This window comes from Candidatus Chloroploca mongolica, assembly GCF_004762035.2.
Taxonomy (GTDB): domain Bacteria; phylum Chloroflexota; class Chloroflexia; order Chloroflexales; family Chloroflexaceae; genus Chloroploca; species Chloroploca mongolica.
This window is the reverse complement of record NZ_SIJK02000007.1, coordinates 115,343-164,024: the sequence shown is the minus strand read 5'-3', so window position 1 is coordinate 164,024 and position 48,682 is coordinate 115,343. Positions and strand designations below refer to the sequence as shown.

Annotated in this window: 48 protein-coding genes and 1 other annotated feature (1 of these 49 only partly in view); of the genes, 26 read left to right on the top strand and 22 right to left on the bottom strand. The window is 58.1% G+C overall.

What is annotated here, in order from left to right; translation table 11 throughout:
- Positions 1-396: 396 nt before the first annotated feature.
- From EYB53_RS06230 to EYB53_RS06205, 6 genes are all read right to left on the bottom strand, one after another.
- A complete protein-coding gene (locus EYB53_RS06230; RefSeq protein ID WP_135477328.1) occupies positions 397-729 on the bottom strand; it encodes a type II toxin-antitoxin system PemK/MazF family toxin in 333 nt (110 codons plus the stop codon).
- Positions 714-938 carry a hypothetical protein gene (locus EYB53_RS06225; protein WP_129677946.1) on the bottom strand — a complete coding sequence of 75 codons (225 nt, stop codon included), beginning with the start codon at positions 936-938 and terminating at the stop codon, positions 714-716. Before EYB53_RS06225 ends, EYB53_RS06230 begins: the two co-directional genes overlap by 16 nt.
- A 279-nt stretch (positions 939-1,217) precedes the next feature.
- Entirely contained in the window at positions 1,218-4,463 is a 3,246-nt protein-coding gene (locus EYB53_RS06220; protein ID WP_135477327.1) for an Eco57I restriction-modification methylase domain-containing protein, read from the bottom strand.
- A 14-nt stretch (positions 4,464-4,477) separates the two neighbouring features.
- The gene (locus tag EYB53_RS06215; RefSeq protein WP_135477326.1) at positions 4,478-4,924 is read right to left on the bottom strand and encodes a PIN domain-containing protein; all 447 of its coding nucleotides are present in this window, start codon (positions 4,922-4,924) and stop codon (positions 4,478-4,480) included.
- Positions 4,902-5,150, bottom strand: coding sequence for a hypothetical protein (locus EYB53_RS06210; RefSeq protein ID WP_135477325.1), 249 nt, complete (start codon positions 5,148-5,150; stop codon positions 4,902-4,904). Before EYB53_RS06210 ends, EYB53_RS06215 begins: the two co-directional genes overlap by 23 nt.
- A gap of 105 nt (positions 5,151-5,255) precedes the next feature.
- On the bottom strand, positions 5,256-8,696 hold the full coding sequence (locus EYB53_RS06205) for a helicase-related protein (RefSeq protein WP_254150926.1): 3,441 nt from the start codon (positions 8,694-8,696) through the stop codon (positions 5,256-5,258).
- A gap of 348 nt (positions 8,697-9,044) precedes the next feature.
- Between EYB53_RS06205 and EYB53_RS25555 the strand changes: the two genes are divergently transcribed.
- The 4 genes from EYB53_RS25555 to EYB53_RS06180 all read left to right on the top strand — a co-directional run bounded on the left by EYB53_RS25555 (position 9,045) and on the right by EYB53_RS06180 (position 18,043).
- The gene (locus EYB53_RS25555; RefSeq protein ID WP_254150925.1) at positions 9,045-12,044 is read left to right on the top strand and encodes an ArnT family glycosyltransferase; all 3,000 of its coding nucleotides are present in this window, start codon (positions 9,045-9,047) and stop codon (positions 12,042-12,044) included.
- A 106-nt stretch (positions 12,045-12,150) separates the two neighbouring features.
- Entirely contained in the window at positions 12,151-13,383 is a 1,233-nt protein-coding gene (locus EYB53_RS06190) for a glycosyltransferase (RefSeq protein ID WP_135477324.1), read from the top strand.
- Between the two features lie 2 nt (positions 13,384-13,385).
- Positions 13,386-15,515: a glycosyltransferase family 39 protein gene (locus EYB53_RS06185; RefSeq protein ID WP_135477323.1), complete on the top strand. Its 2,130-nt coding sequence runs from the start codon at positions 13,386-13,388 to the stop codon at positions 15,513-15,515.
- A 65-nt stretch (positions 15,516-15,580) separates the two neighbouring features.
- Positions 15,581-18,043, top strand: a complete 2,463-nt coding sequence (locus tag EYB53_RS06180) for a hypothetical protein (RefSeq protein ID WP_135477322.1) — start codon at positions 15,581-15,583, stop codon at positions 18,041-18,043.
- A gap of 29 nt (positions 18,044-18,072) precedes the next feature.
- Here EYB53_RS06180 and EYB53_RS06175 read toward each other — a convergent pair whose 3' ends face one another.
- The 6 genes from EYB53_RS06175 to EYB53_RS06150 form a co-directional block, all read right to left on the bottom strand.
- Positions 18,073-18,507, bottom strand: a complete 435-nt coding sequence (locus tag EYB53_RS06175) for a hypothetical protein (RefSeq protein ID WP_135477321.1) — start codon at positions 18,505-18,507, stop codon at positions 18,073-18,075.
- Positions 18,508-18,582: 75 nt separating this feature from the next.
- Positions 18,583-18,873: an Asp-tRNA(Asn)/Glu-tRNA(Gln) amidotransferase subunit GatC gene (gene gatC, locus EYB53_RS06170; RefSeq protein ID WP_135477320.1), complete on the bottom strand. Its 291-nt coding sequence runs from the start codon at positions 18,871-18,873 to the stop codon at positions 18,583-18,585.
- A gap of 18 nt (positions 18,874-18,891) precedes the next feature.
- Complete coding sequence (locus EYB53_RS06165; RefSeq protein WP_135477319.1) at positions 18,892-19,530, bottom strand: CDP-alcohol phosphatidyltransferase family protein; 639 nt, start codon at positions 19,528-19,530, stop codon at positions 18,892-18,894.
- A gap of 217 nt (positions 19,531-19,747) precedes the next feature.
- On the bottom strand, positions 19,748-20,671 hold the full coding sequence (locus EYB53_RS06160; RefSeq protein WP_135477318.1) for a PfkB family carbohydrate kinase: 924 nt from the start codon (positions 20,669-20,671) through the stop codon (positions 19,748-19,750).
- A gap of 25 nt (positions 20,672-20,696) precedes the next feature.
- Complete coding sequence (locus tag EYB53_RS06155) at positions 20,697-21,818, bottom strand: ParB/RepB/Spo0J family partition protein (RefSeq protein WP_135477317.1); 1,122 nt, start codon at positions 21,816-21,818, stop codon at positions 20,697-20,699.
- Entirely contained in the window at positions 21,815-22,612 is a 798-nt protein-coding gene (locus EYB53_RS06150; protein WP_371879072.1) for a ParA family protein, read from the bottom strand. The genes EYB53_RS06155 and EYB53_RS06150 overlap by 4 nt, the downstream gene beginning before the upstream one ends.
- Positions 22,613-22,815: 203 nt before the next feature.
- Here EYB53_RS06150 and EYB53_RS06145 point away from each other — a divergent pair, with 203 nt between their 5' ends.
- From EYB53_RS06145 to EYB53_RS06060, 18 genes are all read left to right on the top strand, one after another.
- On the top strand, positions 22,816-24,150 hold the full coding sequence (locus EYB53_RS06145) for a M20/M25/M40 family metallo-hydrolase (RefSeq protein WP_135477315.1): 1,335 nt from the start codon (positions 22,816-22,818) through the stop codon (positions 24,148-24,150).
- Between the two features lie 98 nt (positions 24,151-24,248).
- A complete protein-coding gene (locus tag EYB53_RS06140) occupies positions 24,249-25,370 on the top strand; it encodes a glycosyltransferase family 4 protein (protein WP_135477314.1) in 1,122 nt (373 codons plus the stop codon).
- A gap of 905 nt (positions 25,371-26,275) precedes the next feature.
- On the top strand, positions 26,276-26,593 hold the full coding sequence (locus EYB53_RS06135; protein ID WP_254150923.1) for a nucleotidyltransferase family protein: 318 nt from the start codon (positions 26,276-26,278) through the stop codon (positions 26,591-26,593).
- 106 nt (positions 26,594-26,699) lie between these two features.
- A complete protein-coding gene (locus EYB53_RS25550; protein ID WP_371879073.1) occupies positions 26,700-26,936 on the top strand; it encodes a HepT-like ribonuclease domain-containing protein in 237 nt (78 codons plus the stop codon).
- Positions 26,937-27,152: 216 nt separating this feature from the next.
- Positions 27,153-27,614, top strand: a complete 462-nt coding sequence (locus tag EYB53_RS06125; protein WP_205712593.1) for a hypothetical protein — start codon at positions 27,153-27,155, stop codon at positions 27,612-27,614.
- Positions 27,611-27,880, top strand: coding sequence for a type II toxin-antitoxin system Phd/YefM family antitoxin (locus tag EYB53_RS06120; protein WP_135477313.1), 270 nt, complete (start codon positions 27,611-27,613; stop codon positions 27,878-27,880). Before EYB53_RS06125 ends, EYB53_RS06120 begins: the two co-directional genes overlap by 4 nt.
- A 388-nt stretch (positions 27,881-28,268) precedes the next feature.
- Positions 28,269-28,529, top strand: a complete 261-nt coding sequence (locus EYB53_RS06115) for a hypothetical protein (protein WP_135477312.1) — start codon at positions 28,269-28,271, stop codon at positions 28,527-28,529.
- Between the two features lie 252 nt (positions 28,530-28,781).
- Complete coding sequence (locus EYB53_RS06110) at positions 28,782-29,900, top strand: RNA-guided endonuclease InsQ/TnpB family protein (RefSeq protein WP_135477311.1); 1,119 nt, start codon at positions 28,782-28,784, stop codon at positions 29,898-29,900.
- A gap of 12 nt (positions 29,901-29,912) precedes the next feature.
- Complete coding sequence (locus tag EYB53_RS06105; protein ID WP_135477310.1) at positions 29,913-30,233, top strand: PIN domain-containing protein; 321 nt, start codon at positions 29,913-29,915, stop codon at positions 30,231-30,233.
- 365 nt (positions 30,234-30,598) lie between these two features.
- The gene (locus EYB53_RS06100; protein WP_135477309.1) at positions 30,599-31,108 is read left to right on the top strand and encodes a DinB family protein; all 510 of its coding nucleotides are present in this window, start codon (positions 30,599-30,601) and stop codon (positions 31,106-31,108) included.
- Positions 31,109-31,248: 140 nt separating this feature from the next.
- Entirely contained in the window at positions 31,249-31,827 is a 579-nt protein-coding gene (locus tag EYB53_RS06095; protein ID WP_135477308.1) for a Uma2 family endonuclease, read from the top strand.
- Positions 31,828-32,180: 353 nt separating this feature from the next.
- Entirely contained in the window at positions 32,181-32,411 is a 231-nt protein-coding gene (locus tag EYB53_RS06090) for a DUF433 domain-containing protein (protein WP_205712592.1), read from the top strand.
- Positions 32,412-32,742: 331 nt separating this feature from the next.
- Positions 32,743-33,066 (top strand): DUF4258 domain-containing protein, encoded by a 324-nt coding sequence (locus EYB53_RS06085; protein ID WP_135477306.1) that lies wholly within the window; start codon positions 32,743-32,745, stop codon positions 33,064-33,066.
- Complete coding sequence (locus tag EYB53_RS06080; RefSeq protein ID WP_135477305.1) at positions 33,063-33,278, top strand: hypothetical protein; 216 nt, start codon at positions 33,063-33,065, stop codon at positions 33,276-33,278. Before EYB53_RS06085 ends, EYB53_RS06080 begins: the two co-directional genes overlap by 4 nt.
- A 144-nt stretch (positions 33,279-33,422) precedes the next feature.
- A complete protein-coding gene (locus tag EYB53_RS06075) occupies positions 33,423-33,656 on the top strand; it encodes a phosphate acetyl/acyltransferase (protein WP_135477304.1) in 234 nt (77 codons plus the stop codon).
- Positions 33,657-33,707: 51 nt separating this feature from the next.
- Positions 33,708-34,175 (top strand): GNAT family N-acetyltransferase, encoded by a 468-nt coding sequence (locus tag EYB53_RS06070; protein ID WP_205712591.1) that lies wholly within the window; start codon positions 33,708-33,710, stop codon positions 34,173-34,175.
- Positions 34,165-34,662, top strand: a complete 498-nt coding sequence (locus EYB53_RS06065) for an HD domain-containing protein (protein ID WP_205712590.1) — start codon at positions 34,165-34,167, stop codon at positions 34,660-34,662. The genes EYB53_RS06070 and EYB53_RS06065 overlap by 11 nt, the downstream gene beginning before the upstream one ends.
- A gap of 116 nt (positions 34,663-34,778) precedes the next feature.
- Positions 34,779-36,035, top strand: coding sequence for a hypothetical protein (locus tag EYB53_RS06060; protein WP_135477303.1), 1,257 nt, complete (start codon positions 34,779-34,781; stop codon positions 36,033-36,035).
- Here the strand turns inward: EYB53_RS06060 and EYB53_RS26575 are convergent.
- Positions 35,999-36,100, bottom strand: a complete 102-nt coding sequence (locus EYB53_RS26575; protein ID WP_135477302.1) for a hypothetical protein — start codon at positions 36,098-36,100, stop codon at positions 35,999-36,001. The genes EYB53_RS06060 and EYB53_RS26575 overlap by 37 nt on opposite strands.
- Positions 36,101-36,223: 123 nt before the next feature.
- On the opposite strand from EYB53_RS26575, the gene EYB53_RS06050 reads away from it, so the two are divergent.
- The 3 genes from EYB53_RS06050 to EYB53_RS06040 all read left to right on the top strand — a co-directional run bounded on the left by EYB53_RS06050 (position 36,224) and on the right by EYB53_RS06040 (position 39,636).
- The gene (locus tag EYB53_RS06050; RefSeq protein ID WP_135477301.1) at positions 36,224-37,528 is read left to right on the top strand and encodes a PQQ-dependent sugar dehydrogenase; all 1,305 of its coding nucleotides are present in this window, start codon (positions 36,224-36,226) and stop codon (positions 37,526-37,528) included.
- A gap of 495 nt (positions 37,529-38,023) precedes the next feature.
- Positions 38,024-38,887 (top strand): Maf family protein, encoded by an 864-nt coding sequence (locus tag EYB53_RS06045; protein WP_371879071.1) that lies wholly within the window; start codon positions 38,024-38,026, stop codon positions 38,885-38,887.
- Complete coding sequence (locus tag EYB53_RS06040; RefSeq protein WP_135477300.1) at positions 38,866-39,636, top strand: response regulator; 771 nt, start codon at positions 38,866-38,868, stop codon at positions 39,634-39,636. The genes EYB53_RS06045 and EYB53_RS06040 overlap by 22 nt, the downstream gene beginning before the upstream one ends.
- 9 nt (positions 39,637-39,645) lie before the next feature.
- On the opposite strand, the gene EYB53_RS06035 is transcribed toward EYB53_RS06040, so the two are convergent.
- From EYB53_RS06035 to thrS, 6 genes are all read right to left on the bottom strand, one after another.
- Positions 39,646-40,203, bottom strand: coding sequence for a CDP-alcohol phosphatidyltransferase family protein (locus EYB53_RS06035; RefSeq protein ID WP_135477299.1), 558 nt, complete (start codon positions 40,201-40,203; stop codon positions 39,646-39,648).
- A 10-nt stretch (positions 40,204-40,213) separates the two neighbouring features.
- A complete protein-coding gene (locus EYB53_RS06030) occupies positions 40,214-40,897 on the bottom strand; it encodes a DUF4013 domain-containing protein (RefSeq protein WP_167857281.1) in 684 nt (227 codons plus the stop codon).
- A gap of 61 nt (positions 40,898-40,958) precedes the next feature.
- Positions 40,959-41,690 (bottom strand): DUF4013 domain-containing protein, encoded by a 732-nt coding sequence (locus EYB53_RS06025; RefSeq protein ID WP_135477297.1) that lies wholly within the window; start codon positions 41,688-41,690, stop codon positions 40,959-40,961.
- Positions 41,687-42,874 (bottom strand): competence/damage-inducible protein A, encoded by a 1,188-nt coding sequence (locus EYB53_RS06020; protein ID WP_135477296.1) that lies wholly within the window; start codon positions 42,872-42,874, stop codon positions 41,687-41,689. The genes EYB53_RS06025 and EYB53_RS06020 overlap by 4 nt, the downstream gene beginning before the upstream one ends.
- Before the next feature lie 2 nt (positions 42,875-42,876).
- A complete protein-coding gene (locus EYB53_RS06015) occupies positions 42,877-43,314 on the bottom strand; it encodes a hypothetical protein (protein ID WP_135477295.1) in 438 nt (145 codons plus the stop codon).
- Positions 43,315-43,396: 82 nt separating this feature from the next.
- Positions 43,397-45,169, bottom strand: coding sequence for a threonine--tRNA ligase (gene thrS / locus EYB53_RS06010; protein WP_135477294.1), 1,773 nt, complete (start codon positions 45,167-45,169; stop codon positions 43,397-43,399).
- Between the two features lie 44 nt (positions 45,170-45,213).
- Positions 45,214-45,451 (bottom strand) — a binding site (T-box leader).
- 131 nt (positions 45,452-45,582) lie between these two features.
- Here thrS and EYB53_RS06005 point away from each other — a divergent pair.
- Positions 45,583-46,800, top strand: coding sequence for a Bcr/CflA family multidrug efflux MFS transporter (locus EYB53_RS06005; protein WP_135477293.1), 1,218 nt, complete (start codon positions 45,583-45,585; stop codon positions 46,798-46,800).
- A gap of 231 nt (positions 46,801-47,031) precedes the next feature.
- On the opposite strand, the gene EYB53_RS06000 is transcribed toward EYB53_RS06005, so the two are convergent.
- The 3 genes from EYB53_RS06000 to tnpA all read right to left on the bottom strand — a co-directional run.
- Complete coding sequence (locus tag EYB53_RS06000; RefSeq protein WP_097654351.1) at positions 47,032-47,253, bottom strand: hypothetical protein; 222 nt, start codon at positions 47,251-47,253, stop codon at positions 47,032-47,034.
- Between the two features lie 73 nt (positions 47,254-47,326).
- Positions 47,327-48,541: an RNA-guided endonuclease InsQ/TnpB family protein gene (locus EYB53_RS05995; RefSeq protein WP_254150921.1), complete on the bottom strand. Its 1,215-nt coding sequence runs from the start codon at positions 48,539-48,541 to the stop codon at positions 47,327-47,329.
- Between the two features lie 3 nt (positions 48,542-48,544).
- Positions 48,545-48,682, bottom strand: the end of a protein-coding gene (tnpA, locus tag EYB53_RS05990; RefSeq protein WP_135477292.1) for an IS200/IS605 family transposase. It continues 252 nt past the right edge of the window; 138 of the gene's 390 nt are visible here — the last part of the coding sequence; its start codon lies beyond the right edge, outside the window — the gene reads right to left on this strand; it ends in the stop codon at positions 48,545-48,547.

Here is a 48,682-nt window from a genome sequence, read left to right as displayed (position 1 = left end):
TTTGACGCAAAGGCGCAGGGGCGCAGAGATTTTGACGCAAAGGCGCAGGGGCGCAAAGATTTTTATATTATGATTCTTTGCGCCTTTGCGCCTTTGCGCCTTTGCGCCTTTGCGCCTTTGCGCCTTCGCGTCAAATCCTTCGCGTCAATCCTCCCCGCTGTCGTTTGCGTCGCGCCCCATGCGGTATTTGATGATGCAGCTCGAGTCGCTGGAGCGATGGCCCCGCTGGGTCGCGTGGGTGTTGGGACAACGCGCCGAGGGGAGGGCTGCGCCAGCGGCGTTGGGTTGCACCGTGTGCATCTACGCGTACACGCGCTTGCGGAGCTCTTGACGTACCACTCGTCGCAGCATAGCCTCAAGGGCGTGCTGATTGTCGTCCACATGGCTGCCGCTGCCTTAGGAGGTGAGGATCTGCACGAGCTTGGCAAGCACGTCCTGCATCTTGGGGACACTGATCGTCCCTGCACGAGAGAGGATGATGCTCTTCTCAGCGGTGAAGAGTCGATTGGGGCGCACATTGCTTGCTTGCCGCAAGCCACCGCTCGTAAAGTCGCTATCAGTCAGCGGTACCGCATAGCTATCGGCCACCGCTTGGCTGGTAATCTGGCACAGGATGACGTCGTTGCCGGTGAGGGTTGCCACCACCAAGGCTGGACGTTTCTTTGCCGCGCTCAAATCCGAAAATGGAAACGGCACGACCACCACATCGCCCTTTACAAATGCGCCCATGCAGCATCCTCTTCTGGCCGATCCCAATCACGTCGCAACACCGCTTCAGATGCCAGCATCGTCGCCCCTGCGTCGGTATCGGCATCGAGCAGCAGATCCGTCAGATCACGCTCCAATAAATACGAGACAAAATCATAGACGACGATCAACTTGTCGGGCGGGAGGTGCCGCAAGCGCTTGTCAATGTCGGCAATCGTCACCGATGGCATAGCAAGGTCTCCTGTGTCGATTCTCTACCGATGCAGCATTCCAGTGCATGATATCACATCCATAAAGCGTGGGCGACCAGCATAGATTCTGAGCGCCAGGGTCGATGGCGAAGCAGTGCCTGACCGCTGCTGAGGCCGGAAGGAGACGACGCAAAGGCGCAGAGATTTTGACGCAAAGGCGCAGGGGCGCAGAGATTTTGACGCAAAGGCGCAGGGGCGCAAAGAATTTTTATATTATGATTCTTTGCGTCTTTGCGTCTTTGCGTCAAATCCTTCGCGTCAATCTTCCCCGCTGTCGCTCGCGTCGCGCCCCATGCGGTATTTGATGTCGTAGTTGATGATGAAGTCGAGTTCTTCGTCGGTGAAGCCGTAGTGGGCTGCGAGGACACGGTCGATTTCGTCGATGATGGGTTTTGAGAACTTCGGATAGATACATTGGATAGATAGTGTATCGTGCTTGAAGCGCATTTGCTTCTGCTCTGAATTCTGTTGAAGGTCAGCCATCAACAAAGCAGCAAGTTGTTCCAACTTTCTTCCGTTAGATGATCGAGAAAGCCTATTTAAATCGACAGGGAAAGCATCAACCTCGCGCTTATTTATATGTCGACAGTCTGAGAAAATAGTGATAAACCAGTAGAACAAGTTAGAGTTTAGGCAGCATAAAGCAACCTTCGCGTATTCCTCAGATCCAAAGTTAATCTCTTTGAACTCAGAAGGTGGCCGCCTATTGCCTTTACCATCAAGTACAAGTGGCTCGAAGTTGAGGATCTGGAGGAAGTAGCCGACCTTTCGTGAGTAAAAAATTTTATGCTGAGCGTCTCGGTTGTAGAAGCTAGCGAGATTTCTTCTCTCGTTCTCTAATTTTGATAAAAAATTTTTTTCAAGTGACGAGGAAAGCTTGGGCATGCTACCTGTAACTAACCCAGAAGATGCAGGAGTGTAAAAAAGAGTGTCAAATAGCATTCCGCGCTGTACTGCTGACCATTTGTTATATCGCGTTGAAAAGTGGAGAGGCTGAGATGACAAGTGACTTATTAAGTGAATTGTTAGCCTAATATGTTCTAATCCTTCGAATAAACGTGATGGCCTATCGTCATACGAACTGTAGTGCAAATTTCGTTTAGATAAAAGCGTTTGTAGACTACTATATCTATCAGTCGATATTGACGAAACTGGAACAATAAAGCCCAGACACCCGTTGTCAGCACCCATATTCAGACATCGCTCGATAACGTAGGCGTAGAGGTTTCCGCAACCCTCAGTTTTGTATCCATAGATACGATAGCGGTCTTCGCCATTTACTCTATGATCACCTCTGACTTGTGTGTACTCCACATACGGCGGGTTCCCCACGATCACATCAAAGCCGCCCTCGTCGAGGATTTCGTAGAAGGCGGTGAACCAGTGAAAGGGCTGGGTGTTGTAGCTGCCGTCGGGTTCTTTATGGATCTGGCCGATTTTGAGCAGGTCGGCGTCGAGGCCGGCGTTGATGGTGTCGAGGCGGGCGCGGATGGTCTGGCGGGCGGTGCGGCCTTCGGCGGCTGAGGGGTTGAATTGGAGCTGGGCGTTGCGGTAGACGGTCAGTTCGCGCTGGACGGCGCGGATTTCGTCGAGCAGTTTCTGTTGGCGCGGGCTTAGTCTGAAGATCGTGTCTTTGTAGACGAGCCCGATTTCGTCGGGGCGGGCGTAGCCGACGAGGGTGTTGCCCGCCCGGATGTTGAAGTCAACGTCGGGCAGGGGCTCGATCTGGCGGGCGTCATCCAGGTCGGCGACCATGCGCAAAAAGAGGCGTAGTTTGCAGATTTCGGTCGCTTCGGCCATCAGGTCAACGCCATACAGGTTGCGCACCACAATGCTCTTGGTGATGAAGTAGTCGCGGTTGGCGTGCTCTTCGGCGGCGGCGAGCACCGCCCGCAACGCGTCCGCTTCGTGGACGCTCAGATGCGCAGGCGCAAGCTTTTTGTGCGCGTCCTTGGCGCCTTGGCGGCCTTGCGACACCAACGGCCCGTCGGCAGTGACCAACGCGTCCATCCGTTCAAGCACGGCTTCGTAGATCGGCGCGAGGATGCGCAACGCGGCGAAGAGAAACGCACCCGAGCCAACCGTCGGATCGAGCACGCTCAGCGGCAGAGTGCCGGTCTTGGGGTCGCCGGCCAGGGCCGTGTAGAGGCGATAGACCTGCAGCGCGTCGAGGCGCGGGATGAGGTCTTGCAGCAGCGCTTCGAGGTCAAGGTTGGCGGTGACGGCGTCGTTGATCGTCGCGATCGCGCCGGCCTGGGCGTCGGCAATCAGCGTGGCGACACGGCTGCGGCGCGCCGCCTGTTCGCGCTCGGTCTCGGTCGGCAGCGGCTCGGCCTGCTTCATCGCCGGGTAGAGGTAAGCGCTGATCGTCTGCGGCAGATTGAGCGGCGCAAGCGACAGGCCGGCTTTATCGAAAAGCGCCGGAATGATCGTATTGCGACAGATGTAGCCCGTGATATCGTCGCGGGTATAGTACGCGCCCATCTGCTTCTGGTTAATATACTTCTCGAAGATATAGCCCAAGACATCCGGGTCAATCTCGCGATCACTCGAGCCGGGCCGCTCGCTGAGGTGCCAGCGCCAACCGCTAAAAAAAGTGAAGAGCTTGTCGAACGCGCTATCGGGGATGTCAATCGCGTCGCCATAGCGCTCCTCGATCGGATGCGGCAGAAAGAGGCCGCCATTGAGATAGGGGATCGTACCGAGTTTCTGCTGAGCCTCGGCGCTACGCTGACCCGGCTCGAGCGCAAAGCCCTGAAAAAAGAGCACGCGCAAAAAATCCTTATAGTAACGATCAGCCCCAAGGTTCGCCTGAGACCACGCCAGGCGCTCGCGCAGATAGTCAGGATGCTTGTTTAGAAAACCCTTGGCCTGGATAAAATAGATGAACATCAGGCGATTGAGCATCACCGACACATACCAGCGCTGGTCGCTTGCGAGCGGAATCCCGCGCAAGAACTGCTGGAACTCAGTCCGTTGGCGTTCGAACTCGTGGTAGAACTTCTTGGTAACCTGCTCAACATCGAGATTCTTCGCCACCCGCGCCGTAACCTTCGAAATCTCGATCCGGCCCTGGGCATCAAAATCATCAATGGTAAAAGCGATCCCCTGGAGTTTCTGCAGCAAGGGCTCACCACTCTCACCGCGGTGGTAGGGAAACTCGTGCGCCCGCCGACCCTGCTGACCGCGCTTGACCCATTGGAGAATGGCGTGCTGTTGAGCGGCATCCTCAAAGATCAGAATATGCTCAACCTGCGTCCGGCGCAAGCGCGTCTCAAGCGTATTGCGGATCGGTCGCGGCGGCAGCGTACCATCGGCGCTGTGCACCACATAGACCTGCATGCCACCGGTATCGGCAATCGGCGAAAGCGTAAAGCGCGCACCATCAGCAACCTCAGTCCGCACCGTATCAGTCGGCTTCGTCCACTTGAGCACCGAACGAAACACCTGCTCCCAGTTAAACTCCTGGAGTGCGGCGCGGAGGTTCTTGAGGTTCACCGTCATAGATTACGCTCAGATCAGATCAACTCTTGCCAAACCTGTGCAGCGACTAAGCGGCTGAGATGCCGGACATTGGTAGTGGCCACAACGACAGTATCGCCCTGGGCCTGAAGACTAAACGCAGTAGCAGCCAAAATGACATCGGCATCAAGGGCCGCACTGTCCGCTGTTGGTGTCCCAGCCTGGCGCAGCGTCGCCCAGAAATCAGCAGCTTGCAGCATAATTTCGGTCGTTACTGGTGCATAGCGCAGCGTTGCCTTCAGCGTATCGAGGCGTTCGATTCCTTCATATTTTTTGGCACGCAGCAGTTCACGGCGTACCTCATAATCAGCAATTTCGGGTATCGCGATGCGGGCGGTTTGCAACCGAAGGTGGCCCTGAAGCCAGACCCGGATTTCAGGATTCTTACGAGGGTGGGCAGCCATACTTAACGGACCTGCATCAAGAAGAATGATCCGCGTCATTAAACAAACTCCGCATACCAAGGCGTGTACGCTCGTCATCAAGTGCAGCCTGAAGCTGTGTCCAGGTTTCATCTTCATAACCCGACTCGTCGGCTGCCCACTCATCAAGCAATTCGATAAGGCGCAGGGCACGCTCGCGATCGAGGATGCTGGTCAGGCGGGCCTGTTCAGCCAAAGGCAGTTGACGGGCTTGCCCAAGAATATCTGCTAGCGTTATGGCGGTCATAAAACACCTCTGCGTTTAAGCTACCATCGTCTTCGTGCCATTGTAGCACAAACGATTGCTCGCCGGGCTTTGTAACCAGGTGGCGGATCGACAAAGGGCTTTGGCTTACACCAACCCCAGCGAACACACGACCTGCGGTTCATCGCGTAGGTCGTCGCTGGTCTCGTGGCTAAAGCAGAGCTTGTTTTCGTCACGCAAGGTTCGGGCGAGTTCGGCGAGTTGTTCGGCGCTGGCCCCGCTCCGGAGTTGGCGGTTGATGGCGTCAGCGGCGCCCTGGCGCAACGGATAGCGGTAGATGTCGTCGATGATGCGCTCGAGTTCGGTGCTGAGGAAGAGCGGGGCCGTGGCCGCCATGTGGTCGCGGTGGGCGGTCAGTTTTTCGTAGAGCCGGTAGCGGGCACCGCGCGGGCTGCCGAGGCCACCCCCGAGCGCCTCACGCTCCTCGACCAAGTCGAACGCTTTGCGCACCAGGGCATGATGGCTCGCGGCGCGAGGGAGCGCCTCGGTCGCCAGCGTACACTCGGCGGCCCGTAGAATGGCGTACTGTGATTGCGTCACACTGTTGCCGTGCTCATCGATCCAGGCCAGCGCGTCGGTGCCGCTCGCCGACTTCAGATAGACCAGCACCCCTGGCGGTGCCTGATATGGCAGCACCGTGATCGGCGCCGTCGGATCGGCGAGGCGGCGAGCACTGTAGACCACGTTGGGCATATCCTCAATCACCTTTTTCAGCCCTGGGTTAGCCGCAAGCGCATTCTTCCAGATCTGGTAGGCATAGGAAGCGAGATCGACCTCGCGGTCTTGCTCTTCGTCCAGCACCCCCGACGTCTCGGTATAGAGATTCTGGAGGATACGCCGCTCTTGCGCCTGCTCGGCCTCCTCGAAGAACTGCTCATCGGTGCCAACGACCTCACCGTTCTCTTGGAGGCGCTGGCGCACGCGCGCGCGGAGGCGAATGATCGCCTCGATGCCCTCGGCAGGCAGGAAAGTGGAACAGGTAACCGTATCTGACTGCTGGCCGATGCGGTCAACCCGACCGGCGCGTTGAATCAGCCGAATGATCGCCCAGGGCAGGTCAAAATTGACCACCTGGGCGCAATCCTGCAGGTTTTGGCCTTCGCTGAGCACATCGGTCGCGATCAGCACATCAAGCGGATTGGCGAGCAGGTTCGGATCGTTGACGCCATTGGAACGTGGACTAAAGCGCTGCACGAGCTCGGTCGGGTTCTCGCTCTGGCCGGTCACCCCGGCAACACGCGCAACGCCAGCGGCGCGAAGTTGCTTGACCAGATAGGCGACCGTATCGGCGAATTGGGTAAAGATCAACACCTTTTGCCCGGCTAGGTCGTGGATGAGCGCACGCAGTGCGGTCAGTTTCACATCCCTGGCGGGATCCCAGCGACCGTGGGCCGCGAGGATCGTCAGCAGCGCATCAACATCGGCCTGAAGATCCGTCTTGAGCGTGGGCTTGAAGAGGCCAGGCTGAAGCCAGTTGAAGCGGCTCTTGAGCTGACCCGCATAGAGCGTGTAGAGTTGCTCGGCCCGCCGTTGATAGGCCTCCATACTATAGGGATCAAGCCCGGTCGCCGCCGCCACCTCGGCGGTCGTGTGGCGACGAGTCGTCACTTCTTCGTCCGCGAAGCCCTCTTGCACCGCCGCGCTATCGGCATCCAGATCGGTATCGGCGATGAGCACCTCGGCGGCCTGTGCACCGAGCGGGATCGGCAGACCGTGGGTTAGTGCGTGGAGCACGATCGCATTGCGCAGAATGTGGCGATCGAGCGACTGAAGAAAGACCGCGCCGCCCGACTCGAGTCGCTTGAAGAGATTGGTGCGACAGAAACCCATCAACCGCTTGCCCGCCCGCGAAAGATTCTCGAGCAAAGGCCGCTCGGCTGCGGTCGCCAGGTGCGACGCATTCGCCTTGAGATAATTGGCGAGGCCGTAGCGCGGCAGCGCCAGGCTGCCAAGCGCATCAACCACCGGCGCAGCGTAGAGTTGGCGGTAGGGGTCGTTGTCATTGCTCGACGCCACCGGAAGCGTCCGTGGGACGCGCTCAGGAAAGTAGAAGGGTGACGTACCATTCAATTCCAGGTAAAACCGCTTGCGTTCCTCATCATATTTCGCATAGTGTTGCTTGATGAACGAGCGGGTACGGCGCACCATAAAGAGCCGCATCAACTCGCGCCAATCGTCGGCGTGGGGACTGAACTCAAAGGCCCGCAGGGTACGCGGCTGCACCTGCGCACGCAGCAACTCATCATCACCGCCAGCCCGGAGGAAAGCCTCGGGACGAATGCCCAGGTCACGGTCGTCGGGCAAAAAGAGGCGGAGTTGTGCGCTCAGATCGAGGTACGACTTATTGTAGGGGGTAGCCGAGAGCAGAACAACCTTGCACTCCTTCTCGCCGAAGGCCTGGATATACTCAGCAATCGCCTTGTAGCGCCGCCCCTCGGGATTGCGCAGCGTATGCGACTCGTCAATGACGATCAACTTATAGCGTGCCGGCAGATTGGGGAACTCCTTATGGGCCATGCTGAACGGGATGATACGTGCCCCGAGATCCCAAGCGCGATCGTACTCCGCCCACATCGGCACAAGATTCTTCGGGCAAACGATCACCGGGCGCAGATTGAAATCATCGCGGAAGATCCGTACAAGGGCACTTGCCATCATCGTCTTGCCCAGGCCAACCACATCACCGAGCAGCACCCCGCCGCGCTCATTGAGGTGACGCGCCGCAATCTTCACCGCCGCCTCCTGGAAAGGAAAGAGCTTGCCCCGGAAATCGCGGGGCAACGAAAACTCATTCAGACCAGCGCGCGCCTCTTCCGCCAGATGATAGGCCATCTTGAGATAGATGTGATACGGACGCCGCTCTACCCCGGCCCAACTCTCTTCCAGCGCAGCCAACAGATCCTTCGAAATATCGACCGACCAGTCATCATCCCAGCGGTCGTTGAACCACGCTTCAAGTTTCTCATTATCGAGATCATCAGTGATTTTCGTATTCAACTCACCCTGAATACGCAGGCCCGACATGGTGAGATTGCTCGAACCGAGGTAGGCAGTGACGGGATTGTCAGGATCGTCGCGATAGGCAAGATAGAGCTTGGCGTGCAGATTGTAGCTCAGGTGGAGCTTGACCGTAACCTTGCCATCCTGGATCTGCCGACAGAGCTTCCGGAGCGCGGCCTCGTCCTGATTCGTCGGGGCCATCCCGACGAGTTGCTTGCGAAACTCAGTGGCCACCCGGCTCTTCAGTTGAGCCGCACGTGCCAGATCCAGTTCGGCAGCGCCCTTCCGCAATTGACGCTGGAGGCGACGCAACTCCTCATCGGGGCGCTCATTCATTCCAATGAGCACGCGGCAGCACGCCTGCTCGCCACCGGCGAAATGATCAAGCGCATCGGCTACCTGACCCCACCCGCTCAAGCGAAAGAACCCGATACAGAAATCGGCCCGCCGCGCATTCTGGAGGGTCTTTAGCAGGGCATCAACCAGCTTTTGGTCAATGTTATCGAAGATCTTGCTAACCATTGCCATCGTGGCTCCTTGGGCAAGGAAGTAGGAAAGATGAAAGATGAAAGATGAAAGATGAAAGATGAAATAGGTGAGTACGGTACATGATTCTTGCGCTATACGATACCACATAATCAGCACCGAATCTCTATCTTATCAGCCTCTGCGCCTTTGCGCCTTTGCGTCAAATAGAGGGCTTGTTTTGACGCAAAGGCGCAAAGGCGCAAAGATTTGTTTATATATGATCCTTTGCGGTCTCTGCGCCTCTGCGTCTCTGCGTTAAAAAGGCCCGACACCCCCGCCAGAGCGATTAGCGGTATAATGTGTGCTGGTGTGCCCGAACGTCGGGTCTGTTGCAGTGTGTCATCATGTATGGGTGTTGCGGATCTACAATCTGAGAGCCTGACCAAGCGTAAAGGTGCTGCGCCCCTGGTTGCGCCGACGGTAGGAACCTGGCGCAGTGTCCTGAGTGCGGTGGGCATGGTTCTGTTGTTGAGTTTGCTGGTCGGCGTGCTGGCTTATCAGGCTCCACCGCAAGGTCGTGTGCTCGTCGGGTGGGTTGGTGATCGGCTTTTTTTAGATACGACAGCGGGGCTTGGGGCTGATGCGGTGGCACGGGGCGATCTTTTTGCTGATGATCTGACGCCCGATGCGCCGACTGGTCGTAGCCGTTGGACGCGCCAGCATGCCTTGTTGCAGTTGCCCCATGTGGGGGCCGGGGCCGAGCTTGATTTGACGGTCACGGCGCAGGGTTGGCCTGACGATGTCGTTGGGGCATCTGTTGCCCAGCCTGTGGTGACCGTGCGCGCCGATGGGGTGCCTATCGGTGAGTTTACGCCATCCAGTGCGTGGGCTGAATATACGTTTCGTGTTCCGGCTGCGGTGCGTACCAGTGGCGATCTGCGGCTTGATTTTGCGAGCTCGCATACGTTTACTGATACGCAAAGCTTTGGGGCCGATCCACGGCCAAAGGGCTTTCGTCTAGCCGAGGTGCGGGTACGTGCCGTTGAAGAGTTGGCCCCGCCTTTTTATCCCCCCGCCTGGCGTGCCGTAGGCTTGCTGGCTGCTTCGGCACTGCTGCTCTATCTCTTGCTGAACCAGATCTTGCGCTCAACGCCGGTGGTCTATGTTGGGACGACGCTGGGGGTGGCGCTGGCGGCGACTGGATTGGCGGTCGCTCGTATCTGGATGGGAGCTGCGCTCAGTGTGGCCCTTGGGGTCCTGGGGACGTTACTGCTCATCGTCTGGTATCCGGCGCTGCTACGGTTCGTGCGGGCGCTTGTGCGCCGGTATGTCAGTGGCGCAGCGCTTGGGTACGGGTTGGTCGCGGCGGCCCTGGTGCTCTTTGTCTATGCACTCGCGCAGGGGTTGGGCTGGTTGAGTAGTTCGGGTGTGGCCCTCTTTTTGCCCCTCTTTCCCGATTCGCTGCTGATCGCCTTGCTTGGGACGGGTCTACTGGCCCTGGTGCTGGTACTCGGGCGCGAGGGGTTGCCGCAGCTTAGTGATCGCATTGTCGCGTGGCTTGGCTCGCGCCGTGGGTCACTGATCTTGCTGGTCGGCTTTGCGGTGATCTGGCTCGGTTATCAAGCCTGGGTGATTGCACGCATGCCCTATGTGGGCCATGCCGATTATGCCGATAATGCGGTGGTGGCGCGCAATATCGCCGCCGGACGTGGCTGGGTTGTTGATTATGTGACGCAGTTTTATCACCTGATCGAGGGCGTGACTCGCCCGCAAGAGACCTGGCCGTTGCTGCAGCCGGTCTGGATCGCGCCTTTTTTTCTGGTCTTTGGGCCTGAAGCGTGGGCCGCGAAGCTGCCGAATCTCTTCTTCAATGTGATCCTGTTGGTGCTCATCTATGTGATTGGGACGCACTTCTGGGATCGGCGGGTTGGGGTGACGGCGGCGATCTTGACGTTGACGAATTTTCTCTTCTTTCGTCTCACGATCTATGTGACGAATGATCTGGGGTTTGTGGTTTTTAGCCTGGGGGCGATCTTTTTGTTGTATGTGGCGGTGCCACGCCCTCACGAGAAAAAAAGTTATGTTATGCGGGGAGGGCTGCGCCCTCCCACGCCCCCTCCCACGCCCCCTCGCGCTGGGGCGGCGGGAACTCTGCGGGCGTACCTACGTGACGTGGGGGTGAACCGTGCGCTGGTGGCGGCGGGCGTGTTGACGGGGTTGATGATGCTGCAGAAGCCGTCGGGGGCGATGCTCGCGCTGGGCATGGGCCTCTGGTTTTTGTGGCAACAGGTGCCTGCTGATTGGCGGGCGTTGCTGCGCAGGCCGTCACTGACGCGCCTGGCGGCGTTGCTGGTGCCAGTTGCGGTCTGGACGGCCATTGCATTGGTGGTGCTCTCGCCATATCTGGTGCGCAATCTGAGCGAGTTTGGCAAGCCAGTCTATTCGACCGAGAGCCACGATGCCTGGGTGCTTGGCTATCGTGGCAGCAGTGGCGATGCCTGGGAAGAGATCTATCGCGTTTTTACGCCCGAGCTTGGCGGGCCTGGCTTGCCTGATCGGAGTTGGATTTTGCGCTGGGGTTTTGATAAGACCGGGGAGAAATTTGCGACCCAGGTACGCGAGTTGCGCGACTATCTGATGCCGGTCTGGCGTGGCTTGCCCGACGATCTTGCCTGGTTCTTTGGGGGCAACGAGCGCAAAAATATTCTGTCGGGCCTCGGTGCGTGGTTGGCGTTGATTGGGGTGCTTGGGGCGCTGCGTTTTCGCCGCCGCTTGCTCGGTTTGCTCGCTTTTACTTTTACGCCATATATGGTCTTTATGTTGACCTACTGGCGTACTGATGAGCATCGTTACTGGGTGATGTTGCTGCCCTGGATGGCCCTGTTTGCTTCGTGGATCATCTGGGCGGGGTATGATCGGCTTGCCGCAGTTGGTGATCGGCGCTGGGCCCCGCTTGGCCTGATCCTGGTTGTGGTCGCCTTGAATAGCATCATCGGCTTCTCGCGCCCCGATATTGCCAATAAGGTGCGCAATGAGCCGGCGATCTGGCAGCCTGACTTGGCCGCGTATGCCTGGGTTCAGGCGAATACGACCCCAGAGGCCGTGGTGATGACGCGCATCCCCTGGCAGTTCAACTGGCATGTCGAGCGACCAGCGGTGATGATTCCGAATACGGGCGATCGCGACCTCCTCCTGACCATTGCACGTCACTATGATGCCCAGTATCTTGTGCTCGAAAATCAGCAACGGGTCAAGGGCGATGCCGGAAGGCTGCTGGCCCCGCTGATGGATCATTCCAATCAGGTCGGTGATGTTATTGATGGCTTTGAGTTGATCTATGCCAGTCCGACCGACGATTTTCGCGCTTTTGTGTATCGGATGCCGCCTGTTGAACAAGGGCTTCCCTGAGGGACGCTTGCGTCCTTACCCTCCTCATGTTTGCTTTCGTTTGGACGACTTGGCTGCCACAACGAAACGATAAAGGATCGTTTGACAGCATAGCAGTGAGTTGTATGTGCGAATTTTAATGCTTGCGTCGTCGTTTCCTAAATGGCCCGGTGAGACGACGGCTCCCTTTATTGAAGAGATTGCGGCAGGGTTGGCAGCGCGTGGGCACGCGGTGACGCTGTTGATGCCTTTCCATCCTGATTTGCGCCGTTTACCCGAGGAGCGTGGGGTTCGCCTGCGGATCTTTCGGTATGCGCCGCATCCGGCGCTGAATGTGTGGGGCTATGCGCAGTCGCTGATTAGTGATACGCAGATCAAGCGGCGTACCCTGCTGGCGCTGCCTTTTGCGCTTGGGGCATCACTGGGGGCGGTGGCCCGCGAACTTGTCGCTGGTGCGGCGTCGGGGCAGCCGTATGATCTGGTGCAGGCGCACTGGGTGCTGCCCAATGGCCCGCCTGCGGCGTTGCCCGCCGCGCTGATGGGCCTGCCGCTCGTGGTGAGCCTGCACGGTAGCGATGTCTATCTGGCAGAACGTCACTGGACGCTGGCGCTCGCTGCGGCCAGTGCGCTGCGCAGTGCGGCTGCGTTGACCGCGTGTAGCAATGATCTGCGGGTGCGTGCGCTTGCCCTCGGTGCGCGCCCTGCGACGAGCAGCGTGGTGCCGTATGGCGTTGATCCGCAGCATTTCCGCCCTGATCCCGCGGCACGCGCTGCTGTACGCGCCGAACTCGGGCTGGCCGATGGGGTGCCCCTGGTGATGGGGATGGGCCGCCTGGTGGCGAAGAAGGGCTTTGGCGTGTTGCTTGAGGCCTGGCCTGCTGTGCTGCGTGCGCATCCCGAGGCGCGCCTGGTCATTATTGGCTATGGTGATCTGCGTGAGGCGCTTGAACGCCAGGTGTCGGCCCTTGGTTTGACCCACCGCGTGCATTTTGCTGGACAACTCGAACGCCAGCGTGCTTCGACCTATGTGGCCGCAGCCGATGTCTTTGCGCTGCCAATTGTGCGCGATGGAGTGGATGGCTTGCCCAATGTGCTGCTCGAAGCAATGGGCGCTGGGCGCGCCATTGTTGCGTCGCGGGTGGCGGGGGTGCCCGATGTCATTGACGATGGCGTCAACGGCTTGATGGTGCCCGAACGTGATGCGCCTGCGCTGGCCCAGGCGTTGCTGCGCTTGATGGATGATCCCGCGCTGGCGCACCGCCTTGGTGCGACGGCCCGTGCCCGGATCGAGCAAAGCTTGACCTGGGAGCGCACCGCCGAGCGCTTTGAAGCGGTGTTTCAGGCTGTAGTCGGGGCGTGATCATGCAGGCAGTCGCGAAGAATCAAGGTGCTTTCTGGAAACATGCGCTGCTTGTGGTGGCCCTCTTTGGGGCCGCGCTGCTCGTGCGCCTCTATCGCCTTGAGGCGCAGAGCCTTTGGCTGGATGAGGGCAGTAGTTGGGAGTTGAGTCGCCAGGCGTGGTCGGTGTTGCTCGCCGACCTTTTGCGCCCCAATGCGGCCTATCCGCTTTATCACGTGCTGCTCAAGGGCTGGATGGGCTTTGCCGGAGAGAGTGAGGCGGCGCTGCGGATGCCGTCGGTGCTTGCGGGGGCACTTGCGGTACCGCTGGTCTACCTGATGAGCCTGGAGGTGGCGCGTCTGGGGTTGGGGGAAAGCCGCCCGCGTGCCCCGGGGATCTGCTGGGCTGGTCTCGCGGCGGCCCTTATCCTTCTCGCGTCGCCTTTCGCCATCTGGTATAGCCAGGAAGCCAAGGTCTATAGCCTGTTGCTCTTCAATGCAACGCTGGCGCTCTGGGCGCTTGCCCGTGTGCTGCGCACCGGGGCGATGCGTGACTGGGCGCTGCTTGTTGTGGTCGGCGTGCTGGCGCTCTTTGTGCATCGCCTGAGCATTCTGCTCGTTGCGGCGGGTGTGTGGCTGATGGCCCTGCAAGTTGTTGGGCATCGACCTCGTTCATGGCTGACCTTGCTGGCCCCGGCGCTGGCGGCACTCTTTTCGGGCTTGCTGGTCATCGCGATGATCAGCGGGCTTGGTGGCGAACAGGCTGCCGGGCGTTCGGCGGCGGGTGCGGCGATTCCTGCTGACCCGTGGTTGGCCCTTGAATTGACGGTGGTGCGGTTTAGCCTCGACCGTTGGCCTGGCGATAGCCCGTCGTGGTGGCTGCTGCCCTGGTTGCTGCTGGCTGGCTCGGGGTTGGTGGCTGCCCTGGTTGATCTGCGCCGTTCCGCGACCCGCCTGCGCGCTGCCTTTGTGCTGGTGATGCTCTTTGTGCCGCTGGGCCTTTTCCTGCTCCAGCTTGTAGTGACGAGGCTTTACGAGGCACGCTATTTGATGATGATCTATCCGGCGTGGCTGCTCTTGTTGACCTATCCACTACTGAAACTGGGCGAGGCGCAGGTGAGTGGGCAACGTACGCGCAAGGTGCGCAGGAGTCTCTCCTATGGGCTTGTGTCGGTCTATGGATTGCTGCTGGCAGGCGCGCTTCTTACAGGAGGCCGCGCGCTGGTGCAACCGGTCTTTGGGCTCTTTTCGGGCGATCCGGTGAAAGAGCAGTACCGCGAAGCTTTTGCGGAACTGGCGACACGGGTGCATCCTGACGATGCTATTGTCTTGCACCCCAACTATCTGCGGCCATTGTATGACTACTACATGGCTCGTTTCAGTCGTGATCCTGCGCCCGAGCCACTGACGTTTGCGAATTTCTGGCAGGGCGAGACGAGTTTTGGGCAGCGCGAGTGGGATCTCGAGCGGCGTGCGGGGCTGGCCGGGTTTACCCGAAGCTTGCTGGTGATCGCGCCTGAACACGCTCGAACGGTTGATCCTCCGTTACCCGGCGATGAATATGGGTTGGTTGGCAACTACTGGCGCTTTAGTCGCGAGCAGCGCACCTGGCCGTGTGGCATCTGGCGCTTCAACGGGGCGCATCTGCTCTGTCAGCAAGCCCCCGAGCCATATTATACTGGCGCGGCTGCGCCGACGCCCGCTCGTCCGGTGGGCGCCGTCTTTGGCGATGACCTGGTCTTTCAGGGGTACACGCTCAAAGCGACCATGCCCGCTGGCCCTGGCGTCTATCGTGCTGGAGGCAATGTTCCGCTCAGCCTCTTCTGGGAAGTTACCGCGCCCCTCGAGGCGGATTATAGTCTCTTTCTGCACCTGTGCCAGGCGTGCGACCAGCCGCCGGCGGCTGGCGAAGATGGTCCCCCGTTGGAAGGCTATCTCCCGACGAGCACTTGGCTGCCCGGCAAACCGGCCCGCGACGACCGGACGATCCATTTGCCCGTCGATCTTGCGCCTGGAACCTATACCATGTTGCTTGGGCTCTACGATCCGAACGACCCTACCCCCGCAGGTCGCCTGCGCATTCGTGGAGGCGACACGCTTGGTGACGACCGCCTGGTGCTCGGCAGCATCGAGGTCGTTGCCAACGAGCCGTAACGAGGATGTCAGTGGCTACTGCGAAAACGAGCGCGCAACGCACTACGTATTTTAGGCGCGCTGGCATGATGTTCCGCACGCACTGGCTGCTGTGGCTTGCCCTGTTGATCGGGGTGGCGCTCCGGCTGGCCTTGTGGGATCGCTTGCCTCGCGTGGGGCTTATCTCGGATGAAGCCGAGTATCTGGCGTCAGCCGATTGGCTTGCCAATGGGCGAGGTTTTGCCTGGCATACGCAGTACCTCTGGACACGCGCACCGCTCTATCCGCTCTTTGTGGCGGCGCATGTTAGCCTCTTTGGACGCGACCTCGGGCCGATTTTTGTCACGCAGACGCTCTTGAGTCTCGTGAATGTTGTCTTGACCTACCTGCTGGTGTTGCTGGTTGTGCGTCCGGGGGAGGGTGGTGAGCGGCGTGATCGCGTTGCGGCCGGATTGGCGGCGCTCGGGATGGCGGTCTATCTGCCACTGGCGAGTTATGCGCAATTGTTGTTGAGTGAGACCTTGTTCACGACATTGTTGCTGGTGGCGATGCTGATGTTTGGCGTCTGGTCCAGGGCTTGGGTGAGGCATGAGGAAGATCCCGCCCGCCCCGGTCGCGCTGGGGAGAGTCGGGCGAGCGGGGGCGGTTTTCTTCCCCAGATCATCCTGCCCCTGCTGGCGGCAGGCATGCTGCTGGGCCTCGCAACCCTGACCCGAGGGTTGACGCTCGGCTTTGTGCCGCTGGTGCTGGCCTGGGTGGGGCTGACGACCTGGCGTGCGACGGCGAGGCTACGTCAGGCGATGGTGCAGGTAGGCCTGGTAGTTGGCGCTTTTGGGATGATCGTCGTGCCCTGGTCGCTCTATGCGAGTCGCGCCTATGGCGGGCTAATCACCGTCGATACGACGGGCGCGTTCAACCTGGCGCTGGGCGCACGGACGGCCTATGATGGCGGGCGGAGTGATGAGCCAACCCGGAATTTTGTGCTTGCGCTGCTGTTGCCCGAACTGAGTGTGGCGCAACGCGAGGAGTTGCTCAGCGAGCGGCGTTATCCTGATGGAAGCGTAGCGCGTCCGGCGGCGTGCCTCTATGCGCGCGAAGATCCGCGTCTGATGGCGGCGCTGGCGACGGTTGCGACGCTGCGCCAGGGTGATCGGCAGCAACTGTTGAGCGCCGAGGCGCTGTGTCTGTTGCAGGCCAAGCCGCTGGCTTTTGTGATCAAGAGTTTGACGGAACTGATCGATCTCTTCAAGATCAACTATACCGGCGACGAACGGTTGAGCCGTGGTTTTGCGCTCGGCAGGCTGCCCGTCTGGTATACGCTGGCGCTGGTCACGCTTGACGACCTGATCTATGTCTTGGTCTTGCCACTGAGTCTGCTGGGCTGGGCGACGTTGCGCACGCGGCAGCGGGCCGGGCCGGGCAGCACAGGCGCGCACGTCCTCGCTGGCCTGATCGGACTCTGGCTGCTCTACAATCTTGCGGCGGCGCCGTTGCTCTTTGCGATCAACCGCTTTCGCGTTCCGCTGATGCCGTTTGCCCTGATCTTCGCCGGAGTAGCCCTGGCGCACCTGCCGCAACTCGGCGCAACCTTGCGCACACGTTACGGGGCTGCGTGCGGCCTGTTGGCGAGCCTGCTGTTGCTAGTGGCGGCAGCGCCCTACGCCTATTTCGAGCCACGTGCGCCCGGGGCCGACGCAACCTGGTCATCGTTCCTCGGCCCATACCCGTCGAGCATCGCCAACACGCGGTTGGCGCTGGCAGCGCGACAAGGCTTTTTGCAAGAAGAAGTGTTGCGCGCAGCGCTTGGCGGTGGTGACAGTGTTGCAGCGCGGGCGGCCCTGGCGTCGCCGAGCTTGCCGCCCTATACGTCCGCCGTTGGCGCACCATTGCTCGATGGGTTGGAAGCAAGACCGGAGGCAGGGCTTGACCGGCTCGCGACACAACCGAATCGCCCGCTGGCCGGTTGGCAGACAGCCGTTGTTGCCGGCGAACTCTTGCGGCAGATGGGCGACCTGGAGGCGGCGCGACGCGAATTTGGGCCTTCGCTGGTCGACGACCAGAACCCGGTGACCTGGACGTGGCAATGGTTTTACCCGCCGCGTCTGCCGGACGATCGCCTTGAACTTGCCGACGACAACGACCTTGGCTACATCAAAGGGTTTTATTTAGGCCGCTACGATCCTGATCTCGGCACCACCACGCGTTGGGCGACCGGCACGGCCATGCTGCGCTTCCCCGGGGCGGGCAACGGCGCGCCACAGCAGATCTGCCTCCACCTGAGCGGACTTGGCTGGCCAGAGGATCTGGAGCTACCGGTAGTGACGGTAAGCGTTGGTGAGGAGCAGGTCGGACGCATCGCCCTCACGCGTAGCCTCGAAGAGGTCTGCCTCCCGCTACCGACCCAACCCGAAGGGAGTCACATCGTCATCACGACCGAGAGTGCCACCTTTGTGCCGAGTGCGTTGGATCTGATTGCCCAGCAAGGGCCGCAGGTAGGGCAATTGCGGTTATTGGCGTACCAGCTTGATCGTGCGGTAATCATGCCGTGACGCGCAGATTTGCGCATCACGGCAAACGTCTAACGGACGACGGTGCGTTTCACCGTATCAACCGCCGAGCGGGCGGCCGTGAGGTAGCCACGGTAGACTGACGAGCGGCCAAAGATGAGCGGGGTCGCAATGCCGACCAGGATCAGCGCCGGCACCCAGAGCAACACACCAAAGAACTGGGAGAGCCAGGCAAAGATCAAGCCGCCGCCAACGAGCACATTGAGCAGAGCGGTACTGCCACGATCGCCATAGGACTGGCCGATCAACTCGCGGAGATTGCCAACGAGCAACAAGATCCCGGCAAACGCCCCAAAGTGCATCGCCAGACTCGTGCCGAGAAAACGCATAATCAAAAAGATCGCCGCCACAACAAGAATCGCTGCGCCGATATAGAGATACATCGGTTTAATATACCAGCCACCCACGCGCACAGGGCCTTGACCACTGCTATTGCCGTTATACATTGCCTCATCCTTTCGAACGCACATCACCTCGCTAAGGCTATGACGGTGGGCTGGGCCTAGTTGTTGCAGCGGCAGTTAGTCTTCGAACACAGGCTTGACGCGGAACATGCCATCGCGCTGATCGGGCGCATTTGCCAGCACCTCATCGCGGCTCAGCGCACCTTTCACCACATCAGGGCGCATCACACTGACCAAACCCGTCACCTGCGCCGTCGGCTCAACCCCACTGACATCAACCTCTTGCAGCAATTCGATATATTCCAGGATATGCGACAACTGATCGCGCATCAGCGCAAGCTCTTCGTCCGAGAGACCAAGGCGGGCGAGGCGGGCGACGTGGGCTACTTCGGCATCACTCAATGGCATCGCAAGATATTCCTTTCTTCAGGCTACCCCTGATCCTTGCGAAAGATCACGGTGGTCATTTATCCCAACCAGCATCTGGCGCGTATAGTGTAGGCGTTGCGCTGCGGTGATATGTGAAGCTACGCCAATCGCAATGATCGCCCAGTGTAACAGATTGAATTCTGGAAAGAGCGGGTGCAAGAGCAGGCCCACAATCAACAAGCCAAGTTTTTCTTGGCGACCGGCAAAGCCCACGTTGCACGACACGAGTTTATGGGTCGCCTCGGCGCGTGCGCGAACATAGCTTGCCATCAACATGCCCACGAGAGCAAAGAGCACCCAGAGGGGCTTGACGACCCCCGAGAGCATAATCCCCCCGAGGATAAAAGCCTCGGCATAACGATCGGTCACATGATCAAGGACGGTTCCATACGCACTGGCGGTTCCGCCAGCGCGGGCAGTTGCGCCATCAAGCACATCAGCCACGCCCACCAGCAAGATCACCGCCACTCCCCAAGCAAACCAGCCCCGTGACAGCACATACCCGGCCCCGACACTGAGCACAAGGCTGAGATAGGTCAGTGCATCGGGGGTAATGCCTAGGCGCACGCAGATCCGCCCGAGGGGAAGCGAGATCGTTTCATAGATCGCACGAAAGCGTGCAAGAAATGGCATCATTATCGTTGCTCCTGCTTTCAGTGATAAGAAGACTGTTCTTCGTCTAGCACCCTGCGCCAGACCTCACCGGTCTTCATGGTTTTGAAGAATTACATCAGGTAGTGCCGACTTTAGTCGGCTGAGCCGGAAGCCGACTGAAGTCGGCACTACCATAGACCCGATGTACGATTGAATCTTCATCAAAACCGGTGAGGCCGGATGGTACAGACGACTATATTCAATCAAGTATAGCGTCAGGGTTGCAGGATAGCAAGAGGCTTGTGCGCCGTTCAACTTCAGCAAGCGAAATAGGCGCATCGGGGCCAGTATGTTCGATCCAGATCGAGGCGGTTGCGGCACCGACGCATCCAGCCCGATAGAGATTGGTCTGGTCTTGCAAGTACGCATGCAAAAAACCAGCGAGATACGTATCACCTGCTCCGGTGGGATCACGAGCCTCGGTGGTATAGGCAGGGATGCGCCACTGACGCTCGCCATTGTCGATCCACGAACCGGCCTCGGCGAGCGTGACAATCGCAACCTGGCAGCCTAGCTCGCGCAGGGCACGTACCGCTGCGGAGCCATTGGCTCGCGGGTCAATGCCTGTCAAGACATACGTCTCGACCTCATTGGCTTTAATCACGGTGCAATGGCGGGCCGCCCGCGCAAAATCAGCGGGTACACGATGCTCGATCCGGTCATCTTCCCCGATCTCGCGCAAGAGCCCCTGGGGATCAAGCAAAATGGGCGCCGTTGTGGCAGCGGCAAGCTGTTCAATCAGACTGACGGACGTCTCTTGCAAGATCGGACCGACGATCAGCGCCACTGCGTCGGTACAGCATGTTGGCACCTCGGTAATGGGCGGCGCAATGCCAAGCACATCAAGGGTACGATCGCCACGCTCATCGTAGATCAGGCGAAAGCCGCCGGTCTGTTCGCTCGGCGTGGCATAGGCCGTGATGCCATAGTGCTGCAGATCGGCGCAAAAACGCTCGTAATAGTCAGCCCCAACCCGGCCCACCAGCGCCGTCTGGTGGCCGAGACGGCTCAGCGCGAGGCAGGCATTCGTTGAGCACCCCGAAAGCACGCGGCCATCGGTACGGATGCAAGGGGTAATGATTTCATCATAGACAGGATTGCCAAAGGCGATAATGAGGCTCATGCTGTGTGCTTCTCCTGCTTGATGCTTATTCCGTGCCAGTGAGACGTTCGTAAATTTGTTGGAGTTGCCCATCGTCATAAACAGTGATCGTCAAGCGGATCTCGCGGCCTGTACGTACCAGTTGTACCGGGGTTTCGAGCAAGTTCTCGAAGAGGCGGCGGGCCTCTTCGTCATTGGGGTCAACCGGACTGCGCCTGTTGGGACGTGGCTCATCGTCGGTGGTAGGCGTAGGTGTGCGGGGTGCCAAGGAGGCCGATGGTGGTGCGCCGCGTACCTGTTCAACGGCTGACGCCAACGATGCTCCCTCGCTCAACAACGCGGCGAATTGATCGCTCGCCCGGGTACTCAAGCCAAGCGCAAGCACCTGTTCGAGGGCAGCGGTCTGCAGGGCAGGATCTTCCAGGCGCAGCAACGCCTGAGCGTGGGCGGCACTGATGGTACCGTGCAACAGCGCCTCGCGGGTCGCTGGATGCACCTGTTTATGGAGGGCGAGCTCGGCCATGCGTTCGGCCTCGCGCACACTCAGATCGCGGCGCACGATCAACTCGAGCACGGCGGACTGTTCGGTGGGCTCTTCGAGGCGGAGCAAAGCGCGCCCGTGACCGGCACTGATCGTGCCATCGAGCAGCGCCTGGCGGGCTACCGGGGCGAGCTTGATCAGCCGTCGGGTATTGACGACCGTGACCCGGCTTTTGCCGACACGCTGAGCGATCATCTCATCGGTCAAGCCAAACTCATCCTTGAGCGTCTGATAGGCCTGACCCTCTTCGAGCGCATTGAGGTCAGCCCGTTGCACATTCTCAACGAGGGCGAGTTCGAGCAACTCTTGGGGGGTGGTGCTCTTGACGAGGGCGGGCACTTCGTGTAACCCGGCGCGGCGGGCGGCACGCCAGCGGCGTTCGCCGGCGATCAACTCATAGCCACCTTCGTCATCTTCGGTCACAATGACCGGCTGGATCAACCCGTGCGCGCGGATCGACGCGGCCAGTTCATCGAGGGCCTGCTCATCAAAGTGCGAACGTGGCTGACTGCGATTAGAGCGGATCGCATCAAGGGGGATCTGGCGGATCGCACTGGACGAACTAGATGGCGCGCCACTGGACATCAGCGCATCGAGACCGCTACCGAGGCCACGTCGTCGACTCATGAGCTACGCTCCTCGCGTTGCAGCACCTCTTCGGCGAAGGCCGCATATGAGATCGCACCGCGACTCTGCGGGTCATACTCAGCGATCAATTTGCCATGGCTGGGTGCTTCCGAGAGCCGCACACTCCGCGGAATGAGGGTACGAAAGATCAGACGGGGAAAGTGGCGTTGCACCTCATTCACCACTTGCTGCGCGAGATTGGTGCGCCCATCGTACATGGTCATCAGTACGCCGAGGATGCGCAAACGAGGATTCAAGCCTTCGCGCACCCGGTCAATGGTCAACTTCAACTGCGCCAGACCTTCGAGCGCCAGGTATTCGCATTGGAGGGGGATCAGCACGCTATCGGCAGCACAGAGCGCATTGAGCGTCAGAAGCCCGAGGGAAGGAGGGCAATCGATCAACACATGATCATAGTGTGTGTCGAGTGAAGCCAGGGCTTGTTGCAAGCGGCGCTCGCGGCGTTCAGCGGCAACAAGTTCAACGGCAGCCCCCGCGAGATCCTCATCGGCGGGCACCAGGTCAAAATGATCACGTCCAGACGAGATAATCGCCTGTTTCGCCTCAGGATGCTGCATCAATAGATCATACGTTGTTGCGCTCAATTCACGCTTTGCAAAGCCAAGACTCGTGGTTGCATTGCCCTGGGGATCGGCATCAACGAGCAACACCCGTTGCCCTCGTTGGGCCAAATGACCCGCAAGATTCACTGCCGTGGTCGTTTTGCCAACCCCGCCCTTCTGGTTGGCAATCGCAATAATGCGAACCCGCCCGGACTCTAAAGGTTCTTCCACCTGTTTGCACCTGCCCGACTCAATCAAGTTGTCGTCGCTGCACCTATTGTAAAGAATCTCAGCTATTCTGGCAAAACAGGCTACTGAAGGTGGCCCGTTTTGCCAGAATAGCTGGAATGAAGAGTCTGTCAAGGAGCAAGGCGGCGTGCTATAATGACAAGGATCACCACAAGAAAGAATAAAGAAGAGCAGGAGCCCCAACTGTGTCAGCATTACCCTTTCTGCTGACGGATAAACTGATTCACACCTTGAGTGTGCTCTGTGCGCAACCATCGAGCATCGGGCAAGAGGATGATCTGCGCGCCAGCGCCGAGTTGCTTGCGACGATGATGCGCGGGCTTGGCATGCAGGTGCATGTTGCCACTGGGCATCCGCCTGTGGTGATCGGGCGGCGTGCGGGGCGCAATCCGGCCTCGTTGCTGCTCTACCATCGGTTTGATGCGGCTCCACCTGGCCCCTGGCGGGCCTGGTCACACAATCCATACCAGCTTGCCGAGCGTGATGGGGCGCTCTATGGGCGTGGGGTTGCCGAAGGCAAAGGCCCGCTGGCGGCCCACATGCAGGCTATCCAGGCCCTGCTCGCGACCTATGGTGAATTGCCCTGCGGCCTTGTCATTGTCGCCGATGGCGGAGGTTTGCTTGGTTCACCCACGCTTGCCGCTGCCCTCGATGCCTGCCCTGACCTCATTGGTGCCGATGCCTGCCTGGGCAGCATCGGTGATCGCAATGCCGCAGGGATTCCGCTCTGCTACAGCGGGAGCAAAGGGTTTCTGCAGATGAGCCTGAGTGCAAGGGGGCCGACGCATCCGCTGCCTCCGGGGGCAGCACCGTCTTTATCTAATCCACTCTGGCGGCTGACCTGGGCGCTGGCAAGTATCAAAGGTGCCGACGAAGATATTCGCATTCCGGGCTTTTATGATGATGTCGAAGGCCCTTCGCGGGAAGAGAATGCCGCGTTGCGCCAGTTGCGCCTTGATGAAGCGGGGCGTCTGGCCGCGTGGGGGGCCGATGAGTTTCTCTTTGGCATGCGTGGTGTGGCGTTGGTACGCGCCGAGATTACCCTGCCAACCTGTAACCTGAGTAGCATGCATTGCCAACCCGAGCACAACCTGGCTTTGTTGCCCTCGGTGGCAACCGCCGTGCTCGATTTTCAACTGGTACCGCGTCAACGCCCCGAGGTGGTGCCCCGGTTGTTACGCACGTGCCTTGATGAAGGTGGCTTTGCTGATGTTACCACCGAGCGCTTGCCGGGTGGCTATGCACCAGCCCATACGCCTCACGATAATCGCTTTATTCGCCAGGTCGCTGCGGCGGGCGCAACGGTCTTTGATGCACTGTTGCCCACTGTCCCTGCGGGCGCTTTTACGTTGCCCCTGGAGTTGTTTGTCGAACGCCTTCATTGCCCTGTGGCCTCGGTTGGCCTTGCCTACCCCGACAACCTGCCCTTTGGCCCTGATGAGCATATCGCTCTTGACGATCTCATTCGTCACGGCCATCTCTTGATTGAATTGGTTCTCGCCGTTGCAGGCGAAGAATAACATGCCTTTCATCCCCTGTTAAAACAACGATAACCTGAAGCTAATGCAACCCCACTACACTTGGCAGCGTGACGATGCGAGCTAGTGGTGAGGTGTCTATGCGGATTAGCTTAATGTGCGAGACCTTCCTGCCGGATGTCAATGGAGTGACGACCACGCTCTGTCGGTTGCTTGAATATCTGCAACACCGCGGTCACGAGGTGTTGCTGCTTGCGCCCCATGATGCCCCCTCAACCTATGCCGGTGCCCAGATTATCCCCCTCAATGGGATGCCCCTGCCAATGTACCCCGAAGTGAAACTGACACCCCCCCAACCAGGACTCTCCGCTCATTTACGGCGTTTCCGCCCCGATCTCCTCCATCTTGTTGGCCCGGCGGTTGCAGGCGTGATGGTGCCTTTTGTTGCCCAGAACCTCAATCTTCCCCTGGTTGGCTCGTATCATACTGATTTTGGGGCCTACAGTCGCCACTATGGCCTCGGTTTTTTTCAGGCTGGCGTCAATCGCTGGTTACGCTGGATCCATAATCGCTGCCGCGTGACGCTTTGCCCGTCGACGCATACGATCAAGACGTTGCGCCAGTCGGGTTTTCGCCGTTTACGCCTCTGGGGGCGTGGGGTTGACACTGAACAGTTCCATCCCCGCCTCCGCTCATCGGCCTGGCGTGAAGCGGTCGGCTGTCAACCTGGCGAGAGCCTGTTGCTCTATGTTGGGCGCGTGGCCGCCGAGAAACGGGTTGATCTCTTGCCCGAGGCGCTGCGCGGGCTTGACAAAGTGCGTCTGGTCGTGGTTGGTGATGGCCCGTTCCGCTCAGAACTCGAACGGCGTGCCGACGGGCTTCCCATCCATTTTACCGGCTACCTCAAAGGTCAGGAGTTGGCAACCGCGTATGCCTCGGCTGATGCGTTTGTCTTTCCCTCGGATACCGACACGTTTGGGCAGGTGATCCAGGAAGCGATGGCCTCGGGGTTGCCGGTGGTCGGTGCGCGAAGCGGCGGCACCCTTGATCTGGTGCGTGATCATCAAACAGGCTACCTTTTTGCGCCTGGCGTCGCCAGCGATCTGCGGGTACGGTTGCGCAGCCTCATCGCCAATCCCGAACAGCGCCTCGCGATGGGCCATGCCGGGCGTGCTGCTGCCGAACAGCGCTCGTGGCCGCATGTCCTTGATGAGTTGCTTGACCACTATGCAACCGTGAGCCGTCAGCGTTGGGCTGCCTAACTGCTCTGGGAATGCCGTTTTCTGATACTTTGCGAGCCTGGGTACGCGGGCGTCCCGCCCGCTGCCCGCAACTCCATTGAGCAACCCTTGCCCCACCGCCAGTCAGGGGCACCAAGGAGGACGATGCGATCGCGCCGCTGTGCGCATGGTTCACAAGGAGCGTGGAACCCATGCCGACTTCGGCAAGGTTTCAGGCTACGTTACAGGTTGGCTTTGCGTAGCGCGTTCTGATGCGCTCGGGCTATTTTCTATGTGCTAGTGTCTGAAACACCTTATCTTCGGTATCGCGGTTGCCGCAGGACTTCACGAGCGAGGGAGAGCAGTGCTCTTAGGGCTTGGTTCTGGGTCGAAGCCGCAACCTCACGTTCCAATGCGCCTTGGTCGCATTACCTATGGAGATCGCTCAATCCAATTGGTGTGAATAGTGTTTCCGGCGGATAGCAACGCGTACCTGATCGAGCAGCCGAGGCGGGCTCGGTGGCAACGCCATTGGGACGTATCTCCATAAAGGTGAATCAAGGTTCCAATAGCTCCTATGATTGATACTGTTCGATCAGGTTGGATGACACGGTCTCCTGGATCATGGAGAGGAACGATGCGTGGTGCCGTAGAGTGCGCACGGTGGAGAGACGGCACATGAAGCACCGTCGCACCATAGAGGGCCGATCTAGGCAGCACCCGTGCGGCGTAGCACCATAGAGGGCCGATCTAGGTGGCACCCGTGCGGCGTAGCACCATAGAGGGGCGATTTAGGTGGTATCATTGCGGCATAGCACGGGTAAGGCTGATCTAGGCCGCCGAATCGCCGTCTACTTCATGTTGGGCTGCTTTGGGAACGCTCACCACCCTCTGACGTCAATCACCGCTATGGTATACTACGTGTGTCGAACGTTGTGGGAGGTGCTATGCAGGAAACACCACGCCTTGATATGGCCCGATTACCCATTGATTATCCACAACTGGTGCAATTATGCCAGCGGAACGGGGTAATCTATCTGGGGGTCTTTGGATCAACCGCTCGAGGAGAAGCACGACCAGATAGCGATATCGACCTGCTGGTGCGGTTTCGCGTCCCCAAAAGCCTGATCGCCTTCTTAGCCTTTGAAGAGCAACTGGCTGCTCTTTTTCCCCGAACGGTCGATTTGTTAACCGATGGGTCTTTAAGCCCCTATTTGCGTGACCAGGTGTTCCGCGATCTCCGGGTGGTATATGAGTCCGCCTGATCAGTTCTATCTTCAGCACATTCGCGACGCCTGTGTGCAAATTCAAATATACCTTGGAATGATTGATGAGGCACAATTTCGTGCCTAATCATTATACCAAGACGCTATTATCCGGCAACTCGAGATTATTGGCGAAGCCGTCAAACAGCTTTCGGAGCCCCTGCGTCGCCAGTATCCGCACCTGCCGTGGCGGTATATTGCCGGGATGCGCGATAAACTCATCCATCACTACTTTCGAGTCGATTTGGATCAAGTGTGGCTGACGGCGACCGGCGATGTCCCAGTCCTCCAGCAAGCGATCGAGCAGATCATCGTGGTACTCGCCACACAAGCAGAATCGTAACGAGATGGGACCAGAATCAAAGAGCATCCGCGCAAGCGCATGAAAAACGTTGATCGCCGGTCGGACCGGCACCCGTCGCTCCGGGCCGCTCATGCGCAGCGCGATCATATGATTCCGCATCACGATGTGGAGGATGCCGATCGAAGACGAGCGAGATGCGCGCCCGTCGCTCCGGGAACGAACCGACTGTGGCATGGTCGGTGAATCTGCACCACGATGCGGAAAGAACCAATTGATGGCTGGATAAAAGCCCGTCGCTTGGGGAACGATCCGACGGCGGTACCGTGGGTGATTCCGCACCACGATGCGAACAGCAGCCGAGTCCCCCCGCACGCAGCCCAGCATCGCATGCACCTGACGCCGGATCTGGTTCCATCGATCATCTATGCGCCTATCGTCAAGGAGCATCTCCGTTCGATTGATCGCAAATACTACACGCTCATTCGGACAATCATCCAGGAACGATTATCCTATGAACCAACCGAAGGAAATCGCAATCGGAAATCGCTGAAACGGCCAGCGTTTGAAACAGCGACGTGGGAACTTCGGTTTGGGCCAGACAATATGTTTCGGGTGTTTTACGAGATACAGCTTGCGACGCATGAGGTGCATATTCTTGCGATCGTGGTCAAAGTGCGTGACACCGTCTTTATCGGAGGGGAGGCGATCGAGTTATGAGAATTGCATCAGTGGCCGATGTCAAGGCAAAACTTAGTGCCTATCTCAAAGCAAGCGAGGATGAACTTGTCGTCATTACCCGCAATGGCAAAGCCATCGCTGTCCTGCTTCCGATTGAGGATGAGGAGGAGTTAGAGCGCTTGGTGGTCGCCTATTCGCGCCACTTTCAAGCGATACTCCAAACGGCACGACAGGAGATTACCTCAGGAGCGGGGATCACCCACGATGACTTTTGGGAAGACATGGGAGGTGAATTATCTGAATGAAACGATCCTGAAAACAGGGTAACATGTATAACTTGGAAGAAACCAGAAACATATCCTCCAACAAGAAAAAAAGTCGGAGGATATGCTTTTGGGGGTGAGTAATTCCTTACATCGAGATTAAAATATCACTATCCTAAAGCCAAATATTCTGCATATTTGTCAACCAGCCGCCCAACATGGCTCGTAGCGGACGCCGCTGGCGCGGCCCTGAAACTGGCGGTTTCTACACGGTGATCGTGTGCTGCCAGCTGCGCCGATCTTCACGCCCGCCAGCGGCGCAGGTGAGGCCCAGCGTTCGGCGGCCTTGATAGCGCGCCTGTGCGCAGTAGCATCACCAATGAAGATAGGGTATAGTACTGATGACAGCACAAACGATACGGAGGCTGGAATGAGCGATATGATGGTTGCGGTGGAATTTCAAACGCGGGTGAAAGATGGAACGATCGAGGTTCCCGAACAGTATCGTGATCAGGTATACGGTGTGGTACGAGTGATTATTTTGCGTACTGATGAGCCCAAGAAGAGCAAAATTATTGAGCGTCTTGTTCAGCATCCTATTCAAGACCCGACCTTCCAACCGTTGACTCGTGCGGCCATTTATACGCGCTCACCATCGGAAGAAGGGCATGAAGATGGAACATCGGTATGACCACTACGCGTGCCGGAGCATTTCTCGATACCAATGTCTGGTTGTATGCCTTTATCACAGGGCAAGATCCCAAAAAACAACAGCAAGCAGGTGCCCTGATCACCAGTTAACCCTTTCAGGATGCCGCCGGGCTTTAGCCCGTGCGGAGGAATGAAAGGCGCGGCGCAAGGAGGACTCACACCACACCTCGAGGCGCCGCGAACATGGGCCATCTTCTTGCGCACACCGCTCATATGTGCTATAATTTAATGTATGAAGCTGATTGCACAACTGAAGTTGCAGCCGACGCCCGAACAAGCCGATCTCCTCAGGCGCACGCTTGAGGCGGCCAACGCCGCGTGCAACTTCATCAGCGATGTTGCGTGGGAAACGCGCACGTTTGGCAAGTTTGCGCTCCAGAAGGCGTGCTACGCGCAGATACGCGAGCGGTTCGGGTTGTCGGCACAGATGACCGTGCGGGCGCTTGCCAAAGTTGGAGACGCCTACAAACTGGACAAGAAAACAAAGCGCACGTTTCGCCCGCTTGCCAGTATTGCCTACGATGACCGCATTCTCTCGTTCGCCCTTCCTCCATCGGAGGTATCGATCTGGACTCTGAGCGGGAGAGCGGCCATTCCGTTTGTCTGTGGCGAGCGGCAGCGTCAGATGCTCGCCACACGCCAGGGTGAAAGCGACCTGCTGTTCCACCGGGGCGCGTGGTATCTGCTGGTCACGTGCGAGGTGGAGGAAGCCGATCCCCAGGACGTAGACGATGTGCTTGGCATTGACCTGGGCGTCACCAACATCGCGACGGACTCGGACGGCACGATCCACAGCGGCAGCACGATCAAGAACGTGCGGTACCGGCATCGTCGCCTGCGCAACCGGCTCCAACAGAAAGGCACGCTGTCGGCCAAGCGACGGCTCCGGCGCTTGGCGGGCCAGGAAGCCCGCTTCGCCAAAGACACCAACCATACGATCAGCAAACACCTCGTTGAGACTGCCGAACGCACAAAACGGGCGATCAGCCTTGAAGACCTCAAAGGCATGCGCACGCGGGTGAGGGCTAGGCGGCAGCAGCGCGCTCAACTGCATAGCTGGTCGTTTGCGCAACTTCGTTCCTTTATCGGCTACAAGGCTCAACGGATCGGCATCCCCGTGGTGCTGGTCGATCCGCGCAACACCTCGCGTCGCTGCCCTGCGTGTGGGCATATTGACAAGGCCAATCGTCCCGCTCAAGCGGTCTTCCGCTGCACATCGTGTGGCTGCGCTGGTCATGCTGATGTGATCGCTGCCGAGAACATCCGTGTGCTCGGCAGGGCTGCCGTCATGCAGCCGCACGTCTCGGAGGCGGCACCGCCGTCGTGCCAGAGACAAGCCGCGGGGCTTTAGCCCCTGCGGTTCATGACTTCAGGACAGCCGCTCGTGGTGAGTACACAAGTCATTAATGAAGTGTGCACGAACATGATTCGGAAACACCAGAGTAGCGAGCAGGAGATTCGCGATTTTATTGGCGATTTTTACACCTTATATCAGGTCATTGAACTGAATCAGGCCCAACTGCTGCACGCCTCGAAGCTCCGTGAACAGTATTCGCTCTCGTTTTGGGATGGGCTCATTATTGCGAGTGCGCTCCAAAGTACGGTGCCAATCCTGTATTCAGAAGACATGCAGGATGGCTTAGTCATCGAACAACGGCTCCAAATTGTCAACCCTTTTGCCTAAACGTGCGGTAACCGTAGTACATGTCGTGTACCGGCATCCATAGGAACCTGCCGCCGAACATCGCCTTGCACACGGACGCCGCTGGCGCGACCCAAATCTGGGCTCGATCTACACGGCTGTCTCGTGCCGCCGGCTCTGCTGTTCCACACGCCCGCCAGCGGCGCAGGTGAAGGCGAGCGTTCGGCGGCGCACACGTCGGTATCCACTGAACAGATATGCTATACTACAGGTATCACAACGTCCCAAACGGTTCGAGGAGGAACGTATGGGCTAGCTGGGCGCGAGTCCCGACCCACACACCTGCCAGCGGTGCCCGTAAAGGCGGGCGTTGGGCGCACGGCCAGTCTGTAATTGGGAGAGGCGGTATGGAAATCGAGCGCTTCGTCCAGCAAATGATCGCCGACGCTGAGAGAATCCGGGTTCTCGTGCAAGGTATCTCCAGCGACCAAGCCCGCTGGAAGCCGGACGAGACTTCCTGGTCAATCCTGGAGGTAATCGGTCATCTCTACGATGAGGAGCGACTTGATTTCCGCGTCCGCTTGGACTTCACCCTTCATCGTCCAGGTGAGCCCTGGCCGGCAATCAATCCCCAAGGCTGGGTGCAAGAGCACCGCTACAACGAGGCAAACCTCCAGGAGTCACTCGGCGGCTTTCTGGCGGCGCGGGAGGATTCGGCGCGATGGCTGAGAGGGTTGACCTCGCCGAACTGGGAAGCGGTGTATGAAGCGCCGTTTGGGCGGATCAAGGCAGGCGATCTACTGGCCGCTTGGGTGGCGCACGATCTGCTGCACATGCGGCAATTGGTCGAACTGCACTGGGGCTACTTGGTGGGAAGCGTGGAGTCATACCAGGTGGTATATGCGGGAGAGTGGTAGGAGGCTTGGTTCACCGCATCCTCAGTTAGCCAGGAAATATCGTCGGATTAAAAGCGATATTCAGCCAGCGCCAAGGGCAAAAGTGGAGGCTACCGCGATGGAGTACACGAACAAACGTACCGGGAAAGAAGGAGAAAGAAATGACCGCTCAACCAAAACGAACTTGGACTGTAGAAGAATATCTTGACTTTGAGCGTCGTAGCGAGACAAAGCACGAATATTTTGGCGGCGAGATTTTTGCCATGGCTGGTGCAAGTGCTGCTCACAACATTATTACTGCTAATATTGTCGCCATCCTTCACCGCCAGGTCTTTCAACGGAATTGTACGGTATTTCCCAGCGATATGAGGCTCAAAGTCGAGCGCCACCATTTATACACGTATCCTGACATTACGGTTGTTTGTGGAGAGGTTCACTACGAAGACACTGCACAAGATAATTTGCTCAATCCAACCATCATTATCGAGGTTCTGTCCCCTTCCACAGAGAATTATGATCGCGGAAAGAAATCACACTACTACCGTACTATCCCTTCACTTCAAGAGTATCTCCTTGTATCGCAAGACGGGCAGCATATCGAGCATTTTATTCGTCACTCTGAACACCAATGGCTTTTTTCAGAAATAATTAATACTGATAACGTTATCCATCTCTCTTCAATTGACTGCACACTGAACATGGCGGACGTGTACCATAAAGTACCACCAAGGGCATCCTGACGCAGTGGAAATTGTCCAGCGCACGGCCCGCCTTGCTCTCAGCCGTGGCGAGTTACTTGCTGGATTTGCGATTGGTTCACGCGAAGCGAAAAGTAGGAGTCTTAATCATACGTGCCGAAGCATTGCCGCCGAACACGCCGCTGGATCTGCCTCCGCTATGCGACGCGGCCCCGAGATCGCGCCGATTTTGAGAACTGATTTCCAGTCGATTGTTTTCTCGATCTATCGGTACGGCGCAGATCAGCGGTGGAGCGTTGGGCAGGAATAAATATCACCTCAAAAGTCGAGGGATTATGGTATAATCTCGGTAAAGTGCTCGGCTATATCAACTTTTTGTAACAGGGATGGTGAATATGGAACGCTCATATCGCACTATTATCTCTATCAATCCACATATTCGCAGTGGTAAACCTATCATCCGTGGTTTGCGCATAACCGTGTATGATGTTCTGTCATATCTTGCCGCAGGTATGAGTATTACAGAAATTATCGAAGACTTTCCTGAGTTGACAGAGGAAGATATTCGGGCATGTTTAGCATATGCGGCAGACCGTGAGCAATCGCTCGCTGTTGTGACAGCATGAAACTTCTGTTTGATAAACATATTACGAAGGAATGTACTCGTTATTGAACAGTTTATAAACGACCCCCAAAGTAGTGTACTTAAAATTATATAAAATTGCACTATTTTTTCTGCGCTATGAATGACGCAAAATGTTATGTAGATTTACAGGGTTCTGACCTTTACCAAAATGACAATACTTGGGAAGTAGACTACCATATTGGCGATCTACTACCAGAAGAGGTTCGGGGTAATTTGATCGCAAACTGCGGCGCTCTCGGGTCATCTTCACGCTTGGTGATTCGGTCGCGATACCAATTGACACGCTGTTTCTTTCCAAGTAGTATCTCGGTATGAGCCAGACATTCCAGGCAATTCTTCGGCTAATCGAACGCGGGGAAGTCAGAGTATCTGCCCACGGATACGACGAGTTGGCAGAAGACGGTCTTTTCGTCCGAGACGTTCTTGCAAACATCGTGGACGCGGTAATCGTGGAGGACTATCCCGACTATCCCAAAGGTCCGTGTGTTCTGGTGCTTCAAAGCGATTTGGAAGGCAAACCCGTCCATGTCGTGTGGGGCATTCCGAAAAACGCATCTTCGCCAGCGGTTCTGATCACGGCGTATCGCCCCGATCCGCGGCAATGGTCAAACGGCTTCACGAGGAGAAAGCAATGACCAAAAGGCACATGTCCAAACTAATTCATGAAGGCGTATATGTAGCCGAGGTTGACGTTGAGTTGCTCTACGCTGATGAAGGCTGGTCACCGTATTTGTCTCTGGCTGACGCGCACAAACTGGATGAAGTTAGAGAAGCGCTGCGCCGGGAAGATGTCGAAACGGCATCGCGACTAGCCCGAGTTTTCAAGCTCACGCCCGTAGCCGTTTAGCCGAGATCCCGCACCTGAAGTGATGTCCAGGTCAGCGTGCAGGTGAAGTCACCGGGGCGGATCGGCGGGTGAAATGTCACCCCGGCGGGCGGCGTGGCGCACGGGCGGCCCCTCAGCTACAACCTCGATCTTCGTCATCAGCAGATGACCCTCGAAGAACTCCTGAAAGCGGCACGATCACAGACCGTGTTTATTGTGACGCCGGAAGGTGAAGAATATGTATTAGAGGCTGCCGACGATTTTGAGAAAGAGGTTGCTCAGCTTGGGAACAGTGAGAAGTTCATGCAGTTTCTTGAGGAGCGACGAAAAGAACCCGGCAGAATACCATTGGAAGAGATAGAAAAACGGCTCAAGATGGAAGAAAACGAAGACCTATAGCGCGTACGCCTTTGTACACCACTGGTCAATATTCCCCAAGAGTACGCGATCATGTCGCTCCTGATCCAAGAAGTTTCTGGAATAGATGCTCCAATGGAGCTACTGCTCCTTGCCGATCCCTCAGAAGACAAGATCCGCTCCTATCTTTCAGGATCAACATGCTTCGTTGCTTCAAGTGGTGCGGTTGTGGTTGGTGCATGCGTTGTACAGTCACGTGGCACGGATACATATGAGCTAATGAGCATCGCGGTTCATCCAGATCACCAGAAGTCCGGATACGGCACAGCGCTATTGCAGTGGGTTATTGATTTCTTTCGCAATGTAGGCGCACGGCAACTAGAGGTGGGCACCGGCACGTTCGGCTATCAACTCGCTTTCTACCAGAGACATGGCTTTCGGGTTACCAGCATTGACTATGATTTCTTCGTCAATAATTATCCTGAGCCGATCTTCGAGGACGGAATACAACTCTTTGACATGCTGCGCCTTACGCTGCGGTACTCGAGCAATGGTGCCTAACAATTTGCCGGCGTTTCTCGACTACCGAGGTAAGATTGAAAAAATGGCAACACTAGAACGAGCAATTGAGCTAGCCGCATCTGCACACGCGGGTCAGGTCGATAAGGCGGGGCAGCCTTATATCCTCCATCCACTACGGGTCATGTTGCGCATGTCCACGGCCCATGAACGCATGGCTGCGGTGCTGCACGATGTCGTTGAGGATACCCAGGTCACCTTGGAGCAGCTTCGGTCTGAAGGGTTCCCCGCTGAAGTTGTCTCCGCAGTCGCGGCACTCACCAAGAGGGTCGGTGAATCCCGCCTGGAAGCGGCGGCGCGCGCTGCCGCCGATCCCGTCGCACGGGCGGTGAAGTTGGCCGACAATGCCGAGAATATGGATCTTAGTCGTATCGCCGAGCCGACAGAGAAGGACTACGCTCGCCTTGAGGAGTACAAAAAAGTCCGTGCGATCCTCCTCGGCGAAACGAACGCTGTCACATTCGTGTAATCTACGCTGCTTGTTCGTGCGTGAATTTTAGGAGTATTGTATCACCTGACGATCAGATTTTTCTCAGGTTTCTGCCAGACGGGGTAGGAACATTCTCATTGTCAGGAGGAATAGCTATGCTCACCGCACACGTTCGGCGTATGTTCATGATCGGCATGACGCTGACCATTGGTCTGATCCTGGTGATCTCGAGCTACCGAGCATTTGCTTCAGCAGCTCAGATTGCCGTGTTCACACCACAGGGTTCAGCCTTCTGTGCTCGCACTGGTGGTTCGGCCCCGGCAGTCTTCCAGGGCCAGACGTTTCTCACTCGTTTCGACTATTTCCGCGTGCTTGCTCCTCCCTTTGGGCCTGAGCCGGTTACAGTCGACATAACGTTTCCTGATGGGCGGGTCTTTACGATTCCCGCGAGCCAGCAACTCGATGGTGTGATCGATCTACCCAACAATTTCCCACCCGCCAGCCGTTTTGTCTCGAACGGGGCGGGCCAGTTCTCACTGACGATTCCCGTACCTGGCACCTGGCCGTATGGCTGTTACACCGTCAGCGGACGCGGTTTGAGTAGCGGTGGGATCAACAACGCGACGGCCTTCTTTGTGGTTGCGCCTGGTGGGCAGCCAGGGCCAGCGGGCAATGCTAACCTGCGTGTGACCCGCAACGGGCAGGATGTCGCTGCGGCCTTCCAGGGGGAGATCGTTGAAGTTGATGGCCGCGGTTTTCTTGGCGGCGAGCTTGTCTCGCTCTGGATCACCGCCCCCGATGGCACCGTCATTGACTTCCCTCCAGGACAGCAGGTTGTCCAGGCAACGCCTAGTGGTGCGCTTTCGACCTCCTTCCAGTTTGAAGGTAAGAATCCTGTCGGACGCTATACCTTCACCGCCCTTGGTCAGCAGAGTCAGTTCCGCGTCTTTGCAAGCTTCGAGTTGCGTGCGCCACCTGTTGTGCAACGCGGCCCGGCCCAACTCTATGTGGTGGTGCCTGCCGATATGAGTGCCCCCCAGCGCAGTGTCTTCTATGCGAATGGCGACCTCTTCTTCCCCGGTGAGCGGGTTGATCTCTGGCTCACCTTCCCAGATGGGGCCGTGCGCGGCTTCCCTTCGACCTTTGCTGATCCGATTGCCGGGCAGTTCCTGGTCGAGCTGGCGCTTGACGAACGTCTGCCCGTCGGTTTCTATCAACTGACCGCCCAGGGCGCCGAGAGCCGCCAGTTGGTCATTGCCGGCTTTAACCTTGAGCAGAATTTCGGTACGGTCTTCAATCCATACGTCAGCCCGGAAATCGGCCTTGACAATGATCCACGTACGCGGGTTGACCTCGACTTCATTGATCCCAATCCCTACGACTGGAATGAATACGGTAATCCCGATGAGTAAGTGATCATATCTGTGCCACACAGCGGCTTTGCCGCTGTGTGGCACAGTATGCGGGCATTTTGCACAGGAGGAAACCCCTGGTTGACCTAGTCAGCCAGGGGTTTCCTCCTGTAGTGCTGCAGCGCCAGGTATTCTGTGGTACGCTAATAACAGCCCACGTTCTGAAACCTGGAAAGGATCTTTTACGTATGCGCTTTCGCATCGTTGCGCTTTTTGCTCTTCTGTTGCTCCTGACTGGTTGTGGTGTGCGTGAAGTGGTTACAACTTCCCTCCCAACCGCACCTGTTGCGCCGGTTTTCACCCCCACCCCTGTCACGAGTTCGGCCCCGCCGACAGTGCCTAGTGCGCCTGTTGTTGAGCCTGCGGCAACCTCAACAACGATCAATCTCCCCACGGTCATTGCCTCGCCTCCCGATCTTAGCACGCTGCAACTCACGGTCGAGCCAGTCTTGAACGGGTTTCGTAATCCGACCCACATTACCAATGCCGGTGATGGCACTGGTCGCCTCTTTGTGGTGGAGCAAGCGGGGGCGATCTGGATCGTGCAAGATGGTGTGCGCCTCGAAGAACCATTGCTCGATCTGACCGAGCTTGTTGGCTCGCAAGGCAGTGAGCAGGGTCTCTTGAGTGTTGCCTTTCACCCGCAGTTCCGCGAGAATGGATTCCTTTTTGTCAACTATACCGACCGCAACGGCACAACGGTTGTCGCTCGCTATACGCTCAGTGCTGATCCCAATCGCGCCGATCCTGCGAGTGCGACGATCCTCATGACGATCGACCAACCCGCCGCGAACCACAATGGCGGTCTGCTCAAATTTGGGCCAGATGGTTACCTCTACATTGGCACCGGTGATGGCGGTGCATCGGGCGACCCTTGGAATAATGCGCAGACCCTGAGCACCCTGCTCGGCAAGTTGCTACGGATTGATGTTGATAGCAACGAACCATACGCTGTTCCGGCGAACAACCCGTTTATTGATGCTGATCCGGCCCGCTCGGAGATCTGGGCCTACGGCTTGCGCAATCCCTGGCGCTTCTCTTTTGACCGCGCAACGGGCGACCTCTATCTTGCCGATGTCGGCCAGAATGCACTTGAAGAAGTCCATGTTCAGCCTGCCAGTAGCCTGGGTGGGGAAAATTATGGCTGGAAGATCATGGAGGGCGATCGCTGCTTCAATGCTAGTTCGTGTGATCAGACAGGCCTGGAATTACCGGTCTTTGTCTATCCCCACGGCAGTGCCGAAGGCGGATGCTCGATCACAGGTGGTTACGTCTATCGCGGTCGTGCGTTTCCACAACTCAACGGGGTTTATGTCTTCACCGACTTTTGCACGGGCAACCTCTGGGGAACCTATGGTGACGGCGTAGGCTGGGAAACGGCCCTTCTTGGGCGGGTTGATCTGCGCATCACCTCGTTTGGCGAAGACGAAGCAGGCGAACTCTATCTGGTTGACCGTGCAGGTGGGGGAGTCTATCGGTTGGTGGTGGAGTAGGCGGATCGGGCGCGGGCGATCACCCGCGCTCGTTTGCACTCTCATGCATTTCGTTTGGGCGGCTCTGCTGCCCCGACGCTTCGCCAGCGTCAGGACGATTGCATCTTCCGTGTATGCACCCCGCCAGGGGCACCCGCAAGGGGTGCCCGTACACCGGCCCCCGGCCCCGTAGGGGCACCCCTTGCGGGTGCCCTGATAGCGCGTCTTTTTGTATCCGGTTTCGTATGATGCATCAGCCCTGTTCGCCAGAGCAGGGCGATTGCATCTTCCGTGTATGCACCCCGCCAGGGGCACCCGCAAGGGGTGCCCGTACACCGGCCCCCGGCCCCGTAGGGGCACCCCTTGCGGGTGCCCTGATAGCGCGTCTTTTTGTATCCGGTTTCGCATGATGCATCAGCCCTGTTCGCTAGAGGCTTGCATCTTGCGATCTACGCACGTAAGTGTTATGATCGCACTGTACGCAATTGGATCGATCAATTCAGGCAACCATACATTGTGATAAGAGTTTCTCCAACTGGAAATAATGGTCAGACGCTTGCTCATCAACAGGCGGGTCAGCCCCGTCTTGTGCTGGGCTCAGCTTCACCGCGTCGCTACGAGTTACTGGCTGCGCTTGGTGCGTCCTTTACTGTGATGACCACTGATGCTGAGGAGGCCGAGACCGATGTGCCACCCGAGGTGCTGGGGGCGTTGCCAACTGCCGAAATGCCGCTGCGCTACCATCCGACATTGCTTGCCTGGCGTAAAACCCACGCTGTGGCTGAACACGCCCTGGATGCCGTCGTGTTGGGCGCGGATACGGTGGTGGTGATTGATGGTGAGGTGTTGAATAAGCCTCGGGATGAAGCTGAAGCTCATCTGATGCTGCGTCGTCTGTCAGGACGTACCCATCGTGTTTATACCGGGTTGTGTGTCGCGGGGGCCTTTGCGTCAGCGACCACGCCTGAATCCGCTCAGACCACACTTTATGAGGCTCTGCCAGAGCCAATCTGGTTGCCGTTGCACCACGAAGCTCCTCATGCCGTTCTAGCGACAGCGGCTCGGCGTCCTTTCTGGCTGGATATCGAAATGTCCGAGGTCGTCTTTGCGCCTTTGACCGAAGCCCAGATCACGGCGTATGTTGCCACTGGTGAGCCGCGTGATAAGGCGGGTGCCTATGGTTTGCAGGGCATGGGTGGTCAGTTGATCAAAGCGGTCTATGGAAGTTACACTGCGGTAGTGGGCTTTCCGCTCGCTGCGGTGGTGCGTTTGCTACGTGGTGCAGGTGTCACCGGGCTATCTGACGCGACGGCAAGTTATTATGCATGGCTGGCACGCCAACAGAAGGAACCTTTGCCATGGCCTCCCACATTACCATAAAATTGCTCGTTGTTGATGATCATCCGCTCTTTCGCCAGGGGGTTCGCTGGGCCTTGAGTGGTGAGGATGATATCGTGATCGTCGGTGATGTTGCGAGTGGTGAAGCCGCTCTCGAGTGGCTTGCCCAGGCTAGCTCACACGATGAACCGAATGTGATGCTGGTTGATATGAATTTGCCAGGTATGAATGGCCTTGCGTTGACGCGGCACGTGCGTCGTCAGTACCCGGGGCTCGGGGTGGTGATGTTGAGCATGCACGAGAGCGACGAGCAAGCGTTTCACGCGTTGCAATCAGGTGCCGCCGCGTATCGCTCGAAGGATGTCAAGCCACAGGCGTTGATCGAGATCTTGCGTCGTGTCGCGCGTGGCGAGTATGTGATTAATGATGTTCTTCTGGAAGAACCGCGGGTCGCCAGTCGGGTCTTGACGCAGTTTCGTAGTTTGCCCGAAGCGTTGCCCACTGACCCCGAAGCGGTTGATGTGCCGATCTTTACGCCCCTCAGCGACCGTGAAATCGAGGTGCTTGAACGTATCGCGGCTGGCGGGAGTAACAAAGAGATTGCTGACTCGTTGCATATTAGTACGCAGACGGTCAAAAACCATATCTCGTCTATTTTGCGCAAACTGTCGCTGAATGACCGCACCCAGGCGGTACTCTTTGCTTTGCGCCGTGGCTGGATCGAGACTCCTCAAGAGATTCGGCAGGGGCCTCTCGAACCCCCTGCCGATACATCAGAAGCCCAGACATAAGCGTGGCCTTTATTCACCCTCGTTGCGCATGACGGCTAGAAACCGTTTGCCATACTGAACGAACGAGAGCAGAAATGGCACCATTGCCACGTAGAGCGCCGGCTTGCCACTGCGTGGCCCGTCGGCAACGTAGAGCAGTGCAGCCGCAGTCAAGAGCGCCGTGGTGAGTTTGCCGGTGCTGGCGGCAACGGTGATCTGGCTGCGACGTTTGATGACCACCAGGGCAGCAGCGATAATGCCAAGGTCGCGAAAAAGCAACAACCCCGTAATCCACCACGGAAAGTCGCGGGTCTTTGAGAGGATGATCGCGGTTCCGTTGATCAAGATCTTGTCAGCCACCGGATCGAGTAGTTCCCCGAGCGGCGAAACTTCGCCACGCGCACGCGCCAATGGGCCATCAATGGCATCGGTGAGCATTGCGAGCCCCAGGCAGGCAAGGGCTTCGCGCCGCCGCTCGGGCTGCCGCAGGTAGCGAAAGGTTGGTGGAATGAGCAGCAGCCGAGCGATTGTCAGCATGTTCGATGGATAGAGCAATTCGCGTGGCTCGAAGAGTCGCGTTGAAGCCATACTGATCCTTCTACACCATCGGTGAGGCAGGTGGGGCAAAATTAGAGTTGTAGCCGTTCTGCGTCCGCAAGGCGATGAGTTTCTGCCCCATCAGATGCCCAAAGACAGCTTGGCTGTAGGGCAGGGTGAAAAGAATGCCGATGACGATGATCCCGCCTGCACCAGCGACAAGCCCACACAAAATCTGGAGCAGCCAGAGCACAACCCAGCCACCCAGGTCGCCCCGTACCATCGTGATGACCGCACTGAAGTTGATCGCTTCACTGAAACTGTTCGTCTGCAAGTAGCGTACCGTACCGGCGATCAGGAGAGGCTGAGTCGCCAGGGCGACGATCATAATGAGTGGAATCAGGCACAGAGCGAGCAAAGCTGCAATCCCGGCAACAGCATCGCCACCAGTGGAAGCAAAGATGGGCACACACGCAAACAGAAGCGCGATCACAATCACCGGTACCGCGTAGACGATCGCAATGCCTAGGCCGACGAGCCCGAGATTGAATTTCTCGCCAAAGTTATCCCATTGGGGCAGTGGGCGTGGATTGCCTGCCGCCAGACGGCGCGCGGTCTCAAGCATGTAGCCGATGATCAGGATCTGCCCAACCAGCGGAATCAAGGCCAGCAATCCAGCGATCAGGATGCTTGTAAGCCACTGTTCATCATCGAAGACAAACGAAAAGGCTTTGCCGATGTCCATGAGAATTCTCCTTGTTATGCGTCTAGACTTCGCATTGTAACGTATCTTGCGGCACTCGGTGCTATTGAATCTGACGTTCGGCGCTGACATAGAGTTGCACGACGACGAGGTGGGCATAGATGGTGGCGCTGAGGATTAGCCAGAGACCGAGGCCAAGCACGACCATGTGCCCTGGAAAGGTGATCCGTGCGAACCCGAGGGTGAGTGCGCTCAAGAGCACCGCGGGGAGATAGGCCACCAGTGAGAGCAGACGAGCCTGGAAAAAGGTGCGGCGGTTCGCACGCCCCAGCGTCCAGCGGAGCGTTGCGCTCCTCAGGGCATCTTCGATGTGGCCCTCACGCGCAAAGCGAAGCCGTCCAGCCGGGGCGACACTACTCAAAAAAAGCAGCACGACAACCATCCCTGTGCCAAACACGACCGAGCTCGTGATCCTCTGAATGATCAGTTCGTCGGTGACGCCAGCGAGCAACATGACAATGCCGGTGACAAACAACAGCATCGTTCCGATCAAGATTGGTAGAATCAGAAACGCAAAGTCAATGAGCAGGGCAAAGAGACCGGTCAATGATCGAACCGTGACATTGCCGGGCGGCGGCAAGGGGCTAGCGAAGCCGCGCCGACTATTATCGAGGCTCTCCATCACAAAACCAGCGGCCAGGGGTAGGCCAAGCCCCACAAGGGTGGCAAGCCCGTAGCCACCACAGTGCAACCACCAGAATTGATCGCGGTGTACGGTTGCCAGCGCGTGACGGAGGGAGAGCGGCCCGGGCTCGGTGCGGCCAAAAAAGGTCACGCTGCTTCTCCAACCAGGTAGCGCCGGATCAAATCAAGCCCTAGGGTCGCAACAAATTCCCATCCTTCGGTCTGACGCAAGTCATAGTTACGGGTGACCTGGCGATTTCCCTTGGGTGTGACCAGGGTTACACTCACTGCGGTGAGGCCGCTCTGGTCGCTGGTATCAGCCACCTGAAACGCGAGGCCGAGATCGGCGCGCCAGCGATCAACAATGCCAAACGCCCCCGTCTGCGACAGAATGGCGGCAGCATCCTCGTTGGCTGCCCGATCAAGTGGATGGATCAAGACCCCGCTGATGCATTCGGTGCCTCCGTTGACCGCTGAGAGTGCCCGGAAGATCGGGGCGAACGTGCTCGTTTCGTAGAGCGCAAGGGTCAGTTGCTGTTCCTTGAGCAAGCGAGCAACCGTTGCTGGTAACGGTTCATCGCCAATAATGTGCTGTTTGAGGCGTTCGCGAATGGTCGCCTCGGTCGTGGCAAGCATGGCCTCGGCTTCGGCCTGCGAGGCTCCATGCGCCGTGATCCGAATTTCGTAACGGGCCTGCTTGGCTGAGATGCCGACACTCGGATTGGCCTGTTCCATCAGATCGGCGATCATCTCGCCAATCACACTTTCACCAAGCCCAGTCGCATGGACCGTCTTGACCAGGATAGCGTCGGTGATCCCTCGTTCATCACGCAGGTAGGGCATGACGGCATTTTCGAAGAGATAGCGCATTTCATAGGGCACGCCAGGCAACACAATCACTGTGCCTCGATCATCCTCGACGATAAACGAAGGCGCCGTGCCCCGCGGATTTTCGACAATGCGCGCCCCAGTGGGGACAAAGGCCTGGCGTCGGTTACTTGGGCTCATCGTGCGACCCATCGCGGTAAAACGGGCCTCGATCTGGTCAAGCAGGGTCTGATGAAATTCAAGTGGGCGTTCCATTGCCAGGGCGACCCCTTCGCGGGTAACGTCGTCGAGCGTTGGCCCGAGGCCCCCGGTACAGATCACGAGATCTGCCCGTACCAGCGCCTCGCTAACCATCGCGGCAATGCGTTCGGTATCATCCCCAACCGAACTCTTGCGCACCAGTTCCACCCCGGCGCGGGCGAGTTGGCGGGCAAGGTACGCGCTATTGGTGTCAACCGTCGTCCCGAGCAGCAACTCTGAGCCGATGGCAATGATTTCTGCTTGCATAGTTAAAAGAGCGGATCTTCTTGTCGTGGTTTCGGTTTGGCCTGTTCGATCATACGACGACGATAATCGTCCCACATAGCCTGTTCTTGATTGGCGGCGGCACGCTTGCCGGCTTCAATCGCCTGTTTCACTCGTTCCTGCAGCGAGACACCGGTGCTCTCGGCGCGTGCCGTAAGCCCAAGCCGCATCTCTTCGCTGGCGCGTTGATGCAGCACATAGATTGCTGCGCTGCCCATCGCTGTGCCGAGTAAGAGCCCAAAGGCAAATCGGCCTGTTGATTGCCGTGTCCGGCGTTTTGTCTCGTTGCGGAGCGCCTGGATGATCTGGAGGGCCGCTTGCCGTTCGTTGGCAAGTGCATCAAGGGTGCTGGCGCGTTCAGCGCGGATGGCTTCGCTAAAGCGCAGAGCCGCATCGGTGAGCATATCGGTCTCTACGGTCATAGTCTCCTCATTCCGCTAACTTCGGTTGCGATCCTGGGACATAAGCCAGCTAAGCTGGCTTATGTCCCAGGATGTAACATTTTTACGTACGATTGGCGATCTCTTCTTGCATGCGTGCGAGACACGCATCAATGGGTATCGCCCCAAGGTCTTCGCCCGACCGCAGGCGTACGGCAACAGCGCTGGCTTCTTCTTCCTTCTTTCCGATTATAAGCATATATGGAATCTTCTGCAACTGGGCACGCCGAATCTTGCCTTGCATTCGGTCGCGACTTGTATCAATCTCGACCCGTAGATCAGCCTCGACGAGGCGCTTCTGGACGCTTTCCGCGTAGGCGATTTGGGCGTCGGTGATCGGAATCAGCACGGCCTGTACCGGGGCCAGCCAGAGCGGGAAGGCGCCGGCGTAGTGTTCGATCAGGACGCCGAAGAAGCGCTCCATACTGCCCATCAGGGCGCGGTGTACCATGTAGGGCCGGTGGGGTTGGTTATCCTCGCCGATGTACTCGAGCCCAAAGCGTTCGGGCAGGTTAAAGTCGAACTGGATGGTGCTCAACTGCCACTCGCGCCCCAGCGCATCGTAGACTTTGAGGTCGATCTTGGGTCCGTAGAAGGCGCCGCCGCCCTCATCAACCTGGTAGGGTAGTTGATGGGTCTCGACGGCGCGCTCGAGCGCGGCCGTGGCCCGTTCCCAGTCTTCAGGTGCGCCAACGTACTTCTCGGGGCGGGTCGAGAGGTAGGCCGTGAATTCGCTCAAGCCGAAGGCGCGCAGCACATAGAGCGAGAACTCGAGCGCACGCCCGATCTCCTCCTCGACCTGGTCGGGCCGACAGAAGATATGCGCATCGTCCTGGGTGAAGCCGCGCACGCGCGTGAGGCCGTGCAGCGCTCCGCTCAGTTCGTAGCGGTAGACCGTGCCATACTCGGCGTAGCGCCGCGGTAGGTCGCGGTAGGAGCGCATGTGCGTCTGGTAGATCTGGATATGGAAAGGACAGTTCATCGGCTTGGCATAGTAGTCCTCGCCATCAATATCCATTGGGGCGTACATGCTATCTTTGTAGAACTCGAGGTGGCCCGAGGTCTCCCAGAGGTGCGCACGCCCGATGTGGGGCGAGAAGACCCACTCGTAGCCAGCTTTGAGGTGGGCCTGGCGGGCGAAATCCTCGGCGATCACGCGAACCATGGCCCCCTTGGGGTGCCAGAGGATCAGACCTGCGCCGACCTCATCGGAGATGCTATAGAGATCAAGCTCTTTACCGAGGCGGCGATGGTCACGTTTTTTGGCCTCCTCGAGACGCCAGAGATGTTGTTCCAGTTCAGCCTGATCATTCCAGGCGGTGCCATAGATGCGTTGCAACTGGGGGCGCTTCTCATCGCCGCGCCAGTAGGCCCCGGCGATACTCATCAACTTGAAGCCCGTCGGATCAATCTGGCCGGTTCGCTCGAGATGCGGCCCACGACAGAGGTCTTCAAACGTATCCTGGCGATAGGTCGAGATGACCGTGTCACCTTTGGCCGTTTCACCATATTCATCGAGGCCCTGGGCAAGCCCGTCGATCAATTCGAGCTTGTAGGGCTGGTCATGAAAAAATTGGCGGGCCTCATCAGCACTCACTTCCCGAAAGAGAAAGGGCACATCACGGGCGACGATCTGGCGCATCCCGGCTTCGATGGTGCTCAGATCATCGGGGGTGAGGGCGCGAGGCAGGTCGAAGTCATAGTAAAAACCATTCTCGATGGGCGGACCGATGGCAACCTTGCCTTCAGGAAAGATTTCCAGCACGGCCTGGGCCATCACATGGGCCAGTGAATGGCGAAGACGGTAATACGGATCACTATTTGGATCGACTGGCATCACATACCTCACATCTGCAAAGACGACAAAAAACCTTCGTTCCACTATGGGACGAAGGTTGCTTCGTGGTTCCACCCAACTTTGATGCACAACTGCACGCGCAGACAGGCATCCTTGCGGCGCGTTAACGGGCGCAAACCGTGCCTCCATACTTGCGTAGCGCGTTGAGGAGGCCGCTCAGAGGTGGTTTTCGCTCGTGCTGATTGAGGTGCGCTTGCAGTCTTTGACGCACCCTCCCTGGCAACCAGGCTACGAGGTACTCGTCCTCGTCATTGCTTTCGATTATCTTGCCGTATTGTACCGCTCTGTTTTTGTTGCGTCAAGCTTTTTCTAGCGGCATAGTTCTCGGCAAAACCGGTGTACCACGGTAGGGCAGGGCGCTAGCCCTGCCCTACCGTGGTACTATAGAACCCATGAAAACCCAACCCCCTTTATCGGTCGGGCGACTTGCCCTGGTGCTTGGTATTTTGTCGGCGTTTGGACCGCTTTCGATTGATATGTATTTGCCGGGTTTGCCCGCGATCGGGGCCGAGTTTGGCACTGATACGGCGGCGGCTCAGTTGACCCTGACGGTCTTTTTTCTGGGGTTGGCCTTTGGGCAGATTGTCTATGGGCCGCTTTCTGACCGTTTTGGTCGTCGCAAGCCGTTGCTCGTTGGGGCGATCATTTATACGGTTGCGTCGGTGGGGTGTGCGCTGGCGCCGACGCTCGGCAGTCTGGTCTGGTTGCGTCTGCTCCAAGCGCTTGGTGGGTGTGCCGGCGTTGTGATTGCACGCTCGATTGTGCGCGATCGTTTTGATGCCCAGGGTTCAGCGCGGATGTATTCGCTCTTGATGCTCGTGATGGGCCTTGCGCCCATTACGGCGCCGGTGCTTGGTGGGCAACTCATCGTTCATTTTGGCTGGCGCTCGGTCTTCTGGGTGCTGACCGTCTTTGGCATGATCTGTGTGGCGCTGGTGCTCTTTGCACTCCAGGAGTCACTGCCCCGCGAGCGCCGGAGTCACGATGGCTTTGTGGCTGTGCTGCGCGTGTATGGTCTATTGCTACGGGATCGGCATTTTGTCAGTTACGCCCTGACAGGTGGTTTTATTTCGGCGGGCATGTTTGCCTATATTTCCGGGTCGCCCTTTGTCTTCATTGAACTCTTTGGCGTGTCGCCCGAGTTGTACGGTTGGATCTTTGGGGCGAATGCCGCTGGTTTGATTGCGGCTTCACAGTTCAATCGTCGGCTCTTGCGCTCGTTCACCAGCACCACGATCCTCAGTGTCGCCCTGGCCGTCATTGCCACCTCGGGCGTGATGCTCGTTGCGGTTGCCGCGACTGGCTTCGGGGGCCTTTTGGGCTTGTTGCCCTTCCTCTTTATCTGCATTGCGGGCTATGGCCTCGTGGCCCCCAATGCCGCCGCTGAAGCAATGGCCCCTCACGGGCGGGTAGCGGGCAGTGCGGCGGCGTTGCTTGGTATGTTGCAGTTTAGCATCGGGGCGCTCGCCGGTGTGATCGTCGGGGTGCTGCACAATGGCACGGCTCTGCCGATGGCGGCAGTTATGGCGACATGCTGTCTCGTGGGGCTTGGAGTGTTTCATCTGCGCCCGATGGATGTGCCGGTGCCTCGTCCTCAGCCCGAGGCGTAATGCCTATGCTGGATGTGGGTTTCGTTGACGCCATGGCGCAGCGAGGCGCGGCATGGCCTGCGTGCCTCATTTTAATGCCTGACAGTTCTGTACTTTGGTAATGGTAGCACAGCAGTACTGCCAGAACAAACGAAACATACCTAGCCAAACGATGACGCTTCGGCAATCCAAGTACGCCCTTTGCAACCGTCAGGGCAGCTTTCCACTCATCTATGGTTTATAGTACCGCCTTCAAAAGTCGCGCCCACTCTTCGGGTCGCGCTCTACGGCGGCAACAATATCATCAATGGTAAGATCGGTGAAAAGCTGTTCTCGCTCTTGGGTATAGTCCCCAAAGCCGTGCGTATATTGATGAATGAAACGCGCCGTGTTTACCACACCCATCTCTTGAATAAGCACGCGTAGTGCCCGCGTATTCAACTCAGCCAGCGGTAACGGTTGTATGCTGCTCACGGGAGCACCTCCTGAATCAACTCCAACGGCGTTACGATCGCTATGGTTATTGATGCAATCACCTTCAAGCGCTTCATGAGTCGGTCATCATCGTCAAGTGGCCGCTGGAGGCTACAATTGTGACACTCCGCAGCGGCTCAAGCCGCGCGGCTTCTTGGCCCAACCCGCCTTCTGGCGAGCTTAACGACCAACGGAGCTGTCCGCCCCGGTTGAGAATGTTGATGGCCGCGTTGTGATCTCTATCGAGCGAGAGGCCGCAACGGGGACAATCAACCCATCGGTCGGCTAACGAAAGCGTCTCGAAGACATGCCCGCAACCAGAAGAGCACCGTTTGGAGGTCTGCCGTGGGTCTACCAGAACGACCACACGACCGGCGCTTGCAGCCTTGTGCGTGAGTCGCTGAACCAAGTAGCCCCATCCAGCGTCCAGAATACTCTTTGCGAGGTTCCCATGAACCATGCGCGTGATCGTGAGGTCTTCGAGCGCGATCCGGTCGTGGCGCGCTATCAGATCGTGCGCCAGCTTGTTCAGGTAGTCTTTGCGCTGATTGCTCATCCGCTCATGCTGCCGTTGCAGCATCACCACGGCCTTACGGCGGTTCTTCCCACCTTTCTTCCGTCGTGCGATCCGGCGCTGGCAGACGCGCAGCTTCCGTTGGGCCTTGCGATAGAACCGGGGATGCGCAACCTGTTCACCCGCGCTGGTGGTAATCAGGCTCGCCAGCCCCACATCAATCCCCACATCCTGCCCGGTCGCAGGAAGCGGCGTCGGCTCGTCTACCACGCAGGAGAAACTGGCGAACCACTTCCCCGCCTGCTTGCTGATACGGAGCGTCTTGATCTGACCCTCAATCGGACGATGCCAGCGAACGGCGATCCGCCCGATACCTGATAGTTTCAAGCGTCGCCCGTCGAGGCGAAAGCCATTCCCGTACTCCTTGAAGCCGAACGAACGCCAGCGGTGGCGCCCCTTAAAGCGCGGGTAGCCCGGTTCTTCGCCCGCCTTCAGCCGCCGAAAAAAGGCTTGGAAGGCTTTATCCAGATCGTCTACCACGATCTGCAAGACATGGCTATGCACGTCCTTCGCCCACGGGTTTGTGGCCTTCCGCTCCTTCACCTGGCGCAGTTGCGCCACCTTCCCCACCGTGCGCTGCTCGTCCTCCCACGCCTGCTTGCGCTCTGCGAGGCAATCGTTATAGAAGCGACGACACGTTTCAAGCGTGGCATCAAGCAGCCGCTCCTGGGCGCGGGAGGGATAGAGCCGGTAGCGAAAGGCTTTGCGCTCCATTGGCTAGAGTCCCTTTTGGGCGGCGATGTACCGCTGCACGGTTTCATTCGCGACGTTCCCGACCGTCGCGGCAAAGGAGGAGCGCGTCCACAATGACGGAAGTTTCCGCAAGACGGCATAACGTTCGCGTAGCTCGTGAGA

Excerpts from the sequence above, each read along its gene's own strand:
- EYB53_RS06230 (WP_135477328.1), bottom strand. The coding sequence starts at position 729 with ATGGGCGCATTTGTAAAGGGCGATGTGGTGGTCGTGCCGTTTCCATTT.
- EYB53_RS06225 (WP_129677946.1), bottom strand. The coding sequence starts at position 938 with ATGCCATCGGTGACGATTGCCGACATTGACAAGCGCTTGCGGCACCTC.
- EYB53_RS06220 (WP_135477327.1), bottom strand. The coding sequence starts at position 4,463 with ATGACGGTGAACCTCAAGAACCTCCGCGCCGCACTCCAGGAGTTTAAC.
- EYB53_RS06215 (WP_135477326.1), bottom strand. The coding sequence starts at position 4,924 with ATGACGCGGATCATTCTTCTTGATGCAGGTCCGTTAAGTATGGCTGCC.
- EYB53_RS06210 (WP_135477325.1), bottom strand. The coding sequence starts at position 5,150 with ATGACCGCCATAACGCTAGCAGATATTCTTGGGCAAGCCCGTCAACTG.
- EYB53_RS06205 (WP_254150926.1), bottom strand. The coding sequence starts at position 8,696 with ATGGCAATGGTTAGCAAGATCTTCGATAACATTGACCAAAAGCTGGTT.
- EYB53_RS25555 (WP_254150925.1), top strand. The coding sequence starts at position 9,045 with ATGGGTGTTGCGGATCTACAATCTGAGAGCCTGACCAAGCGTAAAGGT.
- EYB53_RS06185 (WP_135477323.1), top strand. The coding sequence starts at position 13,386 with ATGCAGGCAGTCGCGAAGAATCAAGGTGCTTTCTGGAAACATGCGCTG.
- EYB53_RS06180 (WP_135477322.1), top strand. The coding sequence starts at position 15,581 with ATGATGTTCCGCACGCACTGGCTGCTGTGGCTTGCCCTGTTGATCGGG.
- EYB53_RS06175 (WP_135477321.1), bottom strand. The coding sequence starts at position 18,507 with ATGTATAACGGCAATAGCAGTGGTCAAGGCCCTGTGCGCGTGGGTGGC.
- gatC (WP_135477320.1), bottom strand. The coding sequence starts at position 18,873 with ATGCCATTGAGTGATGCCGAAGTAGCCCACGTCGCCCGCCTCGCCCGC.
- EYB53_RS06165 (WP_135477319.1), bottom strand. The coding sequence starts at position 19,530 with ATGATGCCATTTCTTGCACGCTTTCGTGCGATCTATGAAACGATCTCG.
- EYB53_RS06160 (WP_135477318.1), bottom strand. The coding sequence starts at position 20,671 with ATGAGCCTCATTATCGCCTTTGGCAATCCTGTCTATGATGAAATCATT.
- EYB53_RS06155 (WP_135477317.1), bottom strand. The coding sequence starts at position 21,818 with ATGAGTCGACGACGTGGCCTCGGTAGCGGTCTCGATGCGCTGATGTCC.
- EYB53_RS06140 (WP_135477314.1), top strand. The coding sequence starts at position 24,249 with ATGCGGATTAGCTTAATGTGCGAGACCTTCCTGCCGGATGTCAATGGA.
- EYB53_RS06135 (WP_254150923.1), top strand. The coding sequence starts at position 26,276 with ATGCAGGAAACACCACGCCTTGATATGGCCCGATTACCCATTGATTAT.
- EYB53_RS06125 (WP_205712593.1), top strand. The coding sequence starts at position 27,153 with ATGCGGAAAGAACCAATTGATGGCTGGATAAAAGCCCGTCGCTTGGGG.
- EYB53_RS06120 (WP_135477313.1), top strand. The coding sequence starts at position 27,611 with ATGAGAATTGCATCAGTGGCCGATGTCAAGGCAAAACTTAGTGCCTAT.
- EYB53_RS06115 (WP_135477312.1), top strand. The coding sequence starts at position 28,269 with ATGAGCGATATGATGGTTGCGGTGGAATTTCAAACGCGGGTGAAAGAT.
- EYB53_RS06110 (WP_135477311.1), top strand. The coding sequence starts at position 28,782 with ATGAAGCTGATTGCACAACTGAAGTTGCAGCCGACGCCCGAACAAGCC.
- EYB53_RS06105 (WP_135477310.1), top strand. The coding sequence starts at position 29,913 with ATGACTTCAGGACAGCCGCTCGTGGTGAGTACACAAGTCATTAATGAA.
- EYB53_RS06100 (WP_135477309.1), top strand. The coding sequence starts at position 30,599 with ATGGAAATCGAGCGCTTCGTCCAGCAAATGATCGCCGACGCTGAGAGA.
- EYB53_RS06095 (WP_135477308.1), top strand. The coding sequence starts at position 31,249 with ATGACCGCTCAACCAAAACGAACTTGGACTGTAGAAGAATATCTTGAC.
- EYB53_RS06090 (WP_205712592.1), top strand. The coding sequence starts at position 32,181 with ATGGAACGCTCATATCGCACTATTATCTCTATCAATCCACATATTCGC.
- EYB53_RS06085 (WP_135477306.1), top strand. The coding sequence starts at position 32,743 with ATGAGCCAGACATTCCAGGCAATTCTTCGGCTAATCGAACGCGGGGAA.
- EYB53_RS06080 (WP_135477305.1), top strand. The coding sequence starts at position 33,063 with ATGACCAAAAGGCACATGTCCAAACTAATTCATGAAGGCGTATATGTA.
- EYB53_RS06075 (WP_135477304.1), top strand. The coding sequence starts at position 33,423 with ATGACCCTCGAAGAACTCCTGAAAGCGGCACGATCACAGACCGTGTTT.
- EYB53_RS06070 (WP_205712591.1), top strand. The coding sequence starts at position 33,708 with ATGTCGCTCCTGATCCAAGAAGTTTCTGGAATAGATGCTCCAATGGAG.
- EYB53_RS06065 (WP_205712590.1), top strand. The coding sequence starts at position 34,165 with ATGGTGCCTAACAATTTGCCGGCGTTTCTCGACTACCGAGGTAAGATT.
- EYB53_RS06060 (WP_135477303.1), top strand. The coding sequence starts at position 34,779 with ATGCTCACCGCACACGTTCGGCGTATGTTCATGATCGGCATGACGCTG.
- EYB53_RS06050 (WP_135477301.1), top strand. The coding sequence starts at position 36,224 with ATGCGCTTTCGCATCGTTGCGCTTTTTGCTCTTCTGTTGCTCCTGACT.
- EYB53_RS06040 (WP_135477300.1), top strand. The coding sequence starts at position 38,866 with ATGGCCTCCCACATTACCATAAAATTGCTCGTTGTTGATGATCATCCG.
- EYB53_RS06035 (WP_135477299.1), bottom strand. The coding sequence starts at position 40,203 with ATGGCTTCAACGCGACTCTTCGAGCCACGCGAATTGCTCTATCCATCG.
- EYB53_RS06030 (WP_167857281.1), bottom strand. The coding sequence starts at position 40,897 with ATGGACATCGGCAAAGCCTTTTCGTTTGTCTTCGATGATGAACAGTGG.
- EYB53_RS06020 (WP_135477296.1), bottom strand. The coding sequence starts at position 42,874 with ATGCAAGCAGAAATCATTGCCATCGGCTCAGAGTTGCTGCTCGGGACG.
- EYB53_RS06015 (WP_135477295.1), bottom strand. The coding sequence starts at position 43,314 with ATGACCGTAGAGACCGATATGCTCACCGATGCGGCTCTGCGCTTTAGC.
- thrS (WP_135477294.1), bottom strand. The coding sequence starts at position 45,169 with ATGCCAGTCGATCCAAATAGTGATCCGTATTACCGTCTTCGCCATTCA.
- EYB53_RS06005 (WP_135477293.1), top strand. The coding sequence starts at position 45,583 with ATGAAAACCCAACCCCCTTTATCGGTCGGGCGACTTGCCCTGGTGCTT.
- EYB53_RS05995 (WP_254150921.1), bottom strand. The coding sequence starts at position 48,541 with ATGGAGCGCAAAGCCTTTCGCTACCGGCTCTATCCCTCCCGCGCCCAG.